This window comes from Shewanella sp. SR1 (assembly GCF_020447145.1).
GTDB lineage: Bacteria > Pseudomonadota > Gammaproteobacteria > Enterobacterales > Shewanellaceae > Shewanella > Shewanella baltica.
The window spans coordinates 1-57,671 of record NZ_JAJAEF010000002.1; the positions used below are offsets into that span (position 1 = coordinate 1).

At 43.7% G+C, this 57,671-nt stretch carries 46 protein-coding genes, 2 rRNA genes and 2 pseudogenes (1 of these 50 running past the window's edge); 22 read left to right on the forward strand and 28 right to left on the reverse strand.

Translation table 11 applies throughout. The annotated features are described in order from the left end of the window. Positions 1–86: ribosomal RNA gene (locus tag KV201_RS01910) — 23S ribosomal RNA — on the forward strand; the annotation flags it as partial. Positions 87–224: 138 nt separating this feature from the next. Beyond that, a 5S ribosomal RNA gene (gene rrf, locus KV201_RS01915) occupies positions 225–340 on the forward strand. 568 nt (positions 341–908) lie between these two features. Here rrf and KV201_RS01920 read toward each other — a convergent pair. Further along, positions 909–1,667 carry a DUF2057 domain-containing protein gene (locus KV201_RS01920; protein WP_226058370.1) on the reverse strand — a complete coding sequence of 253 codons (759 nt, stop codon included), beginning with the start codon at positions 1,665–1,667 and terminating at the stop codon, positions 909–911. A 207-nt stretch (positions 1,668–1,874) separates the two neighbouring features. After that, positions 1,875–3,920, reverse strand: coding sequence for a bifunctional 2',3'-cyclic-nucleotide 2'-phosphodiesterase/3'-nucleotidase (locus tag KV201_RS01925; RefSeq protein WP_226058371.1), 2,046 nt, complete (start codon positions 3,918–3,920; stop codon positions 1,875–1,877). Between the two features lie 708 nt (positions 3,921–4,628). On the opposite strand from KV201_RS01925, the gene KV201_RS01930 reads away from it, so the two are divergent. Then, positions 4,629–6,773: a M3 family metallopeptidase gene (locus KV201_RS01930; RefSeq protein WP_226058372.1), complete on the forward strand. Its 2,145-nt coding sequence runs from the start codon at positions 4,629–4,631 to the stop codon at positions 6,771–6,773. A gap of 212 nt (positions 6,774–6,985) precedes the next feature. On the opposite strand, the gene KV201_RS22595 is transcribed toward KV201_RS01930, so the two are convergent. From KV201_RS22595 to KV201_RS01945, 4 genes are all read right to left on the reverse strand, one after another. Then, the gene (locus KV201_RS22595) at positions 6,986–7,354 is read right to left on the reverse strand and encodes a GCN5 family acetyltransferase (RefSeq protein ID WP_319000205.1); all 369 of its coding nucleotides are present in this window, start codon (positions 7,352–7,354) and stop codon (positions 6,986–6,988) included. A 9-nt stretch (positions 7,355–7,363) separates the two neighbouring features. After that, complete coding sequence (locus tag KV201_RS01935) at positions 7,364–7,819, reverse strand: acetyltransferase (protein WP_226058497.1); 456 nt, start codon at positions 7,817–7,819, stop codon at positions 7,364–7,366. A gap of 311 nt (positions 7,820–8,130) precedes the next feature. Continuing rightward, the gene (locus KV201_RS01940; RefSeq protein WP_012587399.1) at positions 8,131–8,607 is read right to left on the reverse strand and encodes a hypothetical protein; all 477 of its coding nucleotides are present in this window, start codon (positions 8,605–8,607) and stop codon (positions 8,131–8,133) included. A 497-nt stretch (positions 8,608–9,104) separates the two neighbouring features. After that, entirely contained in the window at positions 9,105–11,309 is a 2,205-nt protein-coding gene (locus tag KV201_RS01945; RefSeq protein ID WP_226058373.1) for a M3 family metallopeptidase, read from the reverse strand. 411 nt (positions 11,310–11,720) lie between these two features. Between KV201_RS01945 and KV201_RS01950 the strand changes: the two genes are divergently transcribed. The 5 genes from KV201_RS01950 (at position 11,721) to KV201_RS01970 (ending at position 19,102) form a co-directional block, all read left to right on the forward strand. After that, entirely contained in the window at positions 11,721–13,364 is a 1,644-nt protein-coding gene (locus KV201_RS01950; protein WP_226058374.1) for a dipeptidase, read from the forward strand. A 192-nt stretch (positions 13,365–13,556) separates the two neighbouring features. Beyond that, positions 13,557–14,864, forward strand: coding sequence for a tyrosine-type recombinase/integrase (locus tag KV201_RS01955; protein ID WP_226058375.1), 1,308 nt, complete (start codon positions 13,557–13,559; stop codon positions 14,862–14,864). Further along, a complete protein-coding gene (locus tag KV201_RS01960) occupies positions 14,857–16,599 on the forward strand; it encodes a hypothetical protein (protein WP_069453494.1) in 1,743 nt (580 codons plus the stop codon). Before KV201_RS01955 ends, KV201_RS01960 begins: the two co-directional genes overlap by 8 nt. Beyond that, positions 16,599–18,647 (forward strand): hypothetical protein, encoded by a 2,049-nt coding sequence (locus tag KV201_RS01965; RefSeq protein WP_069453493.1) that lies wholly within the window; start codon positions 16,599–16,601, stop codon positions 18,645–18,647. The genes KV201_RS01960 and KV201_RS01965 overlap by 1 nt, the downstream gene beginning before the upstream one ends. Further along, complete coding sequence (locus tag KV201_RS01970) at positions 18,644–19,102, forward strand: hypothetical protein (RefSeq protein ID WP_126491700.1); 459 nt, start codon at positions 18,644–18,646, stop codon at positions 19,100–19,102. Before KV201_RS01965 ends, KV201_RS01970 begins: the two co-directional genes overlap by 4 nt. Before the next feature lie 200 nt (positions 19,103–19,302). Here KV201_RS01970 and KV201_RS01975 read toward each other — a convergent pair whose 3' ends face one another. Further along, positions 19,303–19,821 carry a hypothetical protein gene (locus KV201_RS01975; RefSeq protein WP_226058376.1) on the reverse strand — a complete coding sequence of 173 codons (519 nt, stop codon included), beginning with the start codon at positions 19,819–19,821 and terminating at the stop codon, positions 19,303–19,305. A gap of 539 nt (positions 19,822–20,360) precedes the next feature. Here KV201_RS01975 and KV201_RS01980 point away from each other — a divergent pair. Beyond that, positions 20,361–20,696, forward strand: a complete 336-nt coding sequence (locus tag KV201_RS01980) for a hypothetical protein (protein ID WP_126491703.1) — start codon at positions 20,361–20,363, stop codon at positions 20,694–20,696. A 77-nt stretch (positions 20,697–20,773) separates the two neighbouring features. Here KV201_RS01980 and KV201_RS01985 read toward each other — a convergent pair whose 3' ends face one another. From KV201_RS01985 to KV201_RS01995, 3 genes are all read right to left on the reverse strand, one after another. Continuing rightward, positions 20,774–21,259, reverse strand: coding sequence for a hypothetical protein (locus tag KV201_RS01985; protein WP_126491704.1), 486 nt, complete (start codon positions 21,257–21,259; stop codon positions 20,774–20,776). 236 nt (positions 21,260–21,495) lie between these two features. Further along, the gene (locus tag KV201_RS01990; RefSeq protein ID WP_126491705.1) at positions 21,496–22,215 is read right to left on the reverse strand and encodes a hypothetical protein; all 720 of its coding nucleotides are present in this window, start codon (positions 22,213–22,215) and stop codon (positions 21,496–21,498) included. A gap of 121 nt (positions 22,216–22,336) precedes the next feature. Further along, a complete protein-coding gene (locus tag KV201_RS01995) occupies positions 22,337–22,804 on the reverse strand; it encodes a pentapeptide repeat-containing protein (protein WP_172599572.1) in 468 nt (155 codons plus the stop codon). Between the two features lie 417 nt (positions 22,805–23,221). Here KV201_RS01995 and ltrA point away from each other — a divergent pair. After that, positions 23,222–24,406: pseudogene (gene ltrA / locus KV201_RS02000) on the forward strand (group II intron reverse transcriptase/maturase); the annotation flags it as partial. An 81-nt stretch (positions 24,407–24,487) separates the two neighbouring features. Here the strand turns inward: ltrA and KV201_RS02005 are convergent. Both KV201_RS02005 and KV201_RS02010 read right to left on the reverse strand, forming a co-directional pair. Then, a complete protein-coding gene (locus KV201_RS02005) occupies positions 24,488–24,796 on the reverse strand; it encodes a hypothetical protein (RefSeq protein WP_017428770.1) in 309 nt (102 codons plus the stop codon). A 389-nt stretch (positions 24,797–25,185) separates the two neighbouring features. Further along, a pseudogene (locus tag KV201_RS02010) lies at positions 25,186–26,170 on the reverse strand (IS1595 family transposase). A gap of 74 nt (positions 26,171–26,244) precedes the next feature. Between KV201_RS02010 and KV201_RS02015 the strand changes: the two are divergent. Continuing rightward, the gene (locus KV201_RS02015) at positions 26,245–27,204 is read left to right on the forward strand and encodes an integron integrase (protein ID WP_107947007.1); all 960 of its coding nucleotides are present in this window, start codon (positions 26,245–26,247) and stop codon (positions 27,202–27,204) included. Positions 27,205–27,571: 367 nt separating this feature from the next. On the opposite strand, the gene KV201_RS02020 is transcribed toward KV201_RS02015, so the two are convergent. Continuing rightward, positions 27,572–27,859: a hypothetical protein gene (locus KV201_RS02020; protein ID WP_126491707.1), complete on the reverse strand. Its 288-nt coding sequence runs from the start codon at positions 27,857–27,859 to the stop codon at positions 27,572–27,574. A 1,329-nt stretch (positions 27,860–29,188) separates the two neighbouring features. Between KV201_RS02020 and KV201_RS02025 the strand changes: the two genes are divergently transcribed. Then, complete coding sequence (locus KV201_RS02025) at positions 29,189–30,271, forward strand: hypothetical protein (RefSeq protein WP_226058377.1); 1,083 nt, start codon at positions 29,189–29,191, stop codon at positions 30,269–30,271. Positions 30,272–30,931: 660 nt separating this feature from the next. Here KV201_RS02025 and ggt read toward each other — a convergent pair. Continuing rightward, complete coding sequence (gene ggt / locus KV201_RS02030) at positions 30,932–32,671, reverse strand: gamma-glutamyltransferase (protein ID WP_226058378.1); 1,740 nt, start codon at positions 32,669–32,671, stop codon at positions 30,932–30,934. Between the two features lie 108 nt (positions 32,672–32,779). Between ggt and KV201_RS02035 the strand changes: the two genes are divergently transcribed. Beyond that, on the forward strand, positions 32,780–34,192 hold the full coding sequence (locus KV201_RS02035) for a GNAT family N-acetyltransferase (protein WP_226058379.1): 1,413 nt from the start codon (positions 32,780–32,782) through the stop codon (positions 34,190–34,192). A 133-nt stretch (positions 34,193–34,325) separates the two neighbouring features. Here KV201_RS02035 and KV201_RS02040 read toward each other — a convergent pair whose 3' ends face one another. Then, positions 34,326–34,949, reverse strand: coding sequence for a LysE family translocator (locus tag KV201_RS02040; RefSeq protein WP_012089517.1), 624 nt, complete (start codon positions 34,947–34,949; stop codon positions 34,326–34,328). 348 nt (positions 34,950–35,297) lie between these two features. On the opposite strand from KV201_RS02040, the gene KV201_RS02045 reads away from it, so the two are divergent. Then, complete coding sequence (locus KV201_RS02045) at positions 35,298–35,882, forward strand: sugar O-acetyltransferase (RefSeq protein WP_226058380.1); 585 nt, start codon at positions 35,298–35,300, stop codon at positions 35,880–35,882. Between the two features lie 125 nt (positions 35,883–36,007). On the opposite strand, the gene hppD is transcribed toward KV201_RS02045, so the two are convergent. After that, positions 36,008–37,048 carry a 4-hydroxyphenylpyruvate dioxygenase gene (gene hppD / locus KV201_RS02050; protein ID WP_011847092.1) on the reverse strand — a complete coding sequence of 347 codons (1,041 nt, stop codon included), beginning with the start codon at positions 37,046–37,048 and terminating at the stop codon, positions 36,008–36,010. 97 nt (positions 37,049–37,145) lie between these two features. Then, positions 37,146–38,306, reverse strand: a complete 1,161-nt coding sequence (locus KV201_RS02055; RefSeq protein ID WP_226058381.1) for a homogentisate 1,2-dioxygenase — start codon at positions 38,304–38,306, stop codon at positions 37,146–37,148. A 214-nt stretch (positions 38,307–38,520) separates the two neighbouring features. On the opposite strand from KV201_RS02055, the gene KV201_RS02060 reads away from it, so the two are divergent. Further along, positions 38,521–39,435: a LysR family transcriptional regulator gene (locus KV201_RS02060; RefSeq protein ID WP_006082119.1), complete on the forward strand. Its 915-nt coding sequence runs from the start codon at positions 38,521–38,523 to the stop codon at positions 39,433–39,435. A 180-nt stretch (positions 39,436–39,615) separates the two neighbouring features. Then, positions 39,616–40,410: a TIGR00266 family protein gene (locus KV201_RS02065; RefSeq protein ID WP_226058382.1), complete on the forward strand. Its 795-nt coding sequence runs from the start codon at positions 39,616–39,618 to the stop codon at positions 40,408–40,410. Between the two features lie 114 nt (positions 40,411–40,524). Here KV201_RS02065 and KV201_RS02070 read toward each other — a convergent pair whose 3' ends face one another. From KV201_RS02070 to KV201_RS02085, 4 genes are all read right to left on the reverse strand, one after another. Continuing rightward, on the reverse strand, positions 40,525–43,362 hold the full coding sequence (locus KV201_RS02070; RefSeq protein WP_226058383.1) for a TonB-dependent siderophore receptor: 2,838 nt from the start codon (positions 43,360–43,362) through the stop codon (positions 40,525–40,527). 481 nt (positions 43,363–43,843) lie between these two features. Next, positions 43,844–45,097, reverse strand: coding sequence for a hypothetical protein (locus KV201_RS02075; protein ID WP_226058384.1), 1,254 nt, complete (start codon positions 45,095–45,097; stop codon positions 43,844–43,846). A gap of 537 nt (positions 45,098–45,634) precedes the next feature. Next, positions 45,635–45,979, reverse strand: a complete 345-nt coding sequence (locus KV201_RS02080; RefSeq protein ID WP_006086165.1) for a hypothetical protein — start codon at positions 45,977–45,979, stop codon at positions 45,635–45,637. Positions 45,980–46,101: 122 nt separating this feature from the next. Then, positions 46,102–46,563, reverse strand: coding sequence for an EVE domain-containing protein (locus KV201_RS02085; protein ID WP_006082115.1), 462 nt, complete (start codon positions 46,561–46,563; stop codon positions 46,102–46,104). Positions 46,564–46,840: 277 nt separating this feature from the next. On the opposite strand from KV201_RS02085, the gene KV201_RS02090 reads away from it, so the two are divergent. Together KV201_RS02090 and KV201_RS02095 are read left to right on the forward strand one after the other, a co-directional pair. Next, positions 46,841–47,221: a DUF6508 domain-containing protein gene (locus KV201_RS02090; protein WP_006082114.1), complete on the forward strand. Its 381-nt coding sequence runs from the start codon at positions 46,841–46,843 to the stop codon at positions 47,219–47,221. Positions 47,222–47,360: 139 nt separating this feature from the next. Continuing rightward, a complete protein-coding gene (locus KV201_RS02095) occupies positions 47,361–49,073 on the forward strand; it encodes an AMP-binding protein (protein ID WP_226058385.1) in 1,713 nt (570 codons plus the stop codon). A gap of 95 nt (positions 49,074–49,168) precedes the next feature. On the opposite strand, the gene KV201_RS02100 is transcribed toward KV201_RS02095, so the two are convergent. After that, positions 49,169–49,441, reverse strand: coding sequence for a PGPGW domain-containing protein (locus KV201_RS02100; RefSeq protein WP_071939308.1), 273 nt, complete (start codon positions 49,439–49,441; stop codon positions 49,169–49,171). A 270-nt stretch (positions 49,442–49,711) separates the two neighbouring features. On the opposite strand from KV201_RS02100, the gene KV201_RS02105 reads away from it, so the two are divergent. The 3 genes from KV201_RS02105 to KV201_RS02115 all read left to right on the forward strand — a co-directional run bounded on the left by KV201_RS02105 (position 49,712) and on the right by KV201_RS02115 (position 52,587). Beyond that, the gene (locus KV201_RS02105) at positions 49,712–50,458 is read left to right on the forward strand and encodes an ABC transporter substrate-binding protein (RefSeq protein WP_226058386.1); all 747 of its coding nucleotides are present in this window, start codon (positions 49,712–49,714) and stop codon (positions 50,456–50,458) included. A 174-nt stretch (positions 50,459–50,632) separates the two neighbouring features. Beyond that, complete coding sequence (locus tag KV201_RS02110) at positions 50,633–51,661, forward strand: M14 family zinc carboxypeptidase (RefSeq protein WP_226058387.1); 1,029 nt, start codon at positions 50,633–50,635, stop codon at positions 51,659–51,661. Then, the gene (locus KV201_RS02115) at positions 51,658–52,587 is read left to right on the forward strand and encodes an alpha/beta fold hydrolase (RefSeq protein WP_226058388.1); all 930 of its coding nucleotides are present in this window, start codon (positions 51,658–51,660) and stop codon (positions 52,585–52,587) included. Before KV201_RS02110 ends, KV201_RS02115 begins: the two co-directional genes overlap by 4 nt. A gap of 72 nt (positions 52,588–52,659) precedes the next feature. Here KV201_RS02115 and KV201_RS02120 read toward each other — a convergent pair whose 3' ends face one another. After that, positions 52,660–53,067 (reverse strand): YccF domain-containing protein, encoded by a 408-nt coding sequence (locus KV201_RS02120; RefSeq protein WP_063883059.1) that lies wholly within the window; start codon positions 53,065–53,067, stop codon positions 52,660–52,662. Positions 53,068–53,352: 285 nt separating this feature from the next. On the opposite strand from KV201_RS02120, the gene KV201_RS02125 reads away from it, so the two are divergent. Further along, positions 53,353–54,357 (forward strand): 1-aminocyclopropane-1-carboxylate deaminase/D-cysteine desulfhydrase, encoded by a 1,005-nt coding sequence (locus KV201_RS02125; protein ID WP_226058389.1) that lies wholly within the window; start codon positions 53,353–53,355, stop codon positions 54,355–54,357. Between the two features lie 72 nt (positions 54,358–54,429). Here the strand turns inward: KV201_RS02125 and KV201_RS02130 are convergent, their stop codons facing one another. The 5 genes from KV201_RS02130 to KV201_RS02150 form a co-directional block, all read right to left on the reverse strand. Next, positions 54,430–54,690: a hypothetical protein gene (locus KV201_RS02130; protein ID WP_226058390.1), complete on the reverse strand. Its 261-nt coding sequence runs from the start codon at positions 54,688–54,690 to the stop codon at positions 54,430–54,432. 300 nt (positions 54,691–54,990) lie between these two features. Beyond that, a complete protein-coding gene (locus KV201_RS02135; protein ID WP_006082106.1) occupies positions 54,991–55,164 on the reverse strand; it encodes a hypothetical protein in 174 nt (57 codons plus the stop codon). An 820-nt stretch (positions 55,165–55,984) separates the two neighbouring features. Then, on the reverse strand, positions 55,985–56,713 hold the full coding sequence (locus tag KV201_RS02140) for a ChrR family anti-sigma-E factor (RefSeq protein WP_226058391.1): 729 nt from the start codon (positions 56,711–56,713) through the stop codon (positions 55,985–55,987). Beyond that, complete coding sequence (locus KV201_RS02145) at positions 56,706–57,368, reverse strand: sigma-70 family RNA polymerase sigma factor (protein WP_006086176.1); 663 nt, start codon at positions 57,366–57,368, stop codon at positions 56,706–56,708. Before KV201_RS02145 ends, KV201_RS02140 begins: the two co-directional genes overlap by 8 nt. A 145-nt stretch (positions 57,369–57,513) precedes the next feature. Then, positions 57,514–57,671, reverse strand: the 3' portion of a protein-coding gene (locus KV201_RS02150) for an LON peptidase substrate-binding domain-containing protein (RefSeq protein ID WP_071939314.1). 394 nt of this gene lie beyond the right edge of the window; the window shows 158 of its 552 coding nt (coding positions 395–552); its start codon lies beyond the right edge, outside the window — the gene reads right to left on this strand; the stop codon is at positions 57,514–57,516.

Below are 57,671 nucleotides of genomic sequence, written 5' to 3' on the forward strand. Positions count from 1 at the left end.
CGAGACTAGGACGTTGATAGGCATGGTGTGTAAGCGTTGTGAGGCGTTGAGCTAACATGTACTAATGACTCGAGAGGCTTAACCATACAACCCAGATGGGTTTTACTGAAAGCCTTAGACAGAATATCGACACTTGATGAAGTGTGAACTCAAACAAAGCAAATCAGCTTTCCGAATTATTATTAACGTGGTCCAGAGATGGACACGGTAATAAACAGAATTTGCTTGGTGACAATAGCCTTGTGGAACCACCTGATCCCATCCCGAACTCAGAAGTGAAACGCAAACGCGCCGATGGTAGTGTGGGGTCTCCCCATGTGAGAGTAGGTCATCGCCAAGCATCCAAATAAACACAAAAGCCCTAGCCTAAACCGCTAGGGCTTTTGTGTTTATACGCTTCGCGAAAACTTACCTCTATGTCGGTCAATAAATGCTCCTCTAATATTTACACTTCCACCCTTCATAACGGTCACCCGCCGCTAAGCTTGGTCAACAATAGCGCCCATGCATTTTTGATATTCGACACATCCCTGTGTCTCGCACCGATGTATCCCCTTCAGGGATAAAAGACAGTAGGCCATCACCAAGTGCCTAGCATGGTCTGGAAAAGAGTCTTGTGAAGATATAACGAAGCCAGCTGAATAAGCTGGCTTTTTTGTGTCTAGAATTTACATTTTTTAGCGTTTTGAAACCGTTTCATTGTTTGAAATAACATTAAGCTGTGAAGTGGGAATGGTTTACTGGGCGCATTTTTAATGAGCTTAAGTTTTACTAAGTTCTAATTTTACGAACTGAATAGAGCCGCCAGTTCATATGTGACACTAAGCTGGCGGTCTGAAATAGATAGCCGAAGCGTTGTTGATGGTTGGAGGACAAATATCCTCTACAACGCGAGCGTGCTTTATGGATCACTCTTTATTGATTTTGGCTTTGAAGCTGGCTTTGGTATTGTCGTTAGCTTGTTTGTACCAGTAATCAAGCATTTGACTGATTTCAGCTTGGCTAGGTGCGGTTGTAGATGTCACTGAAGTCGTTGGCTGAGCTTTGTCATTTACCGCTGCGGCAGCTGACGACATCACTGCTGGCGCGATCAAGTTCGTGGATGTGACTGCTGCTGTTTGGCGTATTTGTGGTTGGCTTGCCAATACTGGTGCAATGGCGTCGTTTGGTTGTGTTGTCGCGGTATTCATAGAGAGATTTAATGAAGCCGGATGATTGCTAAGGTTGTACTGCAGTATCTCGTGTTCGAAATCCCGTCCCAGTTGGATCCCATTCTTAATCAATTTATCGCTGGTAAAACTCACTGCTTCATCTTGAGTATTTGATAGTGTCAGCTTGGGTGACTCATCAAATTTCTTGGCATCTCTGGCTGAGTTGATGGCGGGAAGTGTCAGGGTAAGTGTTTGTGCTGACGCATCAAAACGGACGATGAGCACGTCGGATAGATAATGCACTGAGTCAGCTTGTTGCCTGTATTGCGCGGCATAACGGAAGGCAATTTGATTGATACCATCGGCTAAAACAAGGTTGCTACTCTTTACTGCTGGCTTGCCATTGACCGTTAACACTTCAGCATTTTTAGGCAGATTGAGATTAACATCGGCCGTTGCAGGCTGCACTGCAACCAGCATTAACGCGGTGGCACATAAGATTGATTGATATTTCATAAGCTTTCTCTGTTGTTGCGAGGACGCCGCTAAATAATAAGGTAGATTTCTGACGACACAAAGCAGGTTTAACCTTTAGTGTGGAGCAAGATGAACTAAATGGCGACACGCCGTTTATAGCGCGCAGATTAGCGTTAATTTAATCTGTAGGGAATAAAAAAGGCTCACGAGGAGCCTTTTTGAGCATGATATTTCGGGATCGAACGCTTATTTGGTTAGGTTGATGCTATAAACGGCGAAACCCAGTTCATCCTTGCTGATCTTCTTCATTTCACGTTGTTTATTGGCTTCGATAAAGGCAGCGGCTTTGTCACTGTCTTGGGTTTCGAAGCGAACGTCTAATGTGACGTTAGTAGTGATGGTTTTGAAATCCCAGTTGTAATCGGCACTTGGATTGACCATACCTTCGTACTTACCCGTGGTTTCGTTGTATTGAGATTGCGCTGTGATATAAGCCGCTAACGCTTCACGGTTGGTATCGGGCAGTTCAAGCACGACATGGTCGCTACCCGTACCGGCAAACTTACCACCAAAGGCGCGATAGTTATTTGAGGCGACGATAAACTCTTTCGCGGCAAATTCTTCACCTGTGATGACTTTACCGTTTTCGTCTTTATAGCTTAAATCAACGATACGGTTTGCGTTGGCATTAACAACGGCGCAATCGCGGTCAAACTTGTTCGGTTGAGTGACATCAATTTTGTAAGTTAAGCCATCGAGTACGTCGAAGTTATAGGTTGGATGGCCATCCCAGTTGATTAACTCTTGTGGGGTGGTTTTTGCGGGGTCGATTTGATTGAACTGGTTGGCTGAGCACTCAAGCCAATCTTTCAATTCGGCGCCCGTTGCTTTGACTGCCACCATAGTATTGGGATACAGGTACAGATCGGCGGCGTTTTTGAAGGTCAGTGGACCTTTATCGACTTGCACAAATTGATCGGCATCGCTGGTTGTACCGTGGCGACCGCCCGCTTTAAAAGGTGCAGAGGCTGACAGTACTGGCAGCCCTTTTAATGCTGCAGGTAATTTCGCTTTCACGTTAGCGATTTGCGCATCGGAAACGATTTGTACCGTTGGATCGTCCTGCACTAAGGTAAGGAAGCTATACATGTCCGCCGCGGCGACACCGATAGGTTCATCCACAAAGGCGAGGGTACCTTGGTGCTCGGCTGCGACTGCATCGTGAATAGCAGCATCCGCTTCAACTAATGGGGCTTTATTTGCGCCATCATAGATAGGGCGAGCTTGCGTTTTGGCACTAAGGACATGCCACTTGTCATCTCTACGTTCGAGTTTAAAGTCAACCACCCCTAAGTTATCACCCCAACGACCTGGCATCACTGCGGGGACGCCGTTCAGTAGGCCTTTAGTGACATCGGTATTGGGTAAGTCAGCATACTTAGCATCTGGGAAGATAGAGTGGCTGTGGCCGAATAGAATCGCATCGATACCGTCAACATAAGTCAAAGCGTAAGTGGCGTTTTCAGCCATAGGATCGCCAGGATTTTCCGTCGAACCAATGCCAGAGTGTGGAATGGCGATAATGATATCGGCCCCTTTGGCTTTCATTTCGGGAACATATTTTTTCGCGGTGGTAACGATATCTTCAACCGTCACTTTTCCCGTCAGATTTTGTTTATCCCACAATAGAATTTGCGGTGGCACAAAACCAATATAACCAATGTTAATGGTTTGATTATTGCCTTCGCTGTCGATAATAATTTTTTGTTTGATGATATAAGGGGTGAATAAATGCTCACCTTTTTTAACTTCTTTCCAGCAACCATTATCGTCGGCGCAATAAACGTTTGAGTTGATATAAGGGAAATCTGCACCACTAATGGATTTATTTAAGAAATCTAAACCATAGTTAAATTCATGATTACCGATATTGCCGACTTCATAATCTAATAGGTTCATGGCTTTATATGCAGGGTGAACATCGCCCATTTGCAGGCCAACTTTGGCCATATAATCGCCCATAGGGCTACCTTGCAGCAGATCGCCGTTATCAACGAGGACGCTATTCTTGGCTTCGCTGCGTGCAGCGTGGATCAAGCTTGCAGTGCGGGCAAGACCGATAGTCGGATCGTCTTTACCACTGTAGTAGTTGAAATCCATGATATTTGTGTGTAGATCTGTGGTTTCGAGTACCCGTAAATCGGCTTGAACGACTTTGTCGTCATCAGAATTACAGGCGCTGACACCAAGGGCGGCAGTGATCATCACTGCGAGTATTTTCTTATTTAACATAGTTATCTCTATTTATATTTATTTGACCCCAACGCATGTTCCGTCAAGAGCATGCCCATCATCCCGTTAATTCAGCGTCATTTAACTGTTAGGTTAATTTGTCGCTAAGTTAACGAGCGGGAATTATAAAGACATTTGATGATCTGAATGTGACATTAATCGGAGAAAAGCTGTTTCAAATTGTGACTCAGAGTGCGTCTGCCTAAATAATGAGCCATTTGGCCTGTGTATTTGTTACATTGAGGTTTAAATAAGCACAGCAAAAAGTTTATTAAGAAGAATTAATATTTGTTATAGAAACGGTGTTTTATTTGCTTATGCTGCTTTCTATGTTGAGAATATTTGGCTTAAAAAATCCAATTGGATTGTTTTAAATAATTCTTTTTACATTGAATTTTAGCTAATCCTCATCATTTCTGCTTGCAAGCGCTTAACACTGATTGCTGCGCCTTAGGTGTAGCTAAGCGTTGGCATAGGCACATATAGACTCGAAATACACATAAAGTGATACAAATTAGCGCCGCAGTGGTGGGGTAAAACTTGGCTGAAATGCGCGTAACTTGTTAAGGTAGTTCATCGAAATTGACGACCGTAGCAACAAGCGTTCGTTGACTCAGACTGTTTTAAACTGAAAGCCAAAATCCGTTAGCGCGCACCTTTCACCTTAAAAATACAAACGAAAGGGCAGCAACATCCAAGGGAGTTAATATGCGTAAGTCCGTTATTACCACAGCCGTGGCCGCGGCTTTGTTACTTGGCGCTTGTTCAGACAAGCCAGCCGCCAGTGCCAATGAAGCTAAAAATGCCGTAGCGACTCAAACCGCTGCTAAAGCGCAAGCAACCAACGTGTTGCTGAGCAAGAGTCCACTGCAGGATCAAGCGCCACAATTTAACCTTATCCATACTGCAGATTATGCTCCTGCCTTCGAGCAAGGCATTAAAGCCCATGATGCTGAAATCGCTGCCATTGTGAATAACAAGCAAGCGGCCAGTTTTGACAACACCATTCTGGCGATGGAAACCTCAGGTGAATTATTAACGCGGGTGTCGCGGACCTTCTTTAATCTCGCCGGTCTGATTTCTGATGATGATTTCCAGAAAACCGAAGCAGATCTTGCACCTAAGCTATCTGCCCATCGTGATAATATTTATCTCGATCCGACGTTATTTGCCCGTGTTGAAGCGGTATATCAACAAAAGAGCAGCTTAAATGCGGAAGATCAGCGTCTAGTTGAATACTACTATGAGCAGTTTGTTCGCGCTGGCGCGAAATTGTCGGCTGAAGATAAAACTAAGATGCGCGACTTTAACGCCGAGCTTGCAACCTTAGCGACGGACTTTTCACAAAACAGCTTAAAATCATTTAAAGATGATGTGATTGTTGTGACTGATAAAGCCAAGTTAGCCGGTTTATCTGACAGCGAAATCGCCACCTTAGCCGCTGCCGCCAAAGCTGCTGGAAAAGAGGGCTATTTGATTACCTTAGTGAACACGACTCGCCAGCCTGTGCTTTCTAGCCTGAGCAACCGTGAACTACGCCAAAAAGTGTGGGAAACTTCGGCGCACAGAGCTGTTGCAACCAATGGCCCATTGATTGTTAAAATGGCGCAAATTCGGGCTAAAAAAGCCAACTTATTGGGATTCGATACTTGGGCATCCTATGCGGTTGCCGATCAAATGGCGAAAACCCCAGCCGCTGTGTATGAAATCCTCGACGATTTAGCACCAAAAGCCTTAGCACGTGCCAAAGTAGAAGCGGCTGATATTCAAGCTGAAATCAAAAAGGCGGGCGGTGATTTCGAACTGCAACCTTGGGATTGGGCTTATTACGCCGACAAAGTGCGTAAAGAGAAATACGATCTCGACGAAAGCAGCATCAAGCCTTATTTCGAGTTTAATACTGTGCTGCAAGACGGGCTGTTTTTCGCGATGCATAAATTGTATGGCATCAGCTTAAAAGCGCGTACCGATTTACCCGTGTGGAATCCCGATGTTTTAGCCTTTGAAGTCTTTGATAAAGACAACAGCTCTATTGGCTTATTCTACCTTGACCCTTATGCCCGTGAAGGCAAAGGCGGCGGCGCGTGGATGGATGAGTTCGTCACCCAAAGCGGTCTGCTTGGCACTAAGCCCGTTGTTTATAACGCGCTGAATATTCCTAAGCCAGCCGATGGCCCAACGTTAATGACCTTCGATGAAGTGACCACTATGTTCCATGAAATGGGTCATGCGGTTCACGGTTTATTCTCGCAGGTGAAATACCCAAGCGTGGCTGGCACATCAACCGCACGTGACTTTGTTGAGTTCCCATCCCAGGTTAACGAAGATTGGAATATCGACCCAGCTGTGATTGCTAACTATGCCAAACACTACAAAACGGGTGAGCCAATTCCTAAGGCACTGCTCGATAAAATCTTAGCCTCAAATAAGTTTGGCCAAGGTTTTGATACCGTTGAGTATCTGTCGGCTGCCTTGTTAGATATGGAATGGCACTCTATCAGCGCCGATACTCAAATTAGCGATGTAGAGAAGTTTGAACACCAAGTGTTAGCTAAACACGGCCTCGATTTTGCGCCAATTCCCCCGCGTTATAAGTCGAGCTACTTCAGCCATGCCTTCTCCGGTGGTTATTCAGCTGGATATTACGCGTATTTGTGGACCGAAGTGTTTGCCGCCGATGCCTTTGCCTATATGGGCGAGCATGGTGGATTAAAAGCCGATAATGGTGACAAATTCCGTAAGGAAGTCTTATCTAAAGGTAACAGTGAAGATCTCATGCAAGATTACATTCACTTTACCGGTAAAAAACCGACAACAGATGCACTGTTAAAGCGCCGCGGTTTAGTCGACTAATCGATTCGTTGTAAAAAGGCCCAAAGGCTTGTTAGGGAAACCTAGCAAGCCTTTTTATTGATGTCGGGGCGGATTTATTCATCATTTTTTCAAGACAGGAAGTTAGAGGATGGGGAAATCTACCGATAACGCGCTAATCACAGTTCCAAAATAGTTTGTTGAAATGTTGGTGAAAGGCAGCATTGAACCACTTTATTATCTTAATCAAATGTTTATATTTGATTTTCACGCATAAAGTTAGCAATAGTGTCCTCCTTACGTTGACTCTCTAATAGCCACTCAATCCTCCATTCTGTTAGGCGCTCACCCGTTTTATGAATGAATTTTCCAGCTTCAGGTTCATCAATCCATTCAAGCTGTTTAACAAGTACTAAAGGCGATTCAGAACCGTCAGTTTCATTTGAAAATTTAAGTGCTTCATTATAAGTATGAAATGCGTAATAGTAGATTTCACCATCAAATTCATCTGGAGCACCTTGCCAAGGGCGACACCAAACACGATATTCTAGGACTTGATCATAAAAATAACCGCCGCCTGATTTTGTTTCAGCTGGATACTCTCCAATCCTATTCTCATCGATTGAATCAGGTTACATAGACAATTCCTCAATGGAATATAACGCCATATGCAACAGCGGATAAGGTTTACCCTGTCCATCAACGGGTGAGCGACCCGTTACTGAAAAACCAATATGTTGGTAAAAACCTAATGCTTGTTGATTCTGCTCATTAACATCCACCTTTGTGGCTCCCAGTTCTTTAATGGCATGTGTCGCTAGCATCGAACCAATCCCTTTTCCGCGCGCGTCAGGTGAGATGAACAGCATTTCAATATTGCCATCATGTACGCCGCAGAATCCGAATATTTCTCCATTGTCATTTTTAGCGCACTTTAAGTGAACGGCATCAAAATACTGTTCGAGGATCAGCGGCTTTAATTGTTGTAGATCTTCTTCTGCTAAAAAGTCATGGGTTGCTCTTACCGAGGCTTCCCAAATATCGAGCAGACTAAGATGATCTGCTTTTTCTACCATCTCAATATTCATCATATAACTCTATTGAAGATTTAATGTCGCCTAAGCGGTGAATTAAAGTGGGTTAACATGTGAAGCGGAAACGTACCAACCTTTACGAATCCGCCTTTAAAAAGGATATGATTACGGATGAGATCCGCAGTAACCTTGTCGACAATTATGATAGAAAAGTTATGTTTTTCAAAATTTATCTGACATCGACACCTAATTGCTTATCGTCACCCATTATATTTTTTTGGTTATATTATGGCGTGTTGTTAATGTTTTCTAATGATAAATATACTTAAACTAATATTAGATAATAGAGCTTGTATTTACTGTGCTTACTTAAATATTCGTTTTGCTAAGCTTTGTCTAAACACGATTGGATCCTTGCGTAGAGTTTCGTAAAAGGCAAGGAAGGTTAGATATTTAGCAGACGACATTAACCAGTTCGCTAATAACGGAAAAATAACAAAGCAGAGAAAAATCCAGGTTTGTTTGTGTTCAAGTACTAATAAAAACAGTAAGTAACAAATGAGTTGAAAATAGACGTTTATTTTATTGATTTTAACTGCTCGAGGTCTACCTCGTATAATTAATACGTTTGGTATAACAATACTCAGGGTCATGATCACTATACTTGATGCGAAAAGGATACCAAACTCTTCGTGTGTTAATTTACCGAATAGCGTTTCAATCGTAAGGAAAAGTAAAGGGCCGATCGCTCCCGCGCCAAACATAAGGAACATGATGACTGCAATACCAACGACAAACACGCCGATAGATAAGTCATGTTTCTCAAAAAAATTATCTGACATAGACTCTGAATTCCTTATAGCTGACTATTGTTAGGTTGTTGATTTTTCTACCTGTACGCCTTATTGCTAAGGTTAAGGTTAAGGCTAAAGCTAAAGCTGGTACTTACTGTATCTTTACATTCTCGTAATATTAATCGAATGGGATATTAGTGGCATAAAGGAATCATAGGGAATATTCATAGTCTATAAAAACCACTTCGGCACCAATTGTATTTGGGTCAGCATCCAGAGCTTTGAATATTCGAGTGGTATTGAGTTCGTTCTGTCATCGCAGTGTGAGCAGTTTTTCTTTATTTGCTTGAAATGGAGAGCTTAGTAGGGCATTAGACATAATCATTTCCATTGATAATTTTAAAAATATCCTTATATGCGGCAACACAGTACTAAAATATTGAGCCAATTAATAGGTTATTGTAGAAGTTGCTGAATAAAATTATAAGAAAACGGGAGCCGAAGCTCCCGTTGTTTATCTTGCCTTTGGCAAATGATTGGCGATGTTACTCGGCCAGTAATCCGCGGCTACGCAGCAGCGGCTCTATGCCGGCTTCTTTACCGCGGAAGTTTTTATACATCAGCATAGGATCATCGCTGCCACCTTTCGACAGGATATTATTACGGAAGGAGTCCGCAGTAGCCTTGTCGAAAATGCCGTTTTCTTTAAAGGCTTCGAAAGCATCCGCGCCTAAAATATCCGACCACAGGTAGCTGTAGTAGCCTGCTGAATAACCGCCCGCGAAAATATGCGAGAAATAAGTGCTGCGATAGCGTGGGCTTATTTCTTCAATCAGTCCCATTGCCGCTAACGAGTCCGCTTCAAACTTGGCCGCATCCTTTGGCGTGGTGTCGGTTAATGTGTGCCAATCTAAATCGAGCTTAGTGGCCGCCATGTATTCAACGGTGGCAAAGCCTTGGTTGAACTTGCTGGCCGCTTGGATTTTCTTCACTAGCTCTTGCGGGATCACTTCGCCGGTTTTGTAGTGCTTGGCAAATTGGGCTAACACTTCTGGCTGAGTCATCCAGTTTTCATTCACTTGCGATGGGAACTCAACGTAATCGCGAGGTACGGCGGTGCCACCCTGTGAGCGATATTCCACGTTTGATAACATGCCGTGTAGGGCGTGGCCAAATTCGTGGAATAGGGTGCTGGCTTCATCGAAGGTCAGCAGCGCTGGCTCACTGCCCGCTGGGCGAGGGTAGTTCAATACGTTAACAATAATAGGTTTAGAATCAACGCCATTCATATGGTATTGCTTGCGGAAGGAGTTCATCCAAGCGCCGCCACGTTTGCTGTCGCGGGTGAAATAGTCACCCATAAAGATGGCCATCAGCTTGCCGTCTTTATCGTAAACTTCCCAAGTACGGACTTCTGCATTGTATTTGGGTAAGTCGGTACGCTCTTTAAAGGTCAAACCGTATAAACGATTAGCCGTGTAGAACACGCCTTTTAATGTACTGTCGAGGGAGAAATACGGGCGGGTTTGTTGCTCGTTAAAGCTGTACTTAGCGACACGAATTTTGTCGGCATAGTAATCCCAGTCCCACGCTTGCAGCTTAAATTTTCCACCTTGCGCGTCAATCATGGCTTGCATATCAGCCACTTCGTTTTTGGCTTGGGCTAATGCCGCTGGCCATACCTTGTTGAGTAAGCCATAGACGTTTTCTGGCGTTTTAGCTGTGCGTTCTTCTAACACGAAATCGGCATGGGTTTTATAGCCCATCAGTTGAGCACGTTCAGCACGCAGGGCGGCAATCTTCGCGAGGATAATCTTGTTATCGTTGGCGTTATTGTTGTTACCGCGCTCGATATAGCCTTTATAGAGTTTTTCACGTAACTGGCGGTTATCGGCATAGGTTAAAAACGGCGTGATAGAAGGGCGAGAAGTGGTAAATACCCACTTGCCTTCATGGCCACGTTTTTTCGCAGTTTCAAAAGCGGTCGCAATCACATCAGCGGGTAAACCTGCGAGATCGGCTTTGCTATCAACCACTAATTCGAAGGCATTGGTTTCGGCTAATAGATTGTCACCAAAGGCTAAATTGAGTTTACCGATTTCTTCGTTCAATGCGCGCAGTTTGGTTTTATCTTGTTCGCTTAAGTTAGCGCCGCCACGGGTGAAAGATTTATAGGTATCTTCCAACAATTTGGCTTGGGCCGTGCTGAGTTTTAGGCTGTCTTTCGCGTCGTGAACGGCTTTGACTTTTTGAAACAGTTTGTCATTGAGCAGGATATCGTCTTCGGCCGACGATAGCATGGGCGACACTTCTTTTGAGAGTGCTTGCAATGCTGGCGTAGTATCGGCGCCTGTCAGGTTAAAGAAGACGTTAGAAACGCGTGTCACTAGATCGCCAGAAAACTCCATGGCTTCAATGGTATTGGCGAAGGTGGGTTTGGCTTTATTATCAACAATCGCTTGAATTTGCTCGTGTTGCTGAGCTACGCCCGCTTTAAAGGCTGGGAGGAAGTGCTCTGGCTTGATCTTATCAAAGGCCGGAATCTCCATAAACGTATCATAGGGTTTGAAGAATGGATTGGTCGCATTCTGACTGATAATCTGCGCTGACACGGCATTGGGTGCTGCGTTTGCTTGAACACTGGCTTCGGGTTGTTGTGTGCTACAAGCGCCCAAAGTTAAGGCTAAAGCGATAGCACTTAGCGTGAGCTTAGCCGTGCGGGCTTGCGGTTTAAGGGTTAGTCCCTTCATTATTTGTTCCCCGTTAGGTCGATTATTGTTATGGGTGATTGTTTGATGATGGCCATGGATTTCAGCAAAAATTGAAGTCTACGCGCGGCTAAAACCATTAATTTATCTTAATGTGACTGTTTAACATGTATCGGACTAGGGGTTCCATTGATTTTGTGTTTAGTTTGTAACAAATGTTTTGTTTCAGGCTTTTAAGCAAAATAATATGGCAAACTGGCTGAGGCTTGTTATCGGGTCTCGGTGCGCTTTATTGGCAACATCATTGGTCAAGGCTGTAGTCGAAGATAATAGCCGCAAACACGTCGCAGATGACTGGTATAAGCAACACGTTGCAGTAAACCAGCTTAATCCATTTTCAACCGTCTCTTGCAGTACGGTCCTAAAACACGAATAACAATAATAGGATCTTCTATGTCTCAATCTGGTATTCAACATGCTCGCGTGCGTCGAGCGTTATCTTTGGCATTACTGACTGCGTCCAGCTGGGTTATGCCGCAGTGTATTGCAGCGCCAGCAACAACAGCGGCTCAAACAAACGTCCCCCAGTTAAGCCAAAATGCACTAAAGGTCGCCGATTATGCGGTCGCAAAATACGATGCGGCTATGGTGCAGAGTTTGACTCAGTTGGTGAGTTTTAATACCCAAGCGGTTGAAGGGCAAACGCCAGATACCAATCCCGCCTTTGTAGGCTTTAAGTCGAGTTTGAAGCAACTCAGTCAGGAGCTCGGTTTAGATTATGCCGATCATGGCTATGTGGTGTTGATTGGCTTAGATGCCAATTCGGCTGTAAACAATGAATCTAAAAAGTTAGGCATAGTCACTCACGGCGATGTGCAACCTGCTAATCCTGCCTTGTGGGCGCAGAGCCCTTATCTGCTTGATACTCAATCGGAATCGGGCAAACTGATTGGCCGCGGCACAGAGGACGACAAGGGTGCCATTGTCACCGCCATGTATGCGATGAAGGCGATTAAAGATAAACACATTAAGCGAGATAGACGTATTGAACTCTTGGTTTATCTTGCTGAAGAGTCCGACTGGGAACCACTGAAAACCTTTTTAGCCAGCTACACGCCAGCGGACATGAACATTACTATTGATGCCGAATACCCCGTGGTTACCGCCGAGAAAGGTTGGAGTAAGATTACCTTTACTGTGCCCAATATTACGATCTCCAATATAGAAGCGAAAGCAGAGGCTTCAACTCAAGCGCCCACGTTAACGGCTTTCTCTGGTGGCTATTTTGCCAGCCAAGTACCGCAGCAGGCCAAGGCGGAAATTGAGGCGGTTTCACCCGCATTACTGACAAAGTTACAGACCAGAGCCGCTGCGCAGCAGGGGATGAAATATCGTTTTGAAAACCATTGCGTCGATAAGCTGTGTAACTTACATATCTTTGCCGACGGTAAAGCCGCCCATTCATCCACTCCTGAAGATGGAGTGAATGCCGTGACGCATTTAGCGGCATTATTAAGTCCCGAGTTGAATGATAAACCTTGGCCGCAAACCAGCGCCTCCTTAACCGTTGCCGCCATGAACGAGCTGGTGGGTTTAGGCATTTACGCCGAGCAGTTTGGTGACTTAGCTTATAAAGATGATTTTATGGGACCGCTGACCTTAGCCCCAACTGTGGTGGTGCAAACTCAGAAGGGCACTGAGGTGACCATTAACTTGCGTCGTCCCGTCGGCAAAACACCAGAGTTACTCACTCAGCAAGCCCGTGAAGCCTTAGCCCTGTGGCAGGATAAACACCAAGTGCAGCTTGCTGATATCGAAAGTTATTGGGGCGAGCCTATGGTGATGAAAGGTGCGCCACAGCAACAAACCCTACTTGATGTTTTTGCCCACTTCACTGGCATAGTCGACCCTAAACCCGTTGCAATCGGCGGCTCAACCAACAGTAAATTATTCCCCAATGCCTTAAGTTTTGGCCCTGCCATGCCGGGCGTGGAATACACTGGCCATACCGAAAAAGAGTTCATCACCCATAAGCAATTTATGCTGAATCTAAAAATGTACACCGCAGCGTTTATCGAGCTATCGGCGGTGAAATAGTGCTCTTTGTTAAAGTGATGGTGCAATGGCATAAAAGTGTAGGGGAGCAATAAAGTTTCTTACTATGACGGGTTGATGTAGGAAAAGCATCTTACACACATAAATAAATCTGGAAAACAATTATTCACTGACTGTACTGTGTATGGTCAGTGGTTTTCTGGGGGATTTATGTATCTCATACAATCGAGCGACGTGTACAAGCAGACTGAGTCATCGGTCATTGATAGCAGCTATCAATGTAGCCCTGTAGCGGGAAATATTGGCTCACTACCGACGTTGTTTAATCAAGATGGTTCATTCAACCACGAAGCGAATAGCTACCTCTTTTACCAGAAAGCCATCAAGGCCGCGAAAGACCTTTCTCCATGCTCTCAAGCATTGATGGCGTACTACCAATTCCTTGAAGACAACAACCTCCGTTGGGATCACTTTCTGCCTGTTAAACGATTAAAGCCAACCTACCTCTTTCGTTCGCATTTGCTTAAACAAATCAAGAATGGGGACTTAGCGTACAGCACAGCAAGCGTGCGAATGAACCAGATTGTTAACTACTACAAATGGTTAATGCATGATGATTACTTGAAGATCAAAAACGAGAAAGAGGCTCCATTCAAAGTAGAGTTTGTCTCCATTCAAAGCACAGGGATGCTGGCACATATTTCACCAACATTTAGCATACAGACCAGTGATCTACGAATTAAAGTGCCGAGGGATAGTAGCAGTAAGAACATAAGGCCGCTCACACCCCTGAGTAATGATTCGCTGGACATATTGACCTCGCATCTGCCTCAAGCATCCATTGAACTACGCCTTCAAGTGCTGCTTTCTATTGATACCGGAATGCGGATCAACGAAATCGCCACACTCACCCTTGATGCATTAAAGACTGCCATACGACTTGCTGAAAGTGAGCACCGCTATGAACTGATAATTTCACCGCAATTGAATGGTGTTCAAACCAAATATGCCAAGCGAAGAACCATTGAAATATCAGCCGAACTATTAACTCAGTTAGATTATTACCGCACCTCCGAGCGGCGCTTACAGCGTGTGAAAAAGCTCAATAATAAACTGGATAATTTATTTGAATTGGCATTAGGGCTAAAGCAGGAAGCTGTTGATGCGCTGGAGCGCTGTGAGCGCCACGAACCTCTGTTTGTCAGTGAACAAGGTAATCCGGTAACCGCAAAATCAATCGAAGCAAGGTGGTCAGAGTTACGCAGCGTAATTAAAAAGTCACACCCTACCTTCATCCACCGTTTCCACGATTTTCGCTCAACCTATGGCACTTATCGCCTCAGCGACTTACTCGAAGCCGGACTCCTTGATCTTGAGTGTATGGAACTGTTGATGGCGTGGATGGGACATAAAAATGAATCGACCACCTGGAAGTATTTGCGCTTTCTAAGACGGAAAAAGGCTTTCAAGGTCAAGTTTGGCATCCTCGATAACATTATGCACAGCGCATTACATGACGAACATGGACGTGAAAATGAGTAAAGTGGAATATCTCAGCGGTTGGCAGCCAGAGTTGTGTATTCAATTAGACATATATGGCATTCAAAAAGCGGACTTTAACCGTTTTCTGGTCAAGCACTTTCCCTCTACGCAGTTATTGCAACAAGGCGGACAATTTGAAGATGCTGACCGAGAGAGCGTTATTCTTCAGTTAAAACAGAGTTTTGATAAAACTATTGAAGAAGGCGGCAGCCATCACTCCCTGTACAAGATCTTTTCTATCACATCCTTATATCTCAGGTGGTGCGATAAGCAGAGTGTCAACGCATTCACCAAATGCTCTGTTGAAGGCTATATGTCTCACCATAATGACCGAGTAATGTTGGGTTTGATGAAAAGCTCGACCTATGCGCAGATACGCGGACAAATGAGTATCCTGTTTATCAAATACCTTGACTTGTCGTTTCATTACTTTGATAACGTGGTGGTCAGAGGTTACAGCGATACAAAGCCCTACGAAGCTTACACCCGTAGCGATTTAAATCAACTGCTTCCGTTTTTCCGACAAGTCTTTAAGCAGACGCACAAGCAATTTATTGCATTCCCAGAAAAACATTTTGATGCCTACAAGAACGTGCACACCATGACCTTTCACTGGCAGGGTGAGCAATACCACTTGTGTGGCGGTGTAAGCAAGATGATGTGCGCAGGGACGTTCCTGCTAGCCTATTACACCCATAGCAATACCGGAAACTTGTTGCAACTCAGCCACCCTGACAATGCCTCAACGACACTGGGCGAGGCATGGTACACCATGCCTGCCTTTAAACGCCGCGCATTTAAAACGATTCAGGTGGAAATATGTGGTCATGAGTTGGATATACCCAAATACGCCTTGGACTTTTTCGATAAGTTACGTGAAGCATCTATGCTGATTGATACGGGTGATCATGCCACCCTGCTGCAAACGATCGTTACCAATAAGGTACAGCCAATCAATCCTTCTACACTCCGTGCCTTTGCTGACTGGATGGAAAAACACTTTTCATTTACTGATCAAACGAGTCGTCGATTGCGTCCGGTGATAAGCCGCTTTCGCGAAACTGGAGCCCAGTTAACCGCGTTCCATCAGGGCGACATGGCGAACGACATCATGCTGAACAACACGCCCAACACCCGCAAGAAGCATTACAGTGAAGGTAATAGAATAACCAATAATGGCATGCTACAAGATGTAATGGCGATAAGAGAAGAGCAGGTCAAAAGCAGGGTGACCACCCCACAAGCGAGGCAGAACCTGGCAATTGATGTTCTGGTTATTGAACAAGAAAACAGCATCAAACTGCCTAACCTCAGCCGAACATCAAGCGGGTCAAGCTGTAGCAATCCGTTCGGTGAAAAGTCAGAGAAATATACCAAACAAGCTCGACGTCACGGATTAGCCAAAGAGGGGGAGCGATTAGCCTGCGCCGATTTGTTAGCTTGCTTTGGTTGCCCCGATCAGGTGATTGTTCAGTCGGTGGCAGATATCTGGTGCCTGCTCTCGTTCAAAGCATGTATCGAAGAATCGCTGTATCTGCATCTTGATGCGAGTCATTACCGCAACAACTTCGAAGCGATTATTTCATTCATCGACCAGAAAATACTACCTAACCTCCATGCCAAGGTATTCAAACAAGCCGAGACACGCCTGGATGACGATGGTCTGCATCCTGCTTGGGGCGAAGCCGATTCCATCCTCAACCTCATCCCTCGCGCCGATATGGAGATGAAATAATGCAAACCGACCATCTGTATGAAGCCAACTTTCCAGCACAGCACAAAATCCACGATACTGATGTGGCTAGGCTGTATCAAGAGCAACGTTTTGACGAGCTGGATGCCGTCATCATTTGTAAAGACACAGCGGGTGCGGTCACGGCCACCTTTAGCGATTGCGATTGGGATTGCTTTCCGTTCTCACGAAAAAAAGCAAACAACAACATCCGATTCTCAGAGTTTGAACAGGCGTCAACGCTACAGCGGGAGCTAAAACTGCTCACCTTTGGTTGGCTGTTTAATAAAAGTCCGAAACAACGAAAAGCGGCCAGTTTCCCTAGCGTTCGTACCCGTGTAGCAAATCTAAAAATCGCCTACCGTTTCCTTGCTTTTAACAATCTCACCTCTCTTGCAGCACTATCAGCACCGAGCCACTGGCAGGCGTTTACCGCGTATCTTGTCGATAAGGAATACTCACAGAGCTCCATCGAACTGTGTTTTATTGCTATCAACAAAGCTATCGAATTCGCATCATGGCATCAATTAGCGCTAGGCTTTACTGCACCGTTTAAGGTATCAGTTGAGGCAAAAAAACTCTGTGACCGACAACAGCAACAAACGCTGGTGATCCCTGAACGCTTATGTGATGCGATTTACGGTAAAGCGATTGATTTTATCGAAGAAGCCCTTCCATTTAGGACGTTAATTGCCCAAACCGAAAATGCTCTACAAGATAATTACCTTGAAGGTAAATGTACCCTCGATGAAAAGGTTACCCAAGGAGCCATGTACACATTTTTGAAAACTGATGGCGGTATTGATTACCACAAATATGGATCGGCACTGCAAGAGAATCAGCCCCACTCCGTTCTCGACATCATTGCACCATTAGCCGAAAAACTGCCGAATGTTATGTTAAACAACGGAGCTGATTTCAAACGTTACCTTGGGCAACTGATTACCAGTAGCTATATCGTGTGTGGAGGATTCAGTGGCATGCGAGACTCCGAGCTAGACAAGCTCACTTCTGACAGTTATTACAAGGACACCTTTGAAGGACGTGACTACCACATGCTGCAATCGCACACCTTTAAACTGGGCGAAAAACGCGAAACCTGGGTCACCGCCGCATCTTCCAAAAACGCTATTGAACTGATCTCCACTCTCACCGAGCGCTGGCGCTCCGAAGCCGTTTATCCTGATCCCAAGTACACGGGGTCACTCTGGATAAATCACACCGCTCGCTCAAAGCCACCAGTGTTGATAACTAACTGGAATGCCCGCTTGCAACGCTTTTGCAAGCAATTAGACATGGTGGTCAGCGAGGATGATTATCAGGAATGCCTTGAGTCAAACCCGCGTTCATTGGACAAAATAAAAGCATCGGTGACTGTTGGCCAGCCTTGGCCTTTAACCTCACACCAGTTCAGGCGCACACTGGCGTTTTATTGTATTAAGAATCGTTTTGGCACCTTAGTCGCACTGAAGCAGCAGTTTAAACACCTGTATTTAGCCATGACTGAGTGGTACACCAATGGCGGAAAGCTGGCGAGCTATCGGGACTTAATGGTAGACGAAAAGGTAAAAAACCTGCTCAATGACATCAATGCAGAATCAACGGCGAACAAGATTTTTAAGCAGTGGCATTCGGACGAAAAGCTCGCGGGAACTCACGGTAAAGCAATCATGAAAATGCGCGGCGAAATACCGAGTATCTATAGCTCTTGGGAGGTTATCTATAGGGCGGTTAAGGAGGGCAAGCTAACACTGCACGGCTCATTGCACAGCTATTGTAAAAATGGCTACAACTGCGATATGAACGGTGTTGTGGCACCACAGTTCTGCATAGATTGCGGCTCTTCCAGTAGCATCATTGACGAGCAACAGGCTAAGTGGTGGCAGAAAAAGCACCGTAGTCTAGTTGCTTATATGGAATCTGGAGAAGAAATTTCGGTAAGTGAACATAGCCACTATGTCACTCAAGTAAGAGCCGCTGAGAAGGTCATGGCTGACTTTGATATGCCCTTTGTTCCTTTTGAACCTGATTTGAAGGTAGCTAACTTATGAACAAGAGCGAAAACACACTATTGGCATTAGAAGCGGCTCTAGAACGCATTAAACAGGGGATGCCTAAACGTATTCCCGCTCACCGTAAACTTAGTGTAAGAGCTGTCGAGGAAGAAGCGAATTTAGGTAATGGTAGCGGTTATTACTACCCTGATTTTGTCGAAAAGGTTAAACGGACCAAAATTGAATTTGCGGCAGGAAAAGGTGAAATAGTCCAACCAGAGATCCAAACTGTGCGCATCAAACTCAAAGAACAAAAGCGCATCAAGGATAATTTCAAGACCAAGTATGAAACGGAGCGAGAAAAATTAGCTCTGTTTGCGGCTGCACAACATCACCTAAACGATAAGCTTGTTCAAGCAATGGCTCGTATTGATGACCTTGAATATGAGAATGCAGAGCTTCGAGAGGAAATCGCTAAGATAAAAAGAAGCCAAGTAGTACCAATCAAGTAACACCTATCTAGCCCACTGGATGTTCTTCCAAAGTGGGCTAACCACTGCTCCTCACCAAACTCGTTTTTGGACAAAAACGCGTTAGTTTTTTTACTCTAATCAGTTGGTTTCAGATTAATATTTCTATGGGGTAACGCCCAAGCTGTGGGGCGCGTGATGCGCAGCGGCACAGCGTCCCACACGAGCGCATTGTTAGGTGTTTATTTGGCATGTTCTCTCATTAGTTCCGATTCTTTATTGGAAACCCATTCAGGAAAAGGAATATTCTGATGTTGAAATATCAAACTTTTGTTCAGCCATTGATTGCCTTCATTTGTAAGTATATTCAACGAATTTTTTCCGGTTAGAATAGGTCCGTATTTGACGTTTTGTACCGCCATGGTTGAGATGAGATTCTGTAAGTTTGCCAATGCTTCTGATTTGAATAACTCAAGATCAATCATATCAACTTCAGGCAATAGCACCTTAACAGGCCCTTCCGGAAGATACCTTATGATGCAAGGCCAACTTTCAATATCCTCCCACCAAATAGCAGGTACCGGAAGTTGTTTTTGATGTTTTGAGTTTGGATGCTCGTGTAAGTATGAAATAGTTAGATCAATAAGTTCCCCGAACTCGGTGCAGCAAAAAACATGATGGTCATCACCCCAAAAGCCATTCCAACTGGCGGGGAAGGCCGAATTTTCTGGTATTTTTGAAACGCATACAGCCCACTCCATATAGTTGCTTTTATATTGAATTTCTCAAGCAAAGCAACTAGAGCTAATGAAGATTGCAAACATTTCATTGACCGCTCATTTGAATAATGAGCTGCTAGCGCGTCATCGAGCGAGAGAAGCACTAAACGCTTAACGAAAGATGGTGTTTTGCGCTCCTTCTTTGCTTTATTTATTTGCGATTTTAAGAACGACTCTTTGATCATCTCAGGCATCCATTTCAAGCACCTAGCGTCTTAGTATAGTACGTCTATTAAGGTATAATTTTGCATTATTTTCAAGCATTCGATTATTTCCGTTCAAGATGAATATATCAGTAACTTTGATTCCAATTAAAATGAATAGGAGTTTGCGAGTAAAAATTATACAATACATTGATGGCGCACTGTTAAATAAACATATATTTTATGAATTTTACATAGAAATTATTTTTATTTAGCACTTAATTTTCGTTTCAGTTAGTGATTTTTTCAAAAAATTTAATCAGATGCTGTTTAATGTAAAGTAATGCCGTTCAAAAATATTTCTTAAAGGATTAATTTATGTATATAAAATTCATATTATTAGCAGGGATGATAACTCTTGCTGGGTGTTCAACTACACCGACAGAAACTTCAGCACAAGTTACCGAGTATAAAAGCATTGATGAAATGAAAAAATACGCAACTTGTGAAGCAATTGACGCAGTAAATGACACTTATGATGTGACTCTACACTCCCCTTGGGGAAGAAAACGAGCAGCTCATATCCGCTTAAAGGATGCAGCTTACTCTAGAGGAGCTAACGCAGTGATAATGACATCAAATAATTATGGAGTAATTACTGATCAAGTTCAGGGGGTTGCTTATAAGTGTGTTTATGGAGGTGGTGCAGGATAAAGTTCGGCTGTTTTTTGAACTCGCAGAACTGCTGACTCTAAGACACAAACAGATTCAACGGTACGATTAGCTTATTTTCAAAGTTCAATGGTGTAACGGTTGCCATTATTACATACGATCATTAAATGACCATCATAAGTACAATATCGAGGAACTGGACCAGATTTATAGTACGAAGATTGAAAAAAAGTCATTACTCTTGACAACTCGTCTGACCAAATAGCTTTGAGGACCTTGACTTCATGCTCAGTTAAATCTCTACTTTTTAAGCAAGAGTCTAGCTCTACGTAAAACTCAAATTCTTCTCTATTTACAGTGCTTTCATCAAAGCAAGGCAAATTTAATTTATAACGCTCTTGCTCTATTTTTAAGAACTCAACTTCAAGTTGACCAATTTTAACTTGCTTAGTACTTTCTTGCACACTGCGCCAAATATAGATTGAACCTAGGCCAACAAGAGCACAAGTAGCAACAACCAAAGTAATTTGAAAATATTTAACTAACACAAATAAATTAAAGTCCAATAGTTTATTGATGAGTTCTTTTAAAGTTAACGACTTCATTTTAAATGAATTTCCCAAGTATTTCGCTGAATTGAGTTTAAATATAACATTTACATAACGATTTTCTTAATGAAGAGGGACTATATTCACTGAAAGATTGATAGCGGCTCACAATCCTAACCAGAAAACACAATCCTAACCAGAAAACAGGTCAGGTGTAAATGAACAGTCCTGTGCGAAGCCGCATATAGGTTGTAGCTGAAGACTAGACATCTCCGGCTACCCGATTAGGTAAATCATTTCGACCAAAATTCATTTGCTACAAACTCATGATGCTTCAAAGAACTCTGACTATCAAAGTGAGCTTTAGTGAACAAAGAATACAACGAAAATATTATGTCATGTGACTGTTCAACAATGTCAGCAGCATCAGAATAGACCAAGCCAAAATCTGTAGCTTCAAAAGCTCTTCGACCAGCGGATTCAGTTGATTGAAACTGTTTATGCGAGATCATTTTGTTGCGAGCATTATTTACTCGAACTCCAAGTTCAGAAGTAACTAGAATTCGGTATTTTTCAATCGCTACTTCAGCCATATAATCAAAGGCACTCATTTTTCGACTTGCTTCTTCCACACGCAAAAACTCGACAGATCCATCTGAAACAGAGCCATTTAATGAGACGATATTTAAATCCTTGGTGTCTGAAAACCATTTTTTAAGTTGACTTTTAAAATTAGTATCTTCCAATGCTTTTATAACATTATGTACGCTAGCCACTTTAGGCTGAGTATCAAACATAATTGCACGCAACTCAGACAGGACGTGCATATACAATGAGAAACGCAAAGTATTTGCGCCACTGGCAGCATAAGAACCATCCCACCGTTTCAGGTGCTCTGAGTCACCAAGAAGATGAGAAAGTAGCTTTTGATTCTGGTCTGCTAAAAAGTAGGTATTCACAATACTAAAAAGCATCATTGCATTCTTATCAATTCTTTTAATTATTACGCTCATGCTTCCTCGATTTACCTAACGCCTTGCTCACCGGCGAATAAGTTAGTGCTGTTTTTGCTGCTTTTTGTTTTAGCAAAAACAGCGACAACTGTATCGAGTCCGTGTGCAGTAACTTGTTAGGCTATTGATTTAATTCAGCTTCTTTCTTTTCTTTTCTTGCAGCAAGATCCGCAGCAGTTCTATCTTTTTCTGCTTGTTTAGCTTCTTCAATTTCAAGTATTTGAGACTCTGATAACTTAAGTTTTTTAGCCGTCTTAATACTTGCATTAAGAAAGTTAGCTCCGTCAACGATGGCATTTTCAAAATTTGTGTGTTTTAAAATGGCACCTTTAAAATTAACATTTGTTAGGTTTGCACTGCCGAAATTAGCCCCCTCCAAATTTGCACCAGTAAAATCGCTTCCTGATAAATCGGCTTTGATGAAGCATGAGCGTTTTGCTGAAACAGCCGAAAAGTCACAATTAGTGAGTTTACTAAATTCGAAACGTGCGCTAAAAAACTTAAATTTACGGAAACTTTCTCCATTTTTAGTTAAATTTCTCCAATCAACCTTACTATGGTCTGGACGACTTTTACTTTTATTCCGCATAAATGATTCCTTGCGCTTGAGAGAGCCTAACATTTATATAGTGCGCATGCGCACGTATTCGGCGAAACGCGCATGCACATTTAATAAACCTATTATTTAAGCCTTACTAAAGTAAACCTATTGATTTATAAGTACTCTACCAGAGTGGAATTGGATAAACGAGCACAAAGATTTGCAAAGTGAGCATTGGTATTGATTTTGAATCGAAAGCGATCAATGACTGCTATTTATCGATTAGTAAAAGTAGGCCAACAGGCTCTTCACAGTTCTTTCCTGATTATTGCCTGTAACTAAAAAGGGGGCAAAAATGTGCTAACTCTTAATCCGCACATTCACCAAAAGAGCCAAAAAATATCAAACTATTATATAAATGATCAAACATTATTAAGAATTATCAAACTATTATATAAACGCACAGATGGCATGACTATCGAAGCCTTCCCGCTTTGGATGCAACAAGGCGGTTGGCAACGGTGTAAATCTCTACTGGAACGAGGTGAATATAACCCTTCAGCAGTCAGACGCGTAGAGATCGACAAACCCGATGGCGGTAAACGCAAACTGGGTATCCCTAACGTCATTGATCGTGTGATACAGCAAGCTATTGCTCAAATTCTCACGCCGTTGTTTGACCCTTTCTTCTCGGCTAATAGCTTCGGCTTTAGACCGAATAGGAATGCCAAACAAGCGGTCTTGCAAGTCAGAGATATCATCAAACAGAAGCGCAAATTTGCCGTCGATGTTGATCTGTCCAAGTTCTTTGATCGAGTAAATCACGACCTGTTGATGACTCAATTGAGGATCAAGGTACAGGATAAGCGTCTGCTGGCGCTTATTGGTAAATACCTGCGAGCTGGTGTGATGGTCAACGACCAATTTGAAGCAAGCTTCGAAGGCGTGCCTCAAGGCGGCCCACTCTCGCCATTACTCTCTAACATTATGTTGGACAGTCTTGATAAAGAGCTGGAAAGCCGAGGGCACAAATTCGCCCGCTACGCGGACGACTTTATCATTTTGGTAAAATCTATTCGAGCGGGAGAGCGGGTACTCAAGAGTATTACTCGCTACCTTGCCACTAAGCTAAAACTGGTTGTTAATGAACAGAAAAGCCAAGTGGTAGAGGTAGGTCAAAGCAAGTTCCTCGGTTTTACCTTTAACCGCGGGAAGATCCAGTGGCATGCTAAAACATTACACATTTTTAAACAAAAGATGAAACGCCTGACGAACCGAAATTGGGGCGTTAGCATGGGATATCAATTGTTTAAAGTACGGCAATACATGCAAGGCTGGATCAACTACTTTGGCATAGCCAACGCTTATCAAGGGTGTGTCGATTTAGACCATTGGATCCGTCGTCGAGTGCGTATGTGCTACTGGCGTCAGTGGCGAAAACCGCGGACTAAGGTACAAAACTTACTTAAACGTGGCGTCAGGATCCAAGCTGCCGTTGCTTGTGGGATCACAAGTAAAGGCCCATGGCGGAGCTCGAAAACACCAGGAATACAGCAAGCGCTGAGTAATGAGTATCTTAAGAAAGCAGGATTGTATTCACTGAGAGATGGATGGATCGCGGTTCACTATCCGAACCAGAAAGTGAGTTAGGCGTTCTAAATGAACCGCCCTGTGCGGAGCCGCATGCAGGGTGGTGTGGGGGCTGGAGGCTAGATACCTCCGGCTACCCGATTAGCTGGTAATTTCACTGAAAATTTCGACCCACTGTTTCGGATTAGCCGTGATAAAAACAAACGTTGAATCATTTGATAAAGTGATTCGAATTGCCTCAGTTGTGATCGGAATGATTCCACCACCCTTACCCACATCTTGAATCACTGACTTTATTTCATCACGCTTGATATGGTAGGGACCGAGGCCAAGCTGCTCGTTAAATGGGACAAAAACAACCTCTGTATCCGTCAACGACAGCTTACCGTCCGCCTTTGCCACACCTATTTGTACCGTTGCAAATGATGACTTTATCGGTTCTTTAAACATAGACAATCCTTTTTCTGATGAATATTCCACTTACCAGCTAACAGCTTATTGATTAGCAGCAGGATAACCTCCTGCTTTCTTGTAAGTTTCTTCGTCAAAATATCACTTGTAAGTGTTTGTTGTAAATATATTATTTAACAAAAAATACAGGTTAAATATGACAATTTAGCAGATAAAAAAGATGCATAGGTGTTTACGAGGTCTGCATAGCACTTTTATATATATTACAAACTATTGATAATAATGAGTTAATGTTTAACAGTTAGTATTATCGATGCGCCAATCCAACGATTTATGCATCTTTTTCATAGCAATTATCTCAACTTCAACTATAACTGTATATAAACAAGGGCTATCCACTTAGCACAACCAATCACTATATATTGTGGTTATCGATTTTTAATTGATTGGTACGTTATCGGCTTAGAACGCACTGCTTGTTCAAGCAACCTGTAGAATAATAATCCCCGAGAATCTGACTTTCTTCTATTGAAGCGAAATGTAAACTCATCTAAATAATAATCAAGTTGCTTAGCCTTTACCGCGCCTTGATATGTACCTAAAAGCCATCTTTTACATAATGATGAGACTCGATGTACCCCAGCCATTGTTTCATGTGCAGGTACAGATGAACCTAAATGCACTATTCGGTTATGCTTATATCCTTTCTTGCCTATTTGTTTGTATGCTTGAGAGCCATCACTACAAATTGTACTACCAGGTTCAATTACATCTTGAATGAATTGATGGATATGTTCTTTGGTTGCACTTTCCACTTGCCTTAAACGTATCCGGCCAAATCCAGAGGGTGATAGCAGCTCAACAGCGACCAAAACTACAGCCTTACGCTTACCCTGTTGATTTTTAATAGATGATTGGGGAACGACGCCACCTATTAGTGTTTCGTCAACCTCTACGATGCTGGACAGTTTAACCCTTTCAGGATCAACCATGGCATGTCTTAACTTGTGCATTAATGACCAAGCGGTTTGATAACTCCCAAGACCTAATAACCTTTGAACTCCAAGAGCGCTGACCCCATTTTTTTGATTTGTAATATACCAGACGGCAGCAAACCAACTTTTCATGGGGGTTCTTGTTTTGTCAAAAAGTGTACTTGATGTTACTGAACACTGAACACTGAACACTGAACACTGAACACTGAGAACGGCAAGCATGACATTTTAACTTGCCATTACTTAACTGATAAGGTGATTGATGGCTTGAACAGCTTGGGCATATGAATCCGTTTGGCCAACGAAGTTTGTAAAGGTAGCTAATGCAGGATTGTTCATCATGAAACCAATCAACAAATTCGCCACAACTTGTAGGGTAATCTACACCAGCTTTTAATAAATACGATGAAGTTTTCATCACTACATATTGACACTGGTGGCGCTAAATGGATAGCCCTTATATAAACACAGTATATTGGTAAGGTAACGGTTATGGGGCAATTAACATTTTTGGAGGCTATACGGACAGAGATCAGGGTACGCCATTACAGCTATCAAACAGAAAAATCCTACCTCTATTGGAACCGCTATTTCATTCGACATTGCAATATTCGTCATGGCGCTGATATAACCCCCGCTTTGATTGAACAATTTCTCTGTTTTTTAGCAGTGGAGTGCGAAGTGTCGGCGAGCACCCAGAAACAGGCTCTATGTGCCATTGTATTTGCTTGTCGCCATGTGTTAAAAATTGAGCCCAATGAGTTACAATTTCCCTATGCAAAAGCCCCTAAACGAATACCGCAGGTATTGTCTAACGAAGAAGCAAAACTGATCATCAGCAATTTGTCAGGCTACCACTATTTAATTGGTGCCATCCTATTTGGCTCAGGGCTAAGATTAAAGGAAGCCTTAAAACTTAGGGTAAAAGATATTGATCTAACCACTAAATCTATCTTTGTGTACCGAGGTAAAGGGCAAAAAGATCGAGTTTGTATGCTACCTAATGGATTGATTGATGTTCTAAAGTCACAAATGAAACAGGTAAAAAAGCTCCACGAGGCGGATTTGTCAGATGGCTTTGGACTTGCTTCATTGCCCATCTCTCTAATCAGAAAATACCGCAGTAACGCCTCTAAGTTTCATTGGCAATATCTCTTTCCTGCTAGCCGCCGCTGTATGCACCCAAGTGACAACTATGTGTGCAGACACCATATTCATCCAACGGCTTTTTCACGTGCATTAAGGCAAGCTACCACTAACTGTGGTATAGATAAGCGCGTTACCGCCCATACTTTCCGCCATTCATTTGCAACATCTTTATTACTCAAAGGCCATGACATTCGTACCATCCAAGAGTTATTGGGACACAGTGATGTCAAAACGACCGAGATATATACCCATGTGATTGGTGGCCATCATACTGGGGTCATAAGTCCTCTTGACAGTCTTTAAGGCATACTACAAAACAAGTTACTAGGGCCTTATCTTTTGCTTTCCGCATTAGTAAATATGAGGCAAACACAGAAACACAAAGTTCGAATGAGTAATTGTTCTAAATCATAATGGGGCAAAAATGTGTTCCGCCCAAAACCCACTTTTGGACAAAATGCGTTAGTACTAACGCGCCATTTAGTATGTTTCATATTCATGTTTTATGGGTAAATGTTTACCTTCGCGTAGCTCGAAAACTCCAAGGCTTGATATAATTAACATCCCTATTTATTCTTGATTCTAGTAACATTTAAATTATTAAATAACTCGTAATATTCTTTAGAGCTACAACGGCCGTCAAAAATATAAGGCGGGGTTCACTGTAGCGTCATAATTTTTCCGTTAAAGATGTTAATTGCACAATCGCCGCTTCAAAATCTAACGCCTCTGCCGCATCTGACATCATCTTCAATTCCTCTTGAACCGATCCGTTGCCTTGAAGGATATCCTTCAGATCTTGAGCCATATCTATCGCCTTTAGATTGCCTGCTTTCAAATAGCGTTTGAGTTGAGTTAACTTGAGGTTAAGTTCTTCGGTCGAAACGACTAACGGAGTTGCTGCGCTCTCCTCTGGCAACGTTGCTAATAAGCGATGAATGTCTGACAGTTCACTCATTGCCAACTGCCTTAAGTTCGAAACCAATCCCACAGACAGTGTTTCGCAACGTGCGTCTGTTCTTGCATGCGCCAGCTTAAACTCGGTCTCCAGTTTGCACACCATTTGATAAAGTGAAGATGAAGTGGTCGCTGAATTTGGTCACTTAGATAGAGGTGTAATCTGACTTTACTTCCATATTTTTGGAATTACTAAATGTATCTCAAATTATTCCTCTGTGCACTGAGTAATTAACCGAACGTAGCTCACAATGGGGCAAAAATGAGTTTGATGCTGAAAGACAATCAGCCCTCCTTCCATTGAAAGCACGCCTTAAAGAAGTGACTAATTTTCTGGGAACTGATAACATCAAAACTCAAGTTTTAGGAAAAATAGCTAAAAATTACTATTTTTCTGGAAAAGGCTAGTAAGCCTTATCACACAAACCTTTCCAGATTTATTGCTGATGCCACCTGTGTAGGTAGATTCATATCAAGTATTAAGCCAAGCATTAAGGGTTAATAGAACAATGGCGGTTAAATCTTAGATTTCCGCCATTCCAATTTGAAATGCTCGAAGCTAGTGAGTTATATCGTCAGTTGTGCTGGATTAATTGTCATTGCTTCCCCAGTGACTCGCCGCCCTTTCATTTAACAAGAAGCGCCCCTGAGGGCTCTACTAAAACACCCTGTTTTAGAAGGTCACAGTTGCAACAATGCCAATCCTCACTGACCCTTTCGCTGTTCGTTTAGCTAAAAAGCTATTGCCCCAAAGCAAGACAACTGAGTTACGCAGCATTAATTGTCATTGTTTTCCCAGTGACACGCCGTAAACTCATCCCTGAGGGCTCGACGGCGACATCCATGTCGCCAACGGTCACTGTTGCAACAATGCCAATCTTAACTAAGTCCCTAATTCATAAGTCCATTCTAAAAAGCTTTTGCCCCAAAATGAGTTAACAAGTTGCCTGTGGTGCAGTCAAAATCAGACTTTCTAACCTAGAAATTTTCATCCTTATAACTCAAATGTTGCAATTCCTACCGATGCCTAAAGGCTGGATAGGCATACAGTCATATTTAAAAAAATGACGATTTTCATCCTAATTTCTTGCATGTTTTCACATTTATGTATAAATAAATATCTTTAAAATCATTCACCTATAAAATTCATGGATTAGATAATTGGTTTGAAAAACGCATATGTGCGTTTTTCCAGATGGTGAATTTGATAGAAAACTGATAAGTTCTTTACATACATATAGTTAACCATGCGCGTTTTCACAGTCCCAACGAGATAAACACGCATGCGAACTAATAAAAAGTTAGAATTATATGGAAGATGGAGTTTAAATTGCCGGGATTAAAACTAAGATTTATTAAGCCGTGTAGAGAAACAGATAGCTCACCAAAATTAACAGTGAGCAGGGTCATTGAGAACAAAAAAAGAAAAACCGAAACATCACTTCTTCTTGATCTTAACATCCTTATAAGGATGGAGGATGTTATCTTAAAAGGGGGGAATCCTGTAGATTTAGGTTTGATGGAACTGGTTAACTTCTTAAATCAGTGTCCTCCAGAAAGTGTTTGCCTAACTCCTGGCCTAGCTTTAAGTGAAGTTCATCCCAAATTTAAAAAACAGTGCTTTGAGCTGTTCGAGGTGTTTCTATCAATATTTTGTCCTCAAATGGTAGATCACCCAACTGCTACTAGAGACTCAGAAATTGAACAAGAAGAACCAAGAAAGCTGAAATTTGATGAATTGCCAATCGGTGAGCAATATTTGCATTCAATTTCCTATTATTCCCTAATTCAAATTCATATTATAGATAGTAAGTATGGCAACCGAACAGGTCTTGAAAAATTCAATATTTATATGGATTCGGTATGCAACGATATTGATATGTTAAGTGCAGTAGAGGCAGAAATAGCTAAATATTGTTTTAGCACAAAAAAAGAGCATTACAGTCAGGAATTAAAGGATAGAATCCAAGACATAAAAGATAACTTCTTAGATCGTCATACTAACCCTAAAAAACACCTCATTAATGTTTTTAATGGAGTTCAAGACTTAAAGTATGGAAAGTCAGCTTTAATATTTTCGGAGGAATTGTTTGATGGAAAAAACCAAGAAACTTGGGTTGTTACATTGGACTCTAAGCTCTATTGGTTAAGTGAATCCATTCATCATTATCCAGTTAATGGCGAACCTCATAGTAAGTACTGCTGTATTGTACGAACTCCAGAGCAGGAGAACTGTGAATACTGGAAAAGCGTAGATGATGCCTTGTATGAAAGGCTGGATTTAAGAAAAAATGAAGGAAAGGCAGATGTCCCCTTAAGTGAAAAAGATATGGAAAATTTACATTCTATACTTCTAAACAAAGGGTTTACAGATTTTGACGAAGAGTTTAATTCTAACAAGCGCGTCAATTAGGACGCTCGCAAGCTCGCGCCTATTAAGCGGGCGTTAACCCATAGAATTTTTAATCCGAAAATGACGAGTTAGAGTTAAGGCTTTAACTCGAAAATTGTCCCAAAGCGTGCTGGGTATCTCCTTCATACAGACTGGTTACACTAGTGCCAAAAAGGTGAGCCATGGTGATTTACGAGACGACCGTCCGCCCCATGGATGGGGCGGTCGAGCATCCAAGGACGGACTAGCTGCGTGTCGGAGAGTGAATGCCATGGCAAGCCTATATGATTGAATACCTGCCAACACTTAGATCCCTGTGACTGAAATAACAGGTCACCCAGTACAATTTGCCTACACCTTCTGTCCTGAAGTGAGTTGTGTTTAGTATGATATTTTATGACTCTATTGCAGGGGCACTAAAGTAAAAAACAATGTAAATCAGCACAATAACTTTTCCACGCAATAAAAAGCCCTGCTTATACAGTGATGTATAGCAGGGCTTTTATAATCGAGAGTTTGTATTCGTTGAGCGGAAGGACAAGCTTTACTCAGGGTTTATGACCTAGTTCGAATAGGTCATAAATCCTTTTATCTCATTTACCTATCTCTCTCACTCACTCATCTCTTTACACTCATCTCTTTACACTCATCTATTTCAGTAACATTGGCATCATGGAGATGCTAGTAGCCGATGGCTTCGCTACCCGAGTGGCGTGGATCAGACGCGCCAAAAATTCCTTGTTCGGTCACCATGATTGATTGTGTACTGCCCATAGCGGACTGTACTTTCACTTTGTGGCCTTTGGCTTCGAGCAGGGAAATGGTATCGCGGTTTAAGCTGGATTCGACTCGTAGCTCATCGGGCAGCCATTGATGGTGCACCCGCGCCGCATTACTGGCTTCGGCGATGTTTAATCCATGGTCGATCACATTCATGATGATCTGCAGTGTGGTGGTGATAATGCGTGAACCGCCGGGGCTGCCAGTGACGAGGAAGGGCTTGCCATCTTTCATCACAATAGTGGGGCTCATGGAGCTCAATGGGCGCTTATTGCCTTCGACCGCATTGGCATCACCGCCGACTAAACCGTAGCCGTTTGGCACGCCGGGTTTGGCCGAGAAATCATCCATCTCGTTATTGAGCAAAATGCCAGTACCCTTGGCCACTAAACCTGAGCCGTAGCTGAAGTTTAAGGTGTAAGTGTTTGAAACTGCATTGCCCCATTTATCCACTACCGAGAAGTGAGTGGTTTGGTCGCTCTCATAGGGCGCGAGTTTACCTGGCTTGATTTCGGCGCTTGGCGTTGTCTTATTCATCGCGATTTGGCTGGCGATTTTTTGGGCGTAGTCCTTACTGGTTAAGGCTTTGACGGGCACCTTATAAAAGTCGGGATCGCCTAAGTATTCGCTGCGATCGGCATAGGCGTGCTTCATGGTTTCTGCCATCAGATGAATGGTCTGCGCCGTATTGTGGCCGAGTTTATCAATCGGGAATTGTTGCAACACATTAAGCATTTCTATGATGTGCACGCCGCCCGATGATGGCGGTGGCATAGACACAACCTCGTAGCCACGGTATTCGCCGCGCACGGGTTCGCGTTCTACAACCTTATAATTTTTAAGGTCGTCTAAAGTCATAATGCCGCCAGCGTCTTTCACCGCATTGATGAGTTTAGTGGCGGTTTCACCTTCGTAGAATCCTTTGGTGCCTTTTTCAGCGATCAGACTTAATGAATGAGCAAGCTCAGGTTGTTTAAGAATATCATCAACTTGATAGTCACTGCCGTCGGCTTTGTAGAAGATAGCGGCTGTGGTTGGCCATTGGGTCATGCGGCGTTTTAGACCTGCAAGAGATTCGGCAAGATCTGGCGTCACGCTAATGCCTTCCTGCGCCATTTTAATTGCGGGAGCAGTGACTTGGGCGAGTGTCATAGTGCCATATTTTTCAAGGGCTAAGCTCATGCCCATCACTGTACCAGGGACACCCACAGCAAGGCCGTGTTCGCGGCTCAGCTTTTCCACTGCGTCGCCATTTTCATCGAGGAAAATATCTTTTTTGGCTTTAGATGGCGCCATCTCACGGTAATCTATTGCTATAGTTTTGTTTTCTTTAGCAATATGCACCAGCATAAAACCGCCGCCACCGATATTGCCGGCACGTGGTAAAGTGACTGCCAAACTGAAGGCCACGGCCACGGCCGCATCAACGGCATTGCCGCCTTGTTTTAGGATCTCAACGCCGGTGCGACTGGCGAGTGTTTCTTGGCTGGCAACCATGCCATGCTTGGCCCACACAGGTTGTGCTGTGGCCATCTGGCTGAAAATTGACGATTCTTCGGCAAGCAGACTGGGCGATGATAGTAGGGGAAGCGCCATGGCAATGGCGAGAATAAGAGATCTAAAAGGTCTTGTTGGACGCATACTCAATCCTGAATTTATTTTCATTATGGCTATGCAATGTGCCGAGAATTAGGCTTAATTGCAACCTTGTATATTAGTTAAGATCCGTAAAGGACGAGAATTTACCCAATGAGACAGCTTATCTTGGCCTTTGCGAGCTCAATGTCGGACATATCGGCCAGTGCGTGGAATTCCGTTATGGGGGAGGCGAATCCCTTCTGTCGCCATGAATTTTTGTTGGCGCTTGAGCAGAGTCGCTCGGCTTGCGCAGCAACCGGTTGGACGCCGCGGCATTTATGCGTGTTTGATGTGGCTGACAGATTAAATGATGTCGCCAGTACCGATAAGAGCCTGTCGCCTTTGGCTGACGGTGCACTGATAAGCCGGCAAACGGCCAAGCACTTCAAGCCATTATCGCTTGTGGCGGTGATGCCCTTGTATCAAAAGTCCCACTCCTACGGCGAGTATGTGTTCGATTGGGCGTGGGCCGAAGCCTATGATCGCCATGGACTCGATTATTATCCTAAATGGGTGAATGCGATTCCTTTTACCCCAGTGCAAGGGCGAAGGATGGGCATTCATCCTGCATTCGATAGCGTTGAGCAACTGCGCGTGGCGCAATTACTGCTGCTGACATTGAATCGCCGGCTAACATCAGAGCTGTTTGCGTCAGAGCCTCGCGCGTTAGAGAAAGCTGATTCGGTTTTTTATGAGTCAGAGCTTGATGAGCCCGTAGCTGATGAATCTGATCTTGATGGGTCAGTGCAAAGCGTTAAAGAGCAGGGCGACAGCCCGATTTCTTCATGGCATAGCTTGTTCGTTACCCCAAGCCAAACACCGTTATTTGCAGGCTCGCCCAATCCACTGTTAAAACGCTTAGGTACGCAGTTTCATTGGCATAATCGCGGCTATCTGGACTTTGATGATTTTTTGGCGGGCTTTAGTTCGCGCAAACGTAAGAATATCTTGAAGGAGCGGGCGCAGTTACAGCCTTTTAATCTTAAGTTTCACTTTGTCGAAGGGGAGCATATTACTGCTTCGCAATGGCAGACGTTTATCCAATGTTATCAATTAACTTACCTTAAGCGCTCCGGTCATCGCGGCTATTTAACGCCAACCTTTTTTCAGCAGTTGGGGGCACAACTTGCTGCACAAGTTTTGCTGTTGGTGGTCGAAGATGCCAAGGGCGAGATGGTAGCAGGCGCCTTATATCTCAAAGGCGAGAATACCCAAGGGCAAAAATGCTTATATGGCCGTTATTGGGGCACCACGGTTGAGCTCGACGGCTTGCATTTTGAGGCCTGTTATTACCAAGGTATTCAATACTGTATTGAACATGGATTCCAAATGTTTGATGCGGGCGCACAGGGCGAGCATAAGGTGCTGCGCGGCTTTGAACCTGTTGAAATGTATTCCTACCATAATATCGCCCACTTAGGATTTAGGGCGGCGATTGCCGATTTTGTTGAGCAAGAAGCACAGCAAATGCAGCAATATATGGCGCAGATGCGAGCTGTTTTGCCCTACAAAAAAGAGCCCTAATAAAAGACCGAGTTAACGGGACATTATTGGGCTCTCATTTATGTCGTGCTTGTTCAACCTATGTAGTACAACCTAAGTAGTTCTATCTAAGCTGTTAATTCAAACGGTTAGCTATGAATGTTGGCTATGAATGTTAGCTCATGGCTAACCACACGCCCACGCCTATCATCAGGCTGCCTGCAATGCGGTTTAACCAGCGAATATTATCGCCGCGGCTTAGGAAAATACGCAGGCTTTTGCCGCCGCTGGCGTAGGCGAGCATAGAGGTAAACTCGGTCACCATGATAATGCTCAGCAGCGCGAGCAGCTGCGGCGCAACTTCGCGCTCGGCATTGATAAAAGGTGGCAGCAGCGACACCATAAATGCCCAACCTTTAGGATTGGCAATGGCGGTAATAAAGCCTTGGGAGATCAAGGTAACATTGCTGGCTCTGGGGTTAGTGTCGTCATCGCTTAACATGGCCATCTTGCCGCGGGCGCGCCACATTTGTACGCCGATAAAGCCTAAATAAATTCCGCCAACCCATTTAAAGATTTGAAAGACTTCGGGATAGTTGAGCATGATACTGGCAACGCCCATCACGGCGGCTGTCGCCACTAACGCTACGCCTACCAGTTCACCCAGCATCATCCACAGGGTGCGGCGCACACCTATGCTCATGCCCAAGGTCATGGCGAGCGTCATGCACATGCCCGGCGTGATAGAAACAAAGAAGAAGGTCGGGATAAACACTGCAAGTAAGGCAAAATCTGGCATGGTTTGGTCTGTCTTGGGTGAAGATGGGAAGGCCGATAGTGTAATGAAAACCGCGAGTTTAGCCAATGTGCGTCCCGTTTTTTTCGATGAGTAACTGTAACTTAGTATGTAAACAATTCATCTTTTTGGGATGTTTACTCTGTTATCACCACAAGACCTTGCTATTTATCTATCGAGTTTGCCCAGCTGATCCCCATCTTTGCGGTACAAAGTGTGCCGTATTAGCGATAGATGAGAGATTAACATTGTCATATTCTCTGTTTGTCGCTTTTGTTACTTTAGCCACTTGAGCTTGAATGCTGAGGTTTGGTAGGGTGACAGCATGAAATTAATCGCAGGGGATGCATTATGGTTGAGAGTGAAGGGATTGAAATAAAACAGACAGAGAAACAAAAAATGTTAGCGGGTCAGCCCTATAAGGCTTGGGATGATGAGTTATTGGCTGAGCGGATGCGGGCGAAATCAGTTTGCCATCAGTTTAATCTGGCCGAACCGACTCAGCTTGATGCGCGTATGGAGCATCTTCGTGGCCTGCTTGATATTCAACATTGCGCCCATATTGAGCCCAACTTCTTTTGTGACTACGGGTATAACATCCATATTGGTAAACAATTTTATGCTAATCATAATCTAACCATATTGGATGTTTGCTCTGTCTCGATTGGCGATAACGTGATGTTTGGTCCCCATGTGATGATTTCTACCGCAACGCATCCTATCGATCCCATTGCGCGGCAAACGACGGAATACGGCGCGCCAATTCAAATTGGTAATAATGTCTGGCTTGGCGGTAACGTCTCTGTGTTGCCCGGTGTGACCATTGGCGATAATTGTGTCATCGGTGCTGGCAGCGTAGTGAATAAGAGCATTCCGGCGAACTGTGTGGCGGCTGGCAACCCTTGTAAGGTTATCAAACCCATCAATGCGGCATAACGCAGGAAAGTCGATGCCGTGTGATTGGCGTCAATGCTGATAGTGATTTAGATGACGATTTAGATAGTCGTAGAAACAAAAAACGGTACGCAGTGCGTACCGTTTTTTATTAGCAGGATAAAAACTTACAGTACGCCGCGGCGCATTTGATCCCGTTCAATCGATTCAAACAGGGCAGTAAAGTTGCCTTCGCCAAAACCTAAGTTATTTTTGCGTTGGATGATTTCGATGAAAATCGGTCCGAACAGGTTTTTAGTGAAAATCTGCAGTAAATAACCGGATTCATCGCCATCCACCAAAATTTGGTGATGTTTGATGCGCTCACGATTCTCAGTCACCTGCGGTAACTTCTCAAATATGGTGTCGTAGTATTCAGGGATAATGTCTAGGCATTGGATTGAACTGCCTTCCATCGCATCCAGAGATTTTACGATATCGCGACTTCTAAAGGCTAAATGCTGCACACCTGGGCCGTTATATTCCTTCAGGTATTCATCGATTTGGTTTTTATCGCTGCCTTTACCTTCGTTGATCGGGATACAGAAGCTGCCATCGGGCGAACGCAGGGCGTAGGACACTAGCGCAGTTTGTACGCCGCTGATGTCAAAGTAGCGCACTTCAGTAAAACCAAAAATGTTTTTATAGAAGTTAGCCCAATGTTCCATTGTGCCTTTGTAGACGTTGTTGGTTAAGTGATCGACTTCGATAAAGCCTTTCTCTTGGGTGATCACTTGCTCGTCTAAGTCTTCAAAATCAGCGGCATAGATATTGTTATCTGCGCCGAAGGTGTCGATGAAATAAATCAAGCTGTCGCCAATGCCGTAAATCGCAGGATAAGGCAGATCTTTATTGGCATCATCGGCGGGTTTTGCACCCCGTTCAACGGCAACGCGATAGGCAAAGCCAGCATCTTCTACCCGCCAGCCCATAGAACAAATGGCTGGGCCGTGGGATTTAGCAAACTTAGCAGAGAAACCTTCGCGCTCAGTGTTGAGCAAAAAGTTAATGTCATTCTGTTTGTAGTACAGAATGTCTTTGTTCTTGGCTTTTTTCAGCAGTGAAAAACCAAAATCGATAAAGACTTTGTGCATAAAATCAGTATCAGGGCTGGCGAATTCAGTGAATTCGATACCTAATAAGCCCAGTGGATTTAGTTCGCTTGCCATGATGTTTTCCTCATTATTTTAGTTCAACCGCCGACACTCTTTACCCCTTTAATTTCGTTGGGATACGCAACCTTTTCGGTGCGCTGGTGGCTTAGGGCTAGTCTTCTAGCCAAGAGCGGTTGTAGTCTTTGCTCATGCAATTTTGTACATGTTCGGTTAATTTAAGTGGGGCGAATGTGTCCACCATCACTGCGTATTCATAGGTTTCTTTTTTGCCAATCGAGGCTTCAGTGCGACCCGGTTGTGGGCCGTGGGCCACACCTTTTTGATGTAGGGTCATGTAACCCGCTTCAATGCCCGTGCGGCTCATAAAGTCGCCATCGACGTAGTACAAAACTTCGTCGCTGTCGATGTTGTTGTGGTAATAAGGCGCTGGAATCGATTTCGGGTGGAAATCGTAGGGGCGCGGCACGAAGTTACAAATCACAAAGTTATGGGCAGTAAAGACTAAGTGATCAGAAGGCGGCAGATGGATTTTGCCCACTTTTGGCGCGTATTCGGTAATGTTGAATGCCCAAGGGTAAACACAGCCATCCCAACCCACTAAATCAAAGGGATGCCATTCAAGTGTGGTGAGTTGGTACTTATCGCCAAACTTACACACTAAGGGGAAGGCGCCGCGCTCAACCACAGCATCTTGCAATGTGGGCACGCGCAAATCGCGCTCGCAGTAAGGTGCCGATTCTAATAGCTGACCATACTCGTTACGGAAATGCTTAGGCACTTCCACCATAGAGAATGACTCGATAACGAAAAGTCGCACATTGCTGTAATCGTTGAATTTAAGTTGATAAGTCGTGCCGCGTGGGATCACGAGATAGTCCCACTTTTGAACCTTAATCGTGCCGTACTCGCTGTAGAGTGTGCCTTCGCCTTCGTGAACAAAAACCACTTCATCGGCATAGGCATTACGGTAAAACTTGTCGGTATCGGCGCTGACTTTGGCGGTATAAAGTGCTAAGTCATTGTTATAAAAGATCTTGTTACGGGCGCTGAAAAAATTACCTTCACGGTCGGCATCGCGGGAATCGAGTTTATAGTTTTGGACCAGTGAATCTTCCCAATTGGCACCGTGGCCTAGGCTGTAAGGTGCTACTTCCAACGCTTTGGTTGGCATGTTGTGGTGATATTTATTGGAATAAATATTGGAAAAACCATGGGTTGAGAACAACTCTTCACGGTAAAGCTCGCCGTTCTCCTTTTCAAATGCGATATGGCGCTTATGGGGGATCTGGCCTTGTTTCACATAAAATGGCATGGTTATTCCTTCAATGTTGCGTTGCAGGATTACCTACATCGCTGGTCGTTATGCTGCAAGTTGCATTAGTGTGATCTTGTTATCAATTTAGTTGCTTGAATGAACAAAAAAAAGAATAATAAATCCGTTATCTCAATCTAAAAATTAGATGGTATTCTAATCTTTACGAATCGTAGTGTTTCCGTGACATGTTCATAAGAGCCAAGGAGTGACCATGCGCATCGATATTGATGCTTTTAATGTGCTGCAAGTGCTGGTGGAAGAGGGCAGTTTTGCCAAGGCGGCGGAGCGGTTACACAAGGCGCAATCGGCGGTGAGTTATCAAGTTAAAAAGCTAGAAGAGCACTTAGGCGTGCAGCTTTTTAGCCGTGAGCAATATCGTGCTGAGCTGACGCAAGAGGGCCGGGTGATTTTGGCCGAGGGGCGAAGATTGTTGCAACACCTTGCAAACATTGAACATCTTGCCAGCCGTTTTAGTGAAGGTTGGGAGCCAAAGTTAGAGCTAGTGATAGATGGAGCCTTGCCGATGGAGCCAATTATGACGGCTTTAAAGCGCATGGCTGAACATCAAATCCCCACTAAAATTCAGCTCAATATGGAATTTTTAGGCGGCGTACAACACAGATTCGAGCGGGATAATGCCGACTTGATGTTAGTGAAAGATTATCGCACTGGCCCCTATTATCACCCGCAACCTTTGCCAGCCATCACCAGTGTGCTGGTGGCAAGTGCTTCGCATCCTTTGTCTTTTATTCGCGAAATTAGTTTGTCGGAACTGCAGCAACACGTGGAATTGACTATCGAAGACTCTTCGCCCAATAAAAGTTACCGCGATGAAATGCAATTTGGCGGCGATAAAGTGTTTTATCTTTCAGGCTTTATCATGAAAAAGAACGCCTTGTTAAAAGGCTTAGGTTTTGGTTGGTTGCCGGACTTTTTAGTACAAGAAGAGTTGGCGAAGGGGGAGTTAGTTGAAATCGACTTTGTCGGTGGCAGCCGTTTTACCTTTATTCCACAGCTCGTCTCGACCTTAGAGCGGCCATTAGGCCGTGCGGGACAACTTTTTACCGAGTTGATATTAGAGGAGTTTGCTAAGGCTGAGCAGTTTAATGGCGTGGGTTTAGGTTGATAAGTCGCCGTTTGTCATCTTTTGATACAAGTTACCGCATAAAATAATCGCATTTTGACATTTTATGTCATAGATTAAGCGCTAGATTAACAGTGAAATTGAGCCACGATAGGTAAAGAGTCGTCCATCGTGGTCAATCTAAAGGCTAGTAACAAGGAACTGACAGTTAAGGGGAACAGTATGTCTAGACGTTGTCATGAAGTGGATTATGAAATCATCGGCCACAGTATGCAGTTGGTTGAAGTGGAGCTCGATCCTAACGAAACCGTGGTCGCCGAAGCGGGCGCGATGAACTACCTAGAGCAAGATATTAGCTTTGAGGCCAAAATGGGCGATGGTTCTGAACCTGAGTCAGGCTTTTTTGGCAAGTTGGTGGGCGCGGGTAAGCGGGCGTTAAGCGGTGAGAGCATTTTTATGACTCACTTTACCAATCAAGGCAACCAAAAGCGCAAAGTCGCCTTTGCCGCCCCTTATCCGGGCACAATCCTTGCGATCGACTTAGCCGAATATGGCGGCGAGCTTATCTGTCAAAAGGATAGTTTTTTAGCTGCGGCCTTAGGTACGCGGGTGACGATGAAATTTAATCGCCGTTTAGGCACGGGCTTTTTCGGTGGCGAAGGGTTTATTCTGCAAAGCCTACAAGGCGATGGCATGACTTTTATCCATGCGGGCGGCACCTTAGTGAAGAAAGAACTACGAGGCGAAACCTTAAGGGTTGATACAGGTTGTCTGGTTGGATTTACGCCTGGGATAGATTACGACATCGAGCGCGCTGGCTCGTTAAAGTCCATGGTATTTGGCGGTGAAGGTTTATTTTTAGCGACCCTAAAAGGCCACGGCACGGTTTGGCTGCAGAGTTTACCGTTCTCACGAATGGCGGATCGCATTATTGCCCATGCACCATCTACGGGTGGCAGTGATCGCGGTGAAGGTTCAGTGCTTGGTGGTCTTGGCCGCATGCTTGATGGGCGTTAATTGAATTGTTTTATAATAAAACTGCTTCATATTAATGTAAAAAAAAGTGACATATCGAGATTGATGATATGTCACTTTAAATGGGAGATTTTAAATTAACTCAAACAGAGTCGGTTAGAACTTATAGTTAACACCTACAGTAATGCGTTGTCCCAAAATGTCATAGTAAGCACCTTGGTTATACACACCTGGTTGGCGAGGTGGTGTTTCATCAAACATGTTGAGAATGCCCGCACGAACTTGTAGTGCATCAGTGATGTTATAGCGACTGGTTAAATCAAACGTTACATATGATGGAATATCATTATAGTTGTTTTGATTCGGTGACCAATCGTTACTTAGTACTGTGTTACTACGATAGTTCGCTGTGAGTACTGCAGAGAAATCTCCGTAGGTGTAATCAGTGGTAAAACGATGACGCCAACGTGGTCGCTCTTGCTCACCAGTTTCTTTAACTACATCTTCAGCAAAACCTGTTGAATTAAATGAACGTTCTTCAAGGTAAGTACTGAACAGACGGAAGCCCCAATCACCAAAGCTACTTTCAAACTTATAGTTAGCTTCAATATCTACACCGGAAGTAATGCTGGTTGCAGAGTTAACTGGTTTTTCATAGTAGTTGGTGATCTCATGCGTATTTGGATCACGTTCAAGCAATGGACAGAATGGGTTGTCCAGAGTACTTGATTGGTAGCAGTACTTCACAACATCTGGGCCAGTAAAACTGTTAATGACATTTTTCATGTCAAATTTCCAGTAATCAACTGTGAAGCTTAGGTTTTCAATATAACTCGGTGTGTAGACAAAACCGATAGTAATGTCATCAGCCACTTCGTTTTGTAAGTCCTCGTTTCCTACTATAAATCCTGGACGAGTTGAACCGTACCACTCTTGAGATGGTTCAAAATCGGTAGGAATGCCCTGTGCAGCACAGTTTGCCAAGACATTGTCTAGATATTCAGGATTGATTTGGTTGCGGTAGCTAGTTGCGCAATAATCCTTCATAGATCTAAATGTTTGTCCTGGTGGGCTATACAAGTCACCTATGTTGGGAGCTCTAACAGATTTTGAACGGTTTAATCTGACTCTCAAATCGTCGAAAACTGCCCAGTTTAAGCCTACTTTCCAAGCAGTATCAGAACCTGATGTCGAGTAATCCATATAACGGAAAGCTGTTTCCAATGTTAGATCTTGTACTAATGTAATGTCACTTAGTAGTGGAATTGACAATTCTGCTGAAGCTTCTGTTACATCAAACTCACCTTTAAGTGGCTGAGATTGGTTGTTGAATAGTAAGCCTTCGCGCATAGCTGGATCAGGTAAAGTGTCCGCTTGCTCTTTTCTATACTCGAGAGAGAATGCACTGGATACGAAACCTGCTGGTAATTCGAAAAGATCACCACTGACGGATGCACCTAATGCTGATTGAGTGATAGATGAACGACGAATTGCATCTGTGCTAACCCAATCATAGGCTTCTTTATCGAAAATACCGCGCCCAAATACGTTGAGTGGAAGACATCCATTATCTCGTGCACTTTCACTACGGCAAACAACATCACCATTATCGTCTTTTACAGTATCAACAGCATCGTAGAAGCGTTGTTCAAACATTTCACCGTACCATTCGGTGTCAGCTTGAACATGTCCTACTGTTGCATAGGCATCATAGGTCCAACTTTCAGAAATTTCACCTTCAAAGCCTAGTGCAACACGAGCTGTAGTGCGTTCTTGGCTGTACTTTCGATTACCAAAGTCAGATGCTAGGTAGCCAAGAGTCACTCCTGCTCCAGGTTTTGACTCACCTGCCGCAACCAAAGCTGCTGCTTCTGGTGATAGGAAACCATTATCTTCATGTAACTTGAAGTTCAAAAATGCTGGAGAACTTTCGCCATAAGCATCTGATTTGCTTAAGCTAGCTTCCATTGTCATTTTATGATTTTCATTGATGTCGTAACTCATTACTGAGAAAAAGTTAATACGATCTAGTGGCGTTTTGATGAATGAGTTTTCAGCAAAATTATAACCTTCTCCACCTAGATAATCGACACGACCAGAAGTCAGAGGAGGTAAAGCTTGTCCTAACTCCATCGGTCTTACATTGCCATTTTCATCAAATGAATAACGAGTACCTTTCGAAACAAATGTCCCTGTTTTGCTGTAGGAAGCTAAAACCTGCTGACCATATCCCCACACAACAGCTTGTGGATCATCAGGACCCGTTGCATTTTGGTTACGTACAACAATAGGCGCTTCACGAAGAAACTCTCTATCCATAAAGGATAGTTGTCCCTGACGTGCCCAACTAAGGTTAGTAACAAAATTAGCTTTACCTATTTCTGAGCCGAATGTTATTGAAGCGTATTTTTCTTCACCACCATCTTCTGTTGGCTGTGTAGTCGAAACGTCTACTGAAATGCCGTCAAAGCTTTTCTTTGTAATAATGTTCACAACACCAGCAATTGCATCAGAACCATATACTGCAGATGCACCACCAGTTGTGATTTCAATTCGCTCAACCATTGCGGTAGGTATATTGTTAAGGTCTACAGAGCCTGAGCCAGGTGCGCCTGCAACAAATCGACGACCATTAACAAGAACGAGTGTACGGTCAGAGCCTAACCCTCTTAAATCTGTATTATTCAAGCCACTAGCAAATACAGTATTATTTGTTGTTTCAGGCGATAGGCCTACTAATGTGTTAGGCATTTTATGCAATAAATCAGCAACGTTCACGACACCTGCATCAATTAATCCATCACCAGAGATAACTGTCACGGGCGTAGGAGTGAGTTCACCGATACGCTTAATTTTTGAGCCTGTAACTTCAATACGTTCAAACGTTTCAGTTTGCTCTTCAGCTTGGGCATAAACAAACGTGGAAGCTGTTAGACTTGCTGCGGCAAATATACCGTAGCGAACCGCTTTTGCCGTTAGTGACAAAGAGTTCATACATCTCTCCTTCATATTTATATTTATTGTTAGTTAAATTTATGGTTTAAAAATGATGCAGATTTAACAACATCATCCATATATTTATTTAAAAGTTGCGCAGATGTCAACGTTTGGTTTTTTTGATGATTAATTAAGAGGTGAGGTATTTAAGGTTGGATTAATAAAGCACCTTTATTTATAACAAGATAATAACAAATTTGTCACTTTTGCTAACGTTTGTGGTCTTTTTCAGCAGGTGCTTCCTATCTATTATTTTTTTCATATTGATTTTATTGGGTTTTTATTTAACTTAGTATTTTAATCATTCCTGTTGCTTGTTAATTGTAACTGAGTATTTATTTTCTTAGTTATAGAAACTCTTAATTTAATATTTTCTTTGTTTTGCGCGAGTCAATCATCACAAAGTATTACTTTTCAAGTTTAATTATATGTTGACTGATTCTGCGAGAGGCTATTTTTTAAATTGATACATCATTACTCATGCAGTTGCTTTTATCTTTCTCTCTATAATTTTTGATATCAGATACATCATTAAATAGCCTGTGCCCAAGGCTAAAATCACTGCGACGACATTCTCGGTATATAGGCGATAAGCATAGAAAGTACCGACCAGTACTGCTATACCTGCGATGCGAATGAGCAGGCTTTGGGTAAAGTAGCCGTGGGCTTTGATATAGGCCAACTGATAGCCGTTGAGCATCATAAATATAAAAAACATGGAGAAATGCATTAATACAGGGGCCGCTTTAATGTATTGCTCGGGAAATAACCAAGCCACCAATGGCTTGCTCGCGAATATCATAGCGACGAAAAACACCCCGCTGATCCACAGGGAGACTTTAGTCAGCCATGACTTGATTTGTTGCACTTCGTCAAAGCGTTTTTCTCGTACACACACTGCAACTTCGGGCAGCACAAAACGGTAGATGGGGAAGACAAACAGCAGGGTGAGGTAAGTGATCATCGGCCGCACCACCACTTGGAAATCACCCAGTTCATCTATGCTGAAATAGGCAATGGTTAGCAATACTGTGATGTAAATCATCAAGATACTGGCACCCGCTTCCATGGACGCTGTCAGGCTTTTTTTCATAAAACTACGTAAGCCCGTATCAAAATGCACCGCACTTAAGGGCGGAGTGGCGATATCTTTGCGCCGTTTTAAGTACATATATAAGGCAACGATGAGCGATGACAATGTCATGCTGTAAAAGAGTGAGGCTATGGCCGTTTGTTTTAACCCATAGAAACACAAGAAAAAGCTGGTCACTTGCGCTATCGGTTCCAGCCAAGTCACTCGATTGGAGATGGCATATAGCCGGTACATAGCGATTTGATTGGTAAAATACACCTTGAGCCCCATGCTCAAAACAATGCCAACCAATTGAAAATATTCAACGTTAAGGTGAAGTTTGTGTTTGATATAGGGCAAGACTAAGCCCCATGTCAGCAGCACCATAGCGATCAAGCTGTAGCGGAATATATTGGTGATATCCACATCTTGCTTGGTCTGGGAGTAAGTCACCACCATAGAGGAGCGAAATCCTGTCATCAGGATCAGCGACAGTGAGATAATATCGATAACCGTGTGATAGAGCGCTAGATCCGCTTTGGCGACCCATTGTGCTAACCAAAGCTTAAAGAGAAAACCCACAGAAATACTGGCGAGTGATGCCCAGAATCCCGCAATAATCGCCTGCTTAACCCGTTGAAGTGATGTGGTGTGTTCCATTGTCAAAATCCAGCTTTAGTCTGCGGTCATTATAGGGATGCTATGAGTGTCGTTAAGGTTTTGCATTAGTCGCTGCTTTGGCTGCTTTGGCTGCTTTGGCTGCTTTGGCTGCTTTGGTTACTTTAGTTGCGTGAGTACCTTTTGATAACGCTTATCTGATTCGGTTCGATGCTATAACTTTATGCAAAGGACTTGATACCAATGCTTTGATGCCAGAAGCTTAGTCTTCTGTCCAGACTAAAACCTTGAGTACCGCCGAAGACATTTCATCTTAGTTTATGCGCATATTAGCACTGGCTGAGTCTAGCATTCAGCCAATTCATGACCAATAGCCAGATAGTAAAGATATGATAAATATCAGTATGTTTCTTAATTGTAACTGTGCTCATTAACTCGCGAGAAATTGTGGGATAAATAGAAGTACAGACAAGGGATAGGGTTGTGCAAGCATCATGATTTGGGATGATGGCACGCCCTAATAAGAACTGGGCGTGCTAATAAAACTGCCGTGATTAGCCATCTCACGAATGTCTTGCGTTATTCGGTAATGATATTGACGATATCGAGGATTTTACGGCTGTTGTTATCGAGTTTGATCAATGCACCTTCAACTTGGATGCTAATAATGCCATCTCTGTCTAAGGGCACAATGATACGACCGCGGTCATAAATATCATGCTCAAGCACATCACCACGATGGAGTTTTTTCTGCCAACCGGGTGGTAAACGTTCACCGTGGTCGACCTTTTTCTGTAATCCAGGTGGTAAGCCTTTCTCTTTTTTGTGGTGCTCGTGTTCATGGTCATCTTTAGCAAAAACTGATATAGGCGCCATTAAGCTGAGCACGAGTCCTACGATAACCACTGACGTTGATTTATTCATCTGTGCTCCAAAGGGGCGTTGAGAGAGCATTGAGCTAGTGCAGCGGCAATGCTTGATGCGGCCAACAATAGGCGATACTAAATGAACCTTAGCTGAACGTTACTGAGTCGAGATGCTTAAACTCAAGGGGTTAACATTAGCACAGCTTGCCATTGTTCGGCGGTCACAGGTTGGATACTCAGCCTTGAGCCCTTAGACACTAAATACATGTCGGCCAATTGCGGCAGGTTTTTAATCAAGCTTAAGGGAATAATATCGTTAAATTTTTCGACAAAGCGGATATCCACTCGTAGCCATCTTGGTTTAGTAGGATCTGACTTAGGGTCGAAATACTTAGATTCGGGATCGAAGGCCGTGCTGTCGGGATACGCATTTGTCACGACTTCAGCGATACCAACAATACCGGGTACTTTGCAGCTTGAATGGTAAAAAAATACCTGATCGCCAATTTGCATCTCATCGCGCATAAAGTTACGCGCCTGATAGTTACGTATCCCATGCCAAGCTTCGGTTTGGTTCGGGCAAGCCTTAAGATCATCTATGCTGAATTCGTCGGGTTCCGATTTCATAAGCCAGTAGTTCATCTTGTTTCCTTTATTCATAGTTGCCGTTAAGCGCTTCAATATCCCTAAGTTTATCTTAATTTAGTCGAACACCCCAGTTCGTCACTCATATCAAGCATTGTGAGTTTGATTAAGTTTCGGTTCAGATAAGGTGGCTTAGCCTGTGGGCTGCAATCTTATTTGGTATGCCTTATGCAGATTCTCGATACTAAGGCAAAGCGTCAAATTCGATCTCGGTTTGTGATTGGTGCCATACAAGTTGTGGCAGCAGTGGCAATCAAAACCTGTGAGGTGTGTGATGGGAACTTCAACAATGACGTCCGACTGTGGTTTATATACTAAATATCTTAAGGATTTTACAGCCGGTGATGTGATCCTAAGCCATGAGCGGATGCTGGAATTTATTAATGACCTGACAACCCAAGGTTGGTTATTGGCAAATTTCACTTGGGACTATTGGTATAACAACAGTTACTTAGTCGATAAACCCGCCTACATTCGTGAAGCGAGCATAGCACAATGCAAATTGCTGCTGACCGCCATGACGCGACTTGAGGTCTTTAGCCCTGGCGTGTTAGAGAATATGCGTCGCCAAGGGATTTTACTGGCCATTGTTGAGCGCTTGCAAAGCTTAAATGTGCCTAAGTCGAGTACTCATCTTGAATTTATCAGCCGCTAACCCCGCACTTTAATGGATTGTTATTTAATCGATTATCTTACTCTTTAGTCTAATAAAGTGCTTTTTTGCTTGTGACATTATCCGTGGATTGGTTAGTTTGGACCTCGCTAACCATAATAATAAATGCACGGAGGCCTTAATGTCAGTTCCAACAAGCCAAGTTATCAGTCCGCTCAAGGTCAGCGAGTTTCATGGTGTGCGATCACCGAAACTCGTTGAGAAAACCATAGGTCAATATCTTGATGAGGTTGCGGCAATGTATCCCGACCAATTAGCGGTTGTCGTACATCATCAACATATCCGCTGGAATTACCGTCAATATCTCGTTCAAATCGAGGCGCTCGCCACAGGATTATTAAAACTCGGTATTAAGTCCGGCGATAGGGTGGGCATTTGGTCACCCAACAATATTGAATGGTGTTTAACCCAATATGCGACCGCTAAAATTGGCGCCATCATGGTGTGTATTAACCCTGCATATCGGCCTGAAGAGTTGCAATACGCGCTGAGTAATGTGGGGTGCCGCGCGGTAATTTGTGCCGACAAGTTTAAATCCAGCAATTACCTCGAAATGCTATACGAATTGGCGCCTGAGCTAACTTCTTGCCCTGCGGGTCAATTACAGGCGAAGGCCGTTCCTGAGCTCGAGTTTGTGATCCGTATGGGCGCTGAAAAATCCGTCGGCATGTTGAATTTTGATGACTTGCTCGTCGATGTGACCGCCGATGACAAGGCGGCACTCGAGAGTATCGGCAAAGCATTAAGCCCGTATGATGCGATTAATATCCAGTTTACCTCTGGCACCACGGGTAGCCCAAAAGGTGCGACCTTATCCCACCATAACATTTTGAATAATGGTTATTTAGTCGCAGAGGCGATGAAGTTTACCTGTCACGATAAACTCTGTATTCCTGTGCCCTTATATCATTGCTTTGGCATGGTGCTCGGCAGTTTAGTTTGCTTAGCCAAGGGCGCCGCGGCTGTGTTCCCCGGCGAATCCTTCGATCCCTTGACGACATTGCAAGTGATTGAGCAAGAGCGTTGCACCGCTTTACATGGCGTACCGACTATGTTTATTGCCGAGCTTGAGCATCCTGAATTTACGCGTTTTGATTTGAGTTCTTTACGAACCGGCGTGATGGCGGGGGCAACTTGCCCAGAAGAAGTGATGCGCCGAGTACAAAATCTCATGTATATGAAGGAAGTACTAATTGGTTATGGTCAGACTGAGTGCAGTCCGCTCAATCATATTACTGAAATTGATTCGCCAGTTGAGAAACGGGTGCTCACTGTTGGCCGTGCTTTGCCCCATACCGAAGTGAAAATAGTTGACGAATTTGGTGAAGTGTTGCCAATTAATCAACCCGGTGAAGTCTGTAGTCGGGGATATTGCATAATGCAGTGCTATTGGAACGATCCCGAAAAAACAGCGGCGACCATAGACAGTGCGGGTTGGCTACATTCTGGCGATATTGGCCAAATGGATGAGCAAGGTTATGTGCAAATTGTGGGTCGGATTAAAGATATGATCATTCGCGGTGGCGAGAATATCTATCCCCGTGAGATTGAAGAGAAACTTTACACCCATAAAGATGTGCAGGATGCGGCGGTCTTTGGCGTTCAAAGCGATAAATACGGGGAGGAAGTGTGTGCTTGGATTAAAGTCCGCTCTGGCGCGACGATTACCGAGGAAGATATTCGCCATTTCCTCACCGAGAAGTTTGCCTATTTCAAGGTGCCACGTTACATCAAGTTTGTGGATCAGTACCCAATGACAGTAACGGGGAAAATTCAGAAATTCAAAATGCGTGAGCTGATGTATCAAGAGTTATATGAAGATATTAATGCTTAAGTGATGTGATTTGGCGAGTCTGCTTTTTTTGACTTTCAAGCCGCACAATGCGGCTTGAATTTTATTCAGTCTATAGGTGTCGTTTAACCGACAAGTTAACGGAAGAGTCGACGGGTCATGCCATCAAGCCAAGCCGCACTTTGAGTTAACTTTCGCTGACTACGACGCAGCGCCAGCTTTGCCCAGGCATATTGTGTGCTGAGCAGCGCCAATCCTAAGATAATCAAGAGTAAACCTGGGCCAGGTAAGAGTAAAAAGACCAGCCCGAGCAAGGTTAAAGCTGCGCCAATCACAGTGATCCCTGCTTTAGTTATCGCGCCTTTTGCATGGGAGGACGGCGCGCGATTGAAAAAGGTAACTTTGCGCATAGGAGTTGGCCTTATGGTGAGTTAATCGAATCAAGCTGTACTGTCAGCTGACTATCAGTTGTGTGCTAACTGTATGTCAGTTTTCAGTCTAATCCTTTGCTCATTTATTGGCAGCTTATGTCGTCAGCCTAATTGTAACAAAACTTCACTTCCCCGCAGTGGCTTCATGGCTATACTGAAACCAGAGAAAAAATCTTGGAAGATAAAAACTAAAGCTCAATTTGTCGATGATTTAGTAGTCAATCCATTCTGTAGACTAAGGAGTCCCAAATGGTTCGATGGCGTTTAAAGCTCCTTGCGTGTTGCCTTTCCTCCATGGGATTAAGCACGGCTAAGGCGGATACCTTAATGCTGACATCCTTACTTTGGCCGCCTTATTCTGGGCAGCAATTAGCCGAGCAGGGCGCGAGTATTGCTGTGGCGCGGGCGGCGCTCAAAGTGATGGGGCACCAATTAGAAGTGGATTTTTACCCATGGAGCCGCGCTGTAAAGCTCGCCAGTATGCCTAATTCTGACTATCTGGGTTATTTCCCTGAGTATTACTTTGAGACTGAAAAGTTTGTTTTTTCTAAATCGATTGGCGACGGTCCTTTGGGACTGGTGGAGCAAAAAGCCCATCCTGTGAGTTGGAATTATGTCGAAGATCTGAATCGCTATACCTTAGGTGTGGTGAAAGATTACGTGAATACTCAGGCGTTAGATCGCATGATTGCCACAGGCGTTCAGCCGACTGAAGCGGTGACTTCAGATGAGCACAATATTAAGAAAGTGGCCGCAGGCCGAATTGATGCGGCGGTAATTGATGTCAACGTGCTGCACTATTTACTTAAGCAAAAGCCCTTGCAGCCGCTGGCGGAAAAACTGCAAATCAACCGCCAAATTTTAGCGAATAAGCAGCTTTATATCGCGTTTCGTAATACCGAAGAAGGCCGACGTTGGCGGGATATTTTTGATCAAGGTTTGGCGCAAATTGACGTCGAAACCATCATCGGAGAGCTACTGTATCGTGAAGACTAATGCATGATTGAGGTTAGTGTGCTCTCAATTTTTCCCCTTATTTTTTCCTCTATTTTCAGCCAATTCCTCTCAAAATTACATCAGATATTCCGCTTGTCATCATTCTGTCTTTGTTCACTATTAGCATCACCTTAACGGCATGAGTTGCTTTCTCATTTTATTGATTAAGGTGACATGAATAAACTTCCCTTTGAGTTAGATACGCTGCAACAACTCATTGATACTCATCATCTTAAGTTGCAGTATCAAATTCTTGCCGACATTCCATTTCGTCACGAACATTTTCCTCTCTACAGTGTTGAACTGGGCGGGGGAGATAAGCCCTGTCCGACAGTACTCTTTGTGGGCGGCGTGCATGGGGTTGAACGTATTGGCTCTCAAGTCATCTTGGCATTGCTGAACAGTTTGTTGCAGCGGCTGGTGTGGGATAAACATCTACAACAGATGTTAACGGGCGTGCGGCTAGCTTTTGTGCCTGTGGTGAATCCCGTTGGTTTATTTATGGGAACGCGGGGCAATGGCAATCAAGTGGATTTGATGCGTAACGCCCCGATAGAATCTAGCGAAAAAGTCTCTTTTATGGTCGGAGGACAGCGGATATCGTCGCGGCTGCCTTGGTATCGCGGCGTGGGGGGAATGGAGCTTGAAACCGTCGGTTTAGTTGCCTATGTACAGCAATTGCTGAGCCGCAGCACCAGTTTGATTTCCCTCGATGCTCACTCTGGCTTTGGCTTGAGTGATCATATTTGGTTCCCCTACGCCCATACGCGTACCGCCTTCGAAAATGCCAATTATATTCTTCATCTAAAACAATTATTTGAACAAAGTTATCCCCATCATGACCATTATCGGCTCGCGCCGCAGAGCCAGTTTTATCGCACCCATGGGGATATTTGGGATTACCTCTATCGCCAGCATCAAGTGGCCGATCCCCATGCTCAGGTGCCGTTTCTGCCTTTGACATTAGAGATGGGATCCTGGGCTTGGATTAAGAAAAATCCCAGACAAATATTTAATTTTGCAGGTTTTTTCAATCCGCAGAAAACACATCGTCATCACAGAATTTTACGCAGGCACACAGTGCTGATGCAATTTATGATGGAAGCGGCCTACGCCCAATCGTTAGAGCAGTTAACGCCTGAACGTTTGGCTGAACTCACTGAGTGCGCGCGGCAGTATTGGTATCGGGAGCCACAGTCATGACAACTTGGGTGTTATTGCGGGGATTAATGCGTGATCAGCGCCACTGGAATGGCTTCGATCAGCGACTGCGACAAAAGGGGCTGCGAGTACTGACACCGGATTTGCCAGGTAATGGGACGCTATCCCATGAACTAAGCCCACTTAAGATTGCTGACTATACCCATGCCGTGTGGCTGCAATTGGATGAGCAGGTACAAGATGGGGAAGCCATTTACCTTCTCGGCTTGTCTATGGGCGGTATGTTAGCGCTGGAAATGGCGCGCCAGCGACCTTGGCAGATAAGGCATGTATTTGTACTAAACAGCAGTGCGGCTAATTTATCGGCTTGGTATCAAAGATTTAATCCACTGAATGCATTGAAGGCATTTTTCTTGCGGGCTCGAGGTAAAGCCTTACATCCCATTGAGTCGACGATAGTGCGTTTAACCAGTTTTCGTCATCGGCGAGACTGCGGTTTAATTGCCGAATGGAGTGAATTTCGCCGCCAATCGTCGCCAACTATTCGTAACGCCTGGCGGCAACTGTGGGCGGCTTTTCAATATCAGTGTCCATTGACCGTGGAAGTGCCGATAAGTGTGCTCTGCGGTGACCGTGATGCGTTGGTGAGCATGGCATCGAGCAAAGCCTTGGCACAGCACTTTCACACGGATTTGATAGTATTAGCGTATTGCGGCCATGATGCGGCCATTGATGCCCCTGCAAAACTGGCACATTATCTGTTGGCAATTGTGGCGCCGACTAAGCCGCAAACTGAGGTTCAAGAGGATGATGAACCTGCCCATGCGCAATATGCCCATGCTCAATATAATTGTAACGATTTACTGGAGGAAGAAATGGCCTTTAACGAGGCGATATTTTCAGTGTGGGATGAAAAAGCGCTATCCATTCTCCACAGTAAATCATCGACAGTAAATCATCGACAGTAAATCATCGACAGTAAATCATCGACAGTAAATCATCGGCAATGAACAGCGCTAAGACGGATAACTCACTGCCGATTAGGCTTTAGCCACGACGGTTTGACCTATCGGTGTTAGGCTGAGTAACGCCAATTTAAGATGCTGTATTCCAAAGGGAATGCCGATAATTGTCACAAAACAGGCTAGGGCATGGGCTAAGTGGCCTATGGCTAACCAGATCCCAAACAGCAAGAACCAAATAATATTTCCCACCATGCCTAGGGCACCTGTGCCTAAATCGTCTCGTCCGGTTAGGTGACGACGGCTGATTTGTTCTTGGCCAAATGGCCAGAAGGTCATTTCACCGATAACAAAGCAGGCGCGGCCAAAGGGTATACCAATAATGCTGATAAAACACAGGATACCAGCGAGCCACCAAGCGAGTCCCATCACAAATCCACCGAGCACAAACCAAGCGATGTTGAATATTAAGCGTAATACTGCCATTGAAAACTCCTTATGTTACTTTTTTAGCCTTTATCGTCAGCTGTAATGAATGCTGTTAGCTTTGATAAACTGAATATATACCAATGACTAAGCGAGAAACGTGCCAATTATTTGGCTATTAATAATCAATGACTTAGATCTATCCGTTTAAGCTTTATTTGTGATTTTCACTAATTCTTCGCTAAATTGCTAATTTCTTAAGAGCAGAAGAGCAAAGGCGGCGTTACACTAGCCATTCCATCCAATGGCTTAAAAGCCTGAGTATTTAATCGTTTGAGTAGCCTGATGTTTGCAAATTCCCCCGTCGATATTTTTGCCTTTGCTGGTCGAGAAATATTTCTAAAACGTGATGATTTATTGCATCCAGCGTTTAGCGGCAATAAAGCGCGTAAATTCGGCTACTTTTTAGATCATGAGTTTATAGGCATCAACAAGGTGATAGGCCACGGCTCACCCTTAGCGAACTCTTTGTATTCCCTATCAACATTGGCCAAGATGAAAGGCTGGCAGTGTGATTTTTATGTTGACCATATTGCCAGTCAAATAGTCAAGCATCCCACGGGGAATTACGCTGCGGCATTGGCAAATGGCACCAATATTATCGACTTAAGTGAGTTAATGGCGCAAAAGCAGACGTTTACTCAGTCGCAATGCGAACCTCAGGTTTTGTTAGAGATTAATGCTAGATCTGAGCCTGCTTTGCAAACGGGTAGTGCGCGACTGAGTTGCCAAGAGTATATCGAGACTCAGGTACTCGCGAATGAGCCTACGGCGCTTTTTATCCCAGAGGGCGGTCGCTGTTCCTACGCTGAATACGGGGTAAATAGACTGGCGCAAGAAATAGTGCAATTTGCGCAGGCGAATGATTTAGTCGATTTAACGGTATTTTTACCGTCGGGGACGGGGACGACGGCGTTATTTTTAAATCAGTACTTTATTCGTCAACAAACGGCGATTCGCGTTGTGACTTGCGCTGTGGTGGGCGGCGATGATTATTTACGTTTGCAATTCTCTATGCTTAATCCAAATACTCTCGAGCATCCACAGATAGTGAATGTCGGCAAAAAATATCACTTTGGTAAACTCTACCCTGAATTCTATGCCATGTGGCAGCGCGTTTGTGCCTCAGGGATTCAATTTGAACTACTCTACGATCCCTTAGGTTTTATTGTGCTTGAGGATTATTTACAGCGTAGTGAATTAGGTCATGTGATGTATTTGCATCAAGGCGGATTATTGGGGAATGAGACTATGTTGCCGCGTTATCTGCGTAAGTTTGCTGGAGTATGAGACTTTTCAAAGAATAGTAATATAACCAGCGCAATAGATTAAGACCGCTTTTTTAAGACGGCAGATGGTTTCTTAAGATAGTAGATGGTTTCGCTTAAGGATTTTATAGGTACGTTGGCCTATATTCTCGAGGTGTTTTAAATCTTTTAGGCTAGGTATTACATCGCTAAACTGCCAATAGCTGATTTCAGCATCTAACATTTCCAGCATTTTTTTCGAACAACCTAGACATTGTCCTTGGCACAGTTGTGCATCCGTTAAATTGAGCGGAATTGTCGCTTTTATCTGGCTTATCAAGCTTTGCATGGCGATTTGGGTATTGGGTTTTAGCATAGATGAGGTGCTGAACAGTATTCATGGGGATGAATATTAGCGGATGCTGCAGTGGAAATAGGTGATCTAAGTTAGATTTGACTCATTTGGTTCGGCAGGTATCTGTGTGAGAGAGATACAGCCTGAACCAAATGTGTTCGTCATGATGACGTAAAAAAGGATAGCGTGTTCGTGACATTCGGCTATCAGTTTACTTAAGTGTTCGGTACTGCGAAGAGAATGGAAACCGATTAAATACACTTGAGCAAACGGGGTATTACAGTACTTATTTCTAACTTATCGTCTAATTTATTTTTTGACTTATTTGTTTGCGGACAATAACCATTTCATAAAGCTGATGGCTTCTGTACGTTTTGAAAAAGTCTGTCTGTTTTTACCTTGACGATCGGTAAAAGCAATTGAGGTTTTATTTACTGAGATTGAATCTACAGGGAAGTTCACTGTAATTTCATGTCCATTAATTTTGTATGACATATGCCACACTCCTTTTTGTTAATTCACCCATAGGTGAGATAGTTGTAACTATAAAATATCCTTAGCAATTTGCGAAAGATTCGTTCTATTGAGTATCGAGGTTACCCCATCTTTGATTCATTAATCAAGAGATGCTTAATCGATAAATAATACATGCTGTCGATTATGCCAATGGACTAACTTGATACTGCCAGTTGACCATAGCTTAATGACAATACTATGACAGTGTGGAGAACAGTAAGTTCACAGACATAACCACATGATTTTAGTGGTATCGAATGCTTGAGCTTATGGGGTTTTGCTTGTAGTAGGCTTTCTTTATGAGGACCGAACTCTGATTGCTAATAGTCAGGCTGGTTTAAAAAGGTAAACAACAAGGTGTTTCTCAAAACGACGTGCAGTATATCAATAAAAATAGCTTATGCAAGTTTAATTTTTATTCAATGTGATTATTTGTTGATTAATGTTGAGTTAACGTGAATTGTTTCTGGCTATTCATTTGATTTAAAGCATAAAGCTTGGCATAGATCATGTTCTTATTTTGTATTTGGCGGCAATGCTGAGTGTCCATATTGCGGCTTTTTAGGCGAAAAGGATGTGGCTACTGTTAGCCAATTGAATTAAAAATTCTAGCAAACTGAATAAAAAACTCATGCAAATAGAATAAAAAATCCCACTGAAATAGGTTATTTCAATGGGATTAATGGCCGTCATTTAGTAACTGAAAATTTAGTAACTGAAGATTCAGTAATTGAAAATTTAGCAGCGGACTCATTTTAAAACGGAGTAAATAAGTCATGTTAAAGCACTGGCTACAGGCTTAATAAATCAGTTCACCTATGGGGTTAAGCAACTTGCTTAGGCCTTTGGTAAAATGCAGCGGCGCATCTAACACTGTGTAGCATAAGCAACCGTCAACGGTTTTAGGTGAGTGGTGATGTTGGCTATCGAGCACAATAAAATCACCTGGCACATAGTCACCGTTAAGATCCGAAAACGCTCCCGCTAACAATAGGGTTAATTCATAGCCCTTATGGGTATGTTGGGGGATTTCACCTTGCGCATCTATGTGCAATAAGCTCGCGCGGGTGTTCATTTCATCGACATCAAAACGCATGCGACTGACTTTGCCTAAGATTTGCCAAGGACGGGCCAAATGCTGGCGAAACACCGACGGCACTGTGTAATGCTGTTGTTTTACTTGAACATCCAGAGGAGCATTATTAGGCACATCCGTCGCCGCAGGCTGGGCCATGATTTGCGCCAGCATAGCGTCAATATCCATCACTGGTACATTAGTCGCTTGAGTGTTTCCAGCATCAATATGTGCAGTGTGAATCAACTCTTGGTCTGTATGATTTGCAGCATGAGCATGAGCGCCATCTGGATTTAATGCCGAATTGGCAGCTTGCTCGGTTAATAGGGCTAGTTGCTCACGACACGTCTCACATAACGCGCAATGCGCTGATACCGCGATGGCCATCGATAAAGGTAAGACCCCGTTCGCATGGCTCACGAGTAATTCTTGTTGGGGATGATGCTTAATCATTGTGTGTCTCCAAGAAACTTTTCAACTTTTCTAGCCCGAGTCTTAATCGTGACTTTATGGTGCCTATTGGCACCTTGAGGGCATCGGCTAGCTCTTGTTGAGTGAGTTCTTGCATGTAGATACCTTGCACGACTTGTCGTTGCGCTAGGGGAAGGGCATCAAGATGTTGGAGGAGTTTCGCCGTCAATTTATGATCAGTGAGTGTGTCTTGAGCCATGGTCGCATCGCACAGCGGCCAAATATCATCGCCAAAGGTATCTTCTTTATTGTGTTGTACTCGTCTCAGCATATCGAAACACTGATTACGCATTATGGTAAACACCCAAGTTGTCACTGAGCCTTTCTCTGCATTGTACAGATGGGCCTTAGTCCACACGCTGGTCATGGTTTCTTGAACTAAATCCATGGCTAAGCCTTGTTGATTCAGTCTTTGTAAACCAAAGGCGCGGATCTTGGGCATAAAATGCTGGAATAAATGCCCAAAGGCGGCTCTGTCTCGTTTGTCTGCTACTTGTAGCATAAACGTGATCAAAGTATCCGCTTGAGGCTCGCAGGTTTTGAGAGCGGGAATGTCGTTATCCATAGCCGAATGAGTCAGAGACGTGATAGGGCCATGATACCGATTTTGCCTGCTTTGTGATTGAATATTTTCCATTATTTTCGCTCTTATCCCAGTCGTTAGTGCTAAGTTTGAGATCAGTAACGACAAAATTGAGAGGCTTGTTTCACTTCTGAGCCCAGTTTTACTGTCAAACTGTCAATCAATACGGAGTGGCTTAAATAAAGGATCATTCACAGGATTATTTTATCACGGCCCGCAATAGGTCTCGGGTCATAATATGATCTAAGGTATTAATGCAGTTGTACTTTTCTGAGGCTTGCACGGGCAATATTTCTAGCCAGCGTTGGCAGACCCAAGCAATGTCTTCAAACTGTTCCGCTTGATAGTGCTTGAGAT

Bases quoted from the DNA above. Each gene is read 5' to 3' on its own strand.
- KV201_RS01920 (WP_226058370.1), bottom strand. From the start codon at position 1,667: ATGAAATATCAATCAATCTTATGTGCCACCGCGTTAATGCTGGTTGCA.
- KV201_RS01925 (WP_226058371.1), bottom strand. From the start codon at position 3,920: ATGTTAAATAAGAAAATACTCGCAGTGATGATCACTGCCGCCCTTGGT.
- KV201_RS01930 (WP_226058372.1), top strand. From the start codon at position 4,629: ATGCGTAAGTCCGTTATTACCACAGCCGTGGCCGCGGCTTTGTTACTT.
- KV201_RS01935 (WP_226058497.1), bottom strand. From the start codon at position 7,819: ATGAATATTGAGATGGTAGAAAAAGCAGATCATCTTAGTCTGCTCGAT.
- KV201_RS01940 (WP_012587399.1), bottom strand. From the start codon at position 8,607: ATGTCAGATAATTTTTTTGAGAAACATGACTTATCTATCGGCGTGTTT.
- KV201_RS01945 (WP_226058373.1), bottom strand. From the start codon at position 11,309: ATGAAGGGACTAACCCTTAAACCGCAAGCCCGCACGGCTAAGCTCACG.
- KV201_RS01950 (WP_226058374.1), top strand. From the start codon at position 11,721: ATGTCTCAATCTGGTATTCAACATGCTCGCGTGCGTCGAGCGTTATCT.
- KV201_RS01960 (WP_069453494.1), top strand. From the start codon at position 14,857: ATGAGTAAAGTGGAATATCTCAGCGGTTGGCAGCCAGAGTTGTGTATT.
- KV201_RS01965 (WP_069453493.1), top strand. From the start codon at position 16,599: ATGCAAACCGACCATCTGTATGAAGCCAACTTTCCAGCACAGCACAAA.
- KV201_RS01970 (WP_126491700.1), top strand. From the start codon at position 18,644: ATGAACAAGAGCGAAAACACACTATTGGCATTAGAAGCGGCTCTAGAA.
- KV201_RS01975 (WP_226058376.1), bottom strand. From the start codon at position 19,821: ATGGAGTGGGCTGTATGCGTTTCAAAAATACCAGAAAATTCGGCCTTC.
- KV201_RS01980 (WP_126491703.1), top strand. From the start codon at position 20,361: ATGTATATAAAATTCATATTATTAGCAGGGATGATAACTCTTGCTGGG.
- KV201_RS01985 (WP_126491704.1), bottom strand. From the start codon at position 21,259: ATGAAGTCGTTAACTTTAAAAGAACTCATCAATAAACTATTGGACTTT.
- KV201_RS01990 (WP_126491705.1), bottom strand. From the start codon at position 22,215: ATGAGCGTAATAATTAAAAGAATTGATAAGAATGCAATGATGCTTTTT.
- KV201_RS01995 (WP_172599572.1), bottom strand. From the start codon at position 22,804: ATGCGGAATAAAAGTAAAAGTCGTCCAGACCATAGTAAGGTTGATTGG.
- KV201_RS02005 (WP_017428770.1), bottom strand. From the start codon at position 24,796: ATGTTTAAAGAACCGATAAAGTCATCATTTGCAACGGTACAAATAGGT.
- KV201_RS02015 (WP_107947007.1), top strand. From the start codon at position 26,245: ATGGGGCAATTAACATTTTTGGAGGCTATACGGACAGAGATCAGGGTA.
- KV201_RS02020 (WP_126491707.1), bottom strand. From the start codon at position 27,859: ATGAGTGAACTGTCAGACATTCATCGCTTATTAGCAACGTTGCCAGAG.
- ggt (WP_226058378.1), bottom strand. From the start codon at position 32,671: ATGCGTCCAACAAGACCTTTTAGATCTCTTATTCTCGCCATTGCCATG.
- KV201_RS02035 (WP_226058379.1), top strand. From the start codon at position 32,780: ATGAGACAGCTTATCTTGGCCTTTGCGAGCTCAATGTCGGACATATCG.
- KV201_RS02040 (WP_012089517.1), bottom strand. From the start codon at position 34,949: ATGCCAGATTTTGCCTTACTTGCAGTGTTTATCCCGACCTTCTTCTTT.
- KV201_RS02045 (WP_226058380.1), top strand. From the start codon at position 35,298: ATGGTTGAGAGTGAAGGGATTGAAATAAAACAGACAGAGAAACAAAAA.
- hppD (WP_011847092.1), bottom strand. From the start codon at position 37,048: ATGGCAAGCGAACTAAATCCACTGGGCTTATTAGGTATCGAATTCACT.
- KV201_RS02055 (WP_226058381.1), bottom strand. From the start codon at position 38,306: ATGCCATTTTATGTGAAACAAGGCCAGATCCCCCATAAGCGCCATATC.
- KV201_RS02060 (WP_006082119.1), top strand. From the start codon at position 38,521: ATGCGCATCGATATTGATGCTTTTAATGTGCTGCAAGTGCTGGTGGAA.
- KV201_RS02065 (WP_226058382.1), top strand. From the start codon at position 39,616: ATGTCTAGACGTTGTCATGAAGTGGATTATGAAATCATCGGCCACAGT.
- KV201_RS02070 (WP_226058383.1), bottom strand. From the start codon at position 43,362: ATGAACTCTTTGTCACTAACGGCAAAAGCGGTTCGCTACGGTATATTT.
- KV201_RS02075 (WP_226058384.1), bottom strand. From the start codon at position 45,097: ATGGAACACACCACATCACTTCAACGGGTTAAGCAGGCGATTATTGCG.
- KV201_RS02080 (WP_006086165.1), bottom strand. From the start codon at position 45,979: ATGAATAAATCAACGTCAGTGGTTATCGTAGGACTCGTGCTCAGCTTA.
- KV201_RS02085 (WP_006082115.1), bottom strand. From the start codon at position 46,563: ATGAACTACTGGCTTATGAAATCGGAACCCGACGAATTCAGCATAGAT.
- KV201_RS02090 (WP_006082114.1), top strand. From the start codon at position 46,841: ATGGGAACTTCAACAATGACGTCCGACTGTGGTTTATATACTAAATAT.
- KV201_RS02095 (WP_226058385.1), top strand. From the start codon at position 47,361: ATGTCAGTTCCAACAAGCCAAGTTATCAGTCCGCTCAAGGTCAGCGAG.
- KV201_RS02100 (WP_071939308.1), bottom strand. From the start codon at position 49,441: ATGCGCAAAGTTACCTTTTTCAATCGCGCGCCGTCCTCCCATGCAAAA.
- KV201_RS02105 (WP_226058386.1), top strand. From the start codon at position 49,712: ATGGTTCGATGGCGTTTAAAGCTCCTTGCGTGTTGCCTTTCCTCCATG.
- KV201_RS02110 (WP_226058387.1), top strand. From the start codon at position 50,633: ATGAATAAACTTCCCTTTGAGTTAGATACGCTGCAACAACTCATTGAT.
- KV201_RS02115 (WP_226058388.1), top strand. From the start codon at position 51,658: ATGACAACTTGGGTGTTATTGCGGGGATTAATGCGTGATCAGCGCCAC.
- KV201_RS02120 (WP_063883059.1), bottom strand. From the start codon at position 53,067: ATGGCAGTATTACGCTTAATATTCAACATCGCTTGGTTTGTGCTCGGT.
- KV201_RS02125 (WP_226058389.1), top strand. From the start codon at position 53,353: ATGTTTGCAAATTCCCCCGTCGATATTTTTGCCTTTGCTGGTCGAGAA.
- KV201_RS02130 (WP_226058390.1), bottom strand. From the start codon at position 54,690: ATGCTAAAACCCAATACCCAAATCGCCATGCAAAGCTTGATAAGCCAG.
- KV201_RS02135 (WP_006082106.1), bottom strand. From the start codon at position 55,164: ATGTCATACAAAATTAATGGACATGAAATTACAGTGAACTTCCCTGTA.
- KV201_RS02140 (WP_226058391.1), bottom strand. From the start codon at position 56,713: ATGATTAAGCATCATCCCCAACAAGAATTACTCGTGAGCCATGCGAAC.
- KV201_RS02145 (WP_006086176.1), bottom strand. From the start codon at position 57,368: ATGGAAAATATTCAATCACAAAGCAGGCAAAATCGGTATCATGGCCCT.